The sequence below is a fragment of the Desulfosporosinus sp. Tol-M2 genome (assembly GCF_059735615.1).
On the sequence record NZ_JCAIJG010000118.1, the window covers coordinates 1 to 57,671 of the forward strand.

The following is a 57,671-nucleotide window of genomic DNA, read 5'->3' on the forward strand; positions in this document are numbered from 1 at the left end:
ATGTCGCTTCCCGATTTCTCTGTCAGAAACGGGAAGCTATTTCTTTATTTAATTGACAAAGATTGACCATGGGAAATATATTAAACTAAGTTGATCGTCATTCCTAAAGAGCAATAAGATCATTCGCCGGGCCTGTGGAGAGTGTGGACAGGCTCTTTTAAGAATATCCCAAAATCGCCTGTCCAAGAGCTGTGGTCAACTCGAAGCACAGCGCAGAGTTGTCCATAGCTCGGCACTATCCACAGGCCTTCACGCATTTGGAGTTTGGATTGCTAAAAAAATTAAAAACCTTACCGAGTGAAGTTTACGACGCCTCCTCGATAAGGTTTCCCCATAAAAACATCCTTCAGAAAGGACGATTCTATGTCTATTATTGTAACCTTTTTAGGGGGTATCTCGCAATATTTAATTGAAGCTAAACAATGGTTTGATGAATTAACTAACCGTTGTCCTCATTGTGAAGCAAAGACGCATCGTCATGGTCAATACCTTCGAACCGTCTGGAGTGAATTGTCCGCTTTTCAGATTCCTATCTTTCGCCGTTATTGTCCAGGTTGCGTTAGAACCTTTTCTTACATCCCTTCTTTTATTAAACCTTACGCTCGTTTTCTAAATTCGTATCGATTGCACCGGATTGGGTGCCACGTGCTTGAACATGTTTCCATTAATAAAGCGATTAGGTCCCTTTCACCAGCATCCGTTACTTCAATTAGTACTACCACCTTCAGGCGCTGGCTTAAACGTCTAAGAGGCATCGCGTCCGATGTGAATAAACATCTGATCAAGCGTCTTTTAGAGTTTCAGCCGAACCTTCCTCTGCCATCTGGACGCGTAACGGATCTTTTCTTTCTGCTTCAGACGGCCCTAAAATTTCACTTAAGGTTTTGTGAAATCTCTGGGGTATCTGCAGATTCTCTGGGTGTTTTTGACTTGCTCAATTTAGAACTACCGATAGCTCTCCGAATCTAACGTCTCCTCTTCAGTGGGGGGCGTTTTATTCTTTTTCTGCGAAATTGGGTCTCTGGTTAGTTTTTTGGATGACATTTCCCTCCTTACCTATGAAACGGTCGTTTTTGAGCCCCTTTCTCCCACAAAATATGCTATCTCCCCAGTTTGAACGCTCTGTGAGACAATCCTTTTGTAGATTTTTATGAGAGGATGTTTCGAAATGGAGGATTCCCAACGCGAGACCATTGCGACCTTTCGTTTTGGCCTCATTGCTCCGGTAGTTACCCGGAAACTTGACAAGGGTGCTCGTCAAACAATTTTAAACCAAATAGCAAGCCAGACTTATATCTCTCCAGAGGGTACGTGTGAACAGGTGAGTATTCGCACTCTAGAACGTTATATTGCTGCTTATTTGAAGCATGGTCTTGAGGGGCTTAGACCAAAACCACGCAACGATCGGGCCAATCCCCGAGCTATTTCTCCCGATCTTCTGGACAAAGCGGTTGCGTTAAAACTCGAAGCCCCTGCGCGCAGCGTTCAGCAAATTATCCGTATTCTTGAGCTGACTGGATGTACTCCAGAAGGCGTTCTTAAAGTAAGCACGTTAAGTGCTCATCTTTACCGGCACTCCAGAGTTAAGGAACTTGTGGCAGGAAAGAACTCGACTTTTCGACGGTATGAAATGGCTTACCCTAACCAGACCTGGCAAGCAGATACCCATCACACTCTGTACTTACCTCACCCAACCCTTTCGAATAAACGAAGGCTGGCTTATCTGATAGTTTTTCTCGATGACTTTTCCAGACTTATTACCCATGGCGAGTTTTTCTTTGAGGAAAACGTCTTAAGTCTTGAGCAAACGTTGAAAAAGGCTATTCTCAAACACGGAATTCCAGAAAAAATATATGTCGATAATGGCTCTATCTATGTTTCTCAGCATCTTCAGGGCATCTGTGCTCGCCTTAACACTCATCTCGTCCACGCCAAGCCTTACCGGCCTCAAGGGAAAGGAAAGGTAGAACGTATGTTCCATTACGTTGACAGAAGCTTTAAGCCGGAGGCTTATCTTCTGATTGATCAAGGGAAACTGACGACCCTAGAGCAACTCAATGAGTATTTTTGGGCTTGGTTAGAGAAGGCTTACCAAATGCGTATTCATGGGACGACGAAGGAAAAGCCCCGCGTCCGGTTTAATGACCATGCCAAGGATCTACGGTTCATTGATCCTTCGCTCATTGACCACTATTTTCTCTGGGAAGAACACCGAACTGCCGACACGACCGGGTGTATTAGTCTTCAGGGGAATTTGTATGAGCTCGACCTTTCGTTAGCCAAAAAGAGAGTGACGCTCCGTTTTGATCCTAAGGATCTTAGTCGTCTTGAAGTCTGGTTTGAGCAAACCCAATATCCCGATGCACTTCCCTTAAAAATGACTCGTCATAGACACAAAGCCATACCGGTTTTGGAGGAGGTTCCCTCTGAACCAACGGGTTTGAACTTCTTGGAAGCAAGCAAATCTGCCTTAGCTAGTGAACAAGCAATAACCTTACAAAACACGTTAACATTCGCTAAACTACGGAAGGAGAATAACCATGATTAAGACGTTTTTTGGATTTACCCATGTCCCCTTTACGAAAGAAATTCCGACGGAGTTTATCTTTCCCTCTAAGGCTCACCAGGAACTCATTGCAAGACTTCAATTTGCGATTGAAAACCGATTATTTTCTCTAGTGACCGGAGACATTGGTTCGGGTAAATCGACCGCGATTCGTACCTTGGCAAGCTCTTTGGACCCAAGTCGTTACCGCTTTGTTTATTTGTCTGAATCCCGTATGAGCCCTCGGATCTTTTACCAGGAAGTTCTCTACCAACTCGATACGGAACCTGGCTTTCTTCAAGCCACTGCGAAACGTCGCTTTGTGGAAACCATTCGAGACTTCTACGAAAAACACCATATTCTCCCTGTAATCGTGATTGATGAAGGGCAAGAGCTTTCGACCACCATGATTAATGAATTGCGCTTTGTGATTAATTTTGATGTGGATTCTGCTTCACCTTTGGCCCTCATCCTTACAGGCCAACCGGAGCTGAAAGATCGCATGAAACTTCGAGCCTTGAGAGCAATCGATCAGCGCATTAATGTCCGCTTTCATTTGGGTGGACTCTCGGAGGAAGAAACCAAAGACTATATCTTTCATAGCCTCCGTAAAGCAGGCGGTACGCATATGTTTTTCTCGGAAGATGCGATCAAGGCAATTTACGTGCACTCCAACGGAATTCCGCGCATTATTAACTCGATCTGTACCAACTGCTTAGTGGTTGCCATGACAAGTGAACAGCATACCGTCGATGCTACGAACGTTGCACGGGTCGTTTCTGAACGACAATAATCTCTTGAAACATTTCAGTTCTCTGCCAAAGAGGGCTGTTTTTCTATCGTTCTACTGTCACTGTCAGTTGGAAGAGTGCACTTCTGAGTGTCATGTAATCCTGGAAATACTAACTTCCAACTGACAGTGAATTCTGGTATTCCACTGACAAATAGCTCTGGAAACGACACTACGCTTCTCGGTTATGGTATCGCCTTTATAGGGACGATCTTGCGTATAAGTCCATTCTATAGGAACGGTATAGCCATAGGTATCCAAATTCTGTTCATAGTTTTCAAACTGGCGTATCTCATCATATACTGCCTCCAATTGTTTGCAGACCATGGCCAGCGATATCCGGACTCCCACCAAAAACTTCAGGTGCTCACGGTACAAACAGTTGATATTGGCTTCGCTATAGAATCCGCGGTCCATGACGAGCTTGATTTTCCCTAGACCAAGGACATCCAGGTCGGCAAGCAGGTTTTTTACGGTTTTGACATCGGGTATGTTTCCAGCAAGTTTACGGTAGTAAAACGGCAAACCCGATTCTTCTCCGAAAACAAGCAAAAGGTTTAGTTGAGCAAGGCGATCATCTTCTTTGTTTTTCCCGTACTGGATCTGCTTCAGCATTTCAGAGTAGCTGGAAATACTGGTGCTGTCATAAGCCCAATACTCCTTTTCTATCCGTCGATTGCCTTGGAGACGAAAAAACTGTGCAACGGCTTCATCCGTTATCGATGCGAACAGCTCGCTGCTCCGTGGGGACGAAATATCTTTACCATAGGGGTGATGATGTGTAAGTCCCCATTTTTCAAATCGGTACAGCGGGTTATTGTTTTCGAGGATTAAATAATAGGCTATGGAAAGGATCTGTTTGTAATCATGAGGAAAACATAGTTCTAAATCCCGTGAAATACCCATGGAATCGCCAATAGAGTCCAAGAGGTAAGTCGCACCGTAAAAACGGTGTGATGTTTCGGTATGTGGTATAGGTCCATGTTTTGGTCCTTGACTTTTATCCGAAGACTGCAGTTTTGATTTATCTTTACGGCAACGCCCGTCTGTTGGGACAATGTTTCCGGTTATCTCATCCAAACGCCCAATAAGAGTACGTTGGGAACGTGACTGTTTCTTTTTTTTATCCCACCAAGCGTTGGATTCGTATGCATATGTAATCCCTGATCGCTTATCTTTTTGGTATACAATGAGCACGAGAACACCTCCTTGTTATGTGTATATAATAACACATAACAAGGAAAATGTCCAGTATAAAGTGTCGAAAATCCAGTGTTTTAGGGTGTTTCAGGCTATTTGCGTACGRAATATTGTTAGGCGTTCCGAGAATCCAGGTTGATAGTGGTCTCAATTCTAAGTACGCTACACTTATCATACATCTTCAGACTGTTTTTCTTCATCTTGTGCTTAATTCGTAGACCTTGCGGCCTACGGTTCTTATCGGAGACTATTTCTCCTGAAAATGCATGATGCATTTTGCGTCCAAGAAAGATCATAACATCGTCACAAGAAAATGAGATTAAGGCATGTTCAACCAAATCATGATAGATTCGCGCTAAGGCGTCTCGGCTCTCGAACATGACATCTGTCGCATACTCACACTGTTCCACACACCAATAATATCCCACGGAAAAGATAGCTTCGATCCGTTTCAGAAACGGATGAATACGATGGGCCAATGCATCAAACGTTCGTGACAGTTTGCGCTCTATAAACCCATTAAACAATTCCTGAGCCCGTTCCAGGTTGTCGATTTGAAGAAAACAATTGTCATAGCGTTGATACCCAATCCCCTCTTGGTCCAGCAGCTTAGCTAAATGCTCTCGGCCATTGATGTATATTTGTATTTCAAAAGGAAACCAGGTTTGAAGTTTGATGTGCATGAACCCAAATTCCTTGTCAATGTAGTAAAAATAAAGATAGAGACATTTGCGTTTCTTATTTCGTAGCTCGATCTTGTGGGTTTCGTGATTCTTGTAGGACTCCAATGCTGTACAAAGCTCGACGGTAGCAATGACACAAACAAGGCCTTCCTGCACAGGGTTTCTCTTCAAAACTTCTTGTGCGGTTCCTTCTTTGGAAGTCTTAGGGGAATTCAGGTAGATATAAGGGCGTCCAAGAGACTCAGCCATCATACGTGCATGCTCTTTGATTTGTGAGGTAATCGATTGAGCATAAGCACTATAGTCTTTAAGCAATACATTTTCCGTACTTAGAAAATGTGATTGCCCTGATTGACTAAAGAACTGGCGAAGATGTCCTTTAAATATGATTCGATCAAAACCGTGCAGAATTCCCTTGATTTGATCGTGATAATTATTTATACTCTTCATATAGCCGTTACCTCGCATTCAGTGTTTTACCACTGCCCATTATATCATCCGATATCTTGGGACTGGCAATTTAGTTGCCGATTTATTGAGGAACGGCTATTTTATTTTTATTGTCTGCAGCTTTGCTGCGGTATGTTATGAGTAAGGAGTTGAACATATTGGAGCAGGCACGCTATCAGGAAATAGCCGTTGATATAGCGCATGCTATCATGATGGGGGAATACCATGAAGGAGTAAAGATTCACGGTCGTTCTACTTTAGCAGGGCGATATAATGTCTCACCGGAGACCGTTCGCCGGGCTATCGCAATATTGCAAAATGTCGGTGTGGTAATGGTCAGTCAAGGCGTAGGGATTACTGTAACATCGAAAGCTATGGCGGAGAAATTTTTTAAATCCGTAAATCAAAAAGGAGAAATACAAGTTTTTTTAGAAGAGTTAAAAAGTCTAATGGAGATAAGGCGCGAAAATGATATGAAGATTGAGAGGCATCTTAACCAACTGCAGGGATATGCAGACCGCATAATGTCCCGTTGGCTKGATGTCGGGGAAATCGAGATCGGAAAGACCTCATCTGCTATTGGAAAGACTTTGCGGGAATTAAGGGTTCGGGAGTGTACGGGAACCACTATTGTCGCGGTGATTCGAGATGGTTTTGAACAGTTTTCTCCGGAAGCTGGGTTTGTCCTTCGCGCAGAAGATGTATTACTGGCAGCAGGATCCCCGGAGGGACAAGATAAGTTGCAACAATTAATTCTGTGATTTGGAGTAGGCAAAATGTATCCTGGTATTGACATTATTGAAATAGAACGAGTGGTTATGGCGTTTAAACGGCAACCCAAGTTATATGCACGTCTTTTTACGACTCGAGAACGAGAAAACTTAATTAACAAAGGCTTCCAGAGTTATGCAGCCCGTTTCGCCGGAAAAGAGGCGGTCCTTAAAACCTTGGGGACAGGTCTCCGCGGCTTGGCGTGGCATGATATTGAAATCTTAAGTGATCCAAGTGGAGAACCCTTGGTCTATCTCAGTTCTAGAGCCATGGATTTGGTTTTGGCTCGCGGCGGGTCCCAAGTGCGTGTCAGTTTATCTCATAATCGAACGCTGGCGATGGCGTTTGCAATTTTAAGCTGAATAGGATGAATGAGGTGAATTGCACGTTCACCAAAGCTTCAGAGCGGCTCGCTTGTTTACGAAGCTAACGCACATAACCTCTGGGCAATCTGCAAGTGCGGCCAATGTGCGTCTTAACGCTTCTCCAACTGCGCTCGACACGCTCCTCCCGCTTGATGGTTCGCTTTGCAATTCATCTCATTCATTGGCTGAGTTACGACGGGGCTTGGATTCGACGGGGAATGAAAGAAAACGGATATAAGTTATAAGAAAAGATAGGGTATTTAAAATAAAGAGAGAGAACGGAGGTAGTGAGGAAAGTGCGTGTGGTCAATGCGGAACAGATGCGGCAGATCGAGGAAAAAGCCTTTAATCATTATGGCATTCCAAGTATAGTCCTGATGGAAAATGCGGCCTGGGCAGTTGTCGAAGAGATACGGCGTTGTCTCTCCAAGGAGGAAGCAGGTTTAAGCGGTCGAAAAGCAGTGATCTTAGTTGGTAAGGGTAACAATGGCGGAGATGGCTTGGCTGTGGCTCGACATTTAGTGTTTCAAGGCATGGATGTCACGGCCTTTTTATTTGCGGAACTGAAGGAATTAAAAGGAGATGCAGCTATCAATTTACGCCTTTATCAAGGAACCACGGGGAAATGTTTTGTGATCGAAGGAGAGAAACAACACCGTTTGGCTCGTTTAGCATTGGCTCAAGCGGACGTCGTTGTGGATGCACTATATGGGATTGGGATGCGTGGTGCCTTGCCAAGTCTGGTGGAAGAATATGTGGATGAAGTGAACTGCACTCCGGGATGGGTGGTTTCTATTGACATTCCCAGCGGGGTGGAGGCCAATACGGGCAAGGTCTATCGTACTGCGGTTCACGCCCAGACTACGGTCACCTTTGGACTCCCCAAATGGGGTCTTTTTCTTGGTGAAGGACCAGACTATAGTGGAAGGGTCGTTGTGGATCCTATTTCTATTCCTGCATCCTACCTCGAAGATGAAGGAATTTCCACTTTTGTCTTAACCGATGACGATGTGCGCAAAATGATCCCCATCCGCAAACTAAAAGGACATAAAGGAACCCATGGCAAGGGAATTCTGGTGGCAGGGTCTAAAGGAATGAGCGGGGCAGCTGTTTTAGCTGGACGGGGGGCTTTGCGTAGCGGGATTGGACTACTGCAAATAGTTGCTCCCAAGGGAATAGCAAAGGAAATGGATATTGCAATCACGGAGGCGACCATTTGGTCTGCTCCGGGGGAAGAGTGCCTGAACGGAGAAGCTTGGTCTGTGATTTTAAGACAATCTGAGAACGCCCAAGCTCTTGCAGTAGGCCCGGGTTTAGCCCAAAATCCCGAGTTTATTTCGGTATTAGGGGAAATCTTGAGAAACATAAGCTGCCCGGTAGTCCTGGACGCAGATGCCCTCAATTTGGTTGCCAAAGAACCGGGTTTACTGGGTTTAAGAAATGGCCAAGGCCCGCTGATTCTTACCCCTCATCCAGGTGAAATGGCGCGACTTTGCGAGTGTAGTGTCGAAGACGTTGAGAGCAATCGATTAGATCTTGCAGTGGCGAAAGCGGTTGAATGGGAAGCGGTAGTTGTTTTAAAAGGGTCTGTGACCATTATTGCTTCTCCCGACGGTCGCGCTTTTTTCAACTCTACGGGTAATCCGGGACTTGGCACAGGGGGGACGGGAGACGTGCTCACAGGCAGCATCCTGGCATGGTTGGCCGAAGGGGTTGCCCCGCTTGAGGCGGCGTGCCTGGGCGTCTATTTGCATGGGAAGGCAGCGGATATTTTAGCAGGTGAGTACGGGTGGTCAGGATTCAGTGCATCGGAAGTGGCGGATAAGCTCCCTACAGTTCGGCGTGAGTTGGAAGTTCGGCCAAATTTAGGGAAAGAGGGGATGAACTTATGGGGTTACGACAGGTTTGGGCTGAGGTAAATCTCCAAACGCTGAGAGAAAATTACTATAAGCTTCAAGCGTATACGCGAACTGAAATGATGCCAATTGTCAAGGCTGATGCCTACGGACATGGAATAATACCAGTTGTAAAAACGCTGCTTGCGTGCGGAGCTAAGCGTTATGGTGTTGCTTTACTGGAAGAGGCACTGGAAATTAAAGCAGCGTTTCCGGAGCTTACGGTCATGGTCCTTGGGGCAACCGAGCCGGATCAGTCGGATATTTTAGTTAGGGAGGAGATTATCCCTTCTATTTTCCAATTGACGCAGGCTCAAGCGCTCTCTGGGGCGGCCGTGAAACAAAACCGAACAGCGAGATTTCATCTGAAAATCGATACAGGAATGAACCGGATCGGATTTCGAGAGGGAGATTTCCCTGAGATCATGAGAATTGCCGCTTTACCTAACCTATTTATTGAAGGAATTTATACTCACCTTGCTACATCAGATCAAAGAGATCTCTCGTTTGCCAGGGAGCAGCTAAACCGCTTTCAATCCTTTTATGATAAGCTGAAGAAGGCTGGGCTAACTATTCCCATTCGTCATGTGGCAAACAGCGCGGCGATCCTTCAGATCCCGGAATTCCATTTCGAGTTGGTTCGTCCGGGAATTAGTCTTTATGGCTTTACTCCTTCTTCTCAAATTGGCGGAGCTGTCGGTTTGGAACCGGTAATGGCTTGGAAAGCTAAAGTTACTCAAGTCAAAAGTATAAAAACAGGAGAAAGCGTAAGTTACGGCCGTACGTTTCAAGCAGCATACCCAACACGTGTGGCTACTATCCCTGTCGGGTATGCGGATKGGCTGCGCMGAGCGCTTTCCAATCAAGGAGAAATGCTAATCCATGGGAAACGTTCTACAATGATTGGGCGAATTTGTATGGATATGACCATGCTTGAAGTTACCCAGATACCGGGAGTACAAGTAGGCGATGTCGTAACAATTCTGGGAAAAGATGGATATGATCAAATTACTGCGACAGAGATGGCGGAGTGGATCGGAACCATCAGCTATGAAGTGGTCTGTGGAATATCCAAACGAGTTCCCCGAGTATATCTTGGGCCCAAGGAGAAGTGAAAAATACATAATACTTTAGGGTATTTTGTCACCATTATTCATGGGATATGTTAAAATAACAGTGTGTTAAAAAAAGATTTATTTAAAATTTTAGTAGCTGTTGTAGTCGGTTGCCTAACCAGTTCGCTCACCTCATCGCGAGAATAGTCCTACCGACGAACACATATCAGGAGCATAGGTGTTCCAGTTACTAATCTGCGTGCGGATGGTACATCGCACTCCTACTGTAGCTGCAAAATTATCAGAGCACATTTGGACGGCAGTAGAATGAGTGACTCGCTGAAGATTGATGTAATTTGGGAGGAATTATGATGAAACTATTAGCAAATGTAATGGAACAAGTAACAAAGAGAAATCCAAACGAAACTGAATTTCACCAGGCAGTAAGAGAGGTACTGGAATCACTGGAGCCGGTTGCCGAGAAACATCCTGAATGGCTAAAAGCAAATATCTTCAGTAGATTTGTAGAGCCGGAAAGGCAAATTATTTTCAGGGTTGCATGGGTTGATGACAATGGGGAGGTCCAGGTAAATCGTGGTTTCAGAATACAGTTTAGTAGTGCCATTGGTCCTTACAAGGGCGGGATAAGACTCCATCCGTCCGTCAATGCAAGTATCATCAAGTTCCTTGGTTTTGAACAAATCTTAAAGAATTCGCTGACAGGTCTTCCCATAGGTGGAGGCAAGGGCGGAAGTGATTTCGATCCTAAAGGTAAATCAGATGGAGAAGTAATGAGATTCTGCCAGAGCTTCATGGTCGAGTTGTCTAAACATATTGGAGCAGACACGGATGTACCGGCCGGAGATATCGGTGTAGGTGGTCGTGAAATCGGTTATCTTTATGGAATGTACAAAAGACTCCGGAATGAATTTACCGGAGTTCTCACAGGAAAAGGATTAGAGTACGGTGGAAGTTTAGCCAGAACAGAAGCAACAGGTTATGGCCTTTGCTACTTTATGGATGAAGCTCTGAAGGCTAAGGGTAAGTCATTTAATGGAGCAATCGTTACCGTTTCCGGCTCGGGGAATGTTGCTATTTATGCCGCACAAAAGGTTCGCCAATTAGGCGGTAAAGTAGTTGCCATGAGTGACTCAAATGGCTATATCTATGACCCTGCAGGAATAAACGTGGAAACCATTCAAATATTAAAAGAAGTTGAAAGACAAAGAATCAGTAAATATGTTGAGTTTCATCCAGGTGCGACTTACCAAGAAGGATGCGCCGGTATCTGGAATGTTAAGTGTGATATTGCTTTACCGTGTGCTACCCAGAACGAATTGGATGAAGAAGCAGCGAAGACTTTAATAGCAAATGGATGCTACGCTGTAGGTGAGGGTGCAAATATGCCTACTACTGCTGAAGCGGCTAATCTATTTATTGAGAATAAAGTAGTATTTGGTCCGGCTAAGGCTGCAAACGCTGGTGGCGTGGCAACTTCCGCACTTGAGATGAGCCAGAATAGCATGAGATATTCATGGTCTTTTGAAGAAGTTGATGCAAAACTCAAGGACATAATGGTTAATATTTATAATAATGCAAGTGAAGCTGCAAAAGAATATGGAGTGGAAGATAATCTAGTAGTTGGGGCAAACATCGCAGGTTTCATCAAGGTTGCTAATGCTATGTATGCACAGGGAATTGCATACTAAGATTTAACATAAAATCCCCGGTTACATCATAAGTTGTGGCAAGGGGGTGAGGCCGTGTTTGATCTAACCACTTGGCTGAATTACGCATTTTTTATTCTTTGTCTGGTACTCGGTTGGAGTGCTGCCGGAGCCCTTGATTTTGATGGAATTTTGCGACGATCGACATCCCGTGGGGTAAGTCTTCTGCTCCGTGTTGGTGTGGCCCTGGTATTGACGGAAGGATTTAGAGTTTTCTTAAGCTTTGTGCTTGGCCCTATGCTTGATATGTTTGTTCATCAAAGTATCAACGGTTTCAAGGCCTATTAATGTTAAAATACTGACAACGCTGTATGGGTTCCTTTCAAATTATTATAGAATTACAAACGTCAAAAGGAAAAGCCTTCATATAAACTCGGGTGAAGGCTTTTCCTTTTGATATTATAATGGTTAAGAAATGCCATAAGGTTACATTAATTGAAGGAATATGGTGATTTGCGCAGAAGTATGTCAAACAAGATGAGTTTTGAGTGCAGATAGATTTGAGATATTTCGTGTTGAGGTTTGCAGGAAACTGTTTTTGGTTGATAATACAATTAAGAATGCTATAATTTATGAGATTACGATTTAAGGAGATACGATGAAGCGAACGTGGCGTTTTTGGGTTGCCTTATGGGCAGGTAAGATAATAACGAAGGGGCTGTTAGTGACCGGAAAAAAGGGGACAACCTTGCCCGGGAAAATCGCCAATTGGATTGATCCCGGGATAATGAGGCGCCTGAGTGTGGCTTATACGGACGGGATTATTATGATCACTGGGACCAATGGAAAAACAACAACAGCTAATCTCCTCGCCAGCATATTATGTCAATCCGGGGAAAAATTTGCCAATAACCAGGCTGGGGCAAACCTCTTGACCGGTATTACGGGGGCTTTAATCCAAAATACGCGCTGGAACGGTTTTTCACGGGCGAGTCTTGCTTTACTGGAAGTGGATGAAGCGACAGTACCTAAATTTTGCAAACTGGTGTCGCCCACTTTGGCTATTGTTACCAATTTTTTTCGTGATCAGCTTGATCGTTACGGGGAGTTAGATGCAACCGTTCGTATGGTCAGAGAGTCTCTACCTAATGAAACGGTCCTCGTGTTAAATGCGGATGACCCTTTGGTTGTCCAGTTTGGCGTGGATCATGCGCAGGTGATTTACTATGGCGTGGAACGTACCCCGGATAGCCGAAGTGAGAGCCAGGAAACCCGGGAAGCGAGGTTCTGCCCGTTATGTGGCACTGCCCTTGATTATTCACTTTTTCATTACGGGCAATTGGGAATTTTCAATTGCTTAGGGTGCGGATTCCACCGTCCTGTGCCTGAAATATTAGCTCAAAATGTTCGTCCGGAGGAGGGTTTGCTACTGTTTCAGGTGGATGTGACTTTATTTACATTATCTCTGCAAGGGTACTATAATCTGTACAATGCGTTGGCAGCACTTACTGCAGCTCGTCAACTGGGATTAAACGACAGTTTGATTGAAAGAGGGTTGAGGGAGTTTATTCCCCAGGCCGGACGGATGGAACGGTTTTTTTTGCCGGAAGGGGAGATCACCTTAACTCTCGTTAAAAACCCCACAGGGTTTGATCAGGTTATTCAGACGATGCTGGGAGTAAATAAACCCCTCCGGATATTAATTGGCATCAATGATTTAGCCGCAGATGGACGGGATATTTCCTGGCTTTGGGATGTTAATTTTGAACGATTAGGGACGCATGATGCTAGTATAAACCAAGTAATATGTACCGGACTTCGTGCGGAGGACATGGCCCTGAGGCTTAAATATGCCGGAGTATCCGTCGAGAAACTTGTCATTGAACATACTTTGGCTGAGGCGCTTGATCGTTTGCAAGCAAGCCGGGCGGCGAAAGAGGCGGCCTTTATATTACCCACCTATACTTTGCTATTTCCACTTCGTGAGTTCCTGGAATGTAGGCAAAAAAAAAGCAGGATTGTCTTATCCCAAGGCTAAAGTTGACGGACAGGGGGCGTACAAAGTGAAGCTGAATATTTGCCATCTTTATCCGGACTTGCTTGATCTTTATGGAGATCGAGGGAATATTTTAGTGTTGGCGGCCCGCTGCCGTTGGCGAGGGATTGAACCAATAATTCAGAAAGCCTCTCTGGGTGATGACTTGGACTTTATGGGGATGGATATTCTCTTTCTTGGCGGAGGGTCTGACCGTGAACAAGCCCTGCTGGTTCAGGATTTGATGCGTCGGGAAAAGGAACTTCGAAGTGCCATAGAAAATGGCCTTGTCGTTCTTGCCATTTGTGGCGGGTATCAAATGTTGGGCAGATACTATCAAATGGCTAGTGGAGAAAAAATTCAGGGGTTGGGCATCATAGATATCTGGACCATCGCCGGAGCGAAGCGTTTAATAGGTAATGTTGTTGTGGAGATTGATGAAAGGACATTGGTTGGGTTCGAGAATCACTTAGGTAAAACATATTTGGGTGAAGGGGTTATGCCTTTAGGTAAAGTTCTATTTGGGCATGGGAATAACGGGGATGACCGGGAGGAGGGGGTACGATACCGTAATGTCTTCGGCACGTATTTGCACGGACCACTTCTCCCGAAAAATCCACACTTCGCTGATTTGTTGTTGGAACTGGCCATTCTCAGGCGTGGAGCGGATACTCGCCTAAAGGAACTTGACGACCGCTTGGAAGAGTTAGCCCATGAGGTCATGGTTAAAAGGCTATTGAAGCAAGTACGAAATTAAGTAAATAGTTGATTTTGTGTAAAAACAGTATAGCATTATTGATATACTGATAGACTATCTTTAGTACACGAGGTTTCCGTATTATTTTCTTTGAATTTTCCGGTTACCATAAATTACATGCTGAAATAGCCGTATTTTCAAGGGTGTCAGGCTAATTTATCCTTATTGTTCGTTGACACTTTTTTGTATTGCTGTCTATAATAGAGTATAGCTTTAGCTAGCTGAATGACTTGGGGGTGCTAATGTGGCAGAAAGTAAGCGGATTATGATCAGTTTGCCGGAGAGTTTGCTTGCGGAAGTTGATGGGATAGTCACAGTTGAGAAACGCAATCGTAGTGAATTTATTCGAGAAGCACTTAACAGTATCCTTTACGAACGCCGGAAGAGGGGAATTCATGAGCAGATGCGTAAGGGATACCTGGAGATGGCACAACTGAATTTGTCGATAGCCAGGGAGTTATATTCTGCGGAACAAGAAGTATTATTGTATTATGAAGAAACGATGGTGACGTAACAGAGATGATCATAAAACGCGGGGAAATATATTACGCTGAGCTTAACCCTGTCGTCGGCTCAGAACAAGGGGGAACTCGTCCAGTCCTCGTGATTCAAAACGACATAGGGAATCAATTCAGCCCGACGACAATTGTTGCCGCAATTACTTCTCAGATTGCCAAAGCAAAATTACCCACTCACGTCGAAGTACGAGCTAAGCGAAGCGGTTTAGAACGAGATTCCGTCATTCTAACTGAGCAGATTCGAACGATTGATAAAAGTCGGCTTAAAGAAAAAGTGGCTGTTTTGGATGAAGAAGTGATGCTTAGGGTGGATCAAGCTACCGAAATTAGTCTGGGACTTACGGATATTTGAGAAATAAGGCAGCGCAGCGGAGACAATAATCGACGCTGTTTTTATTTGCTCATATAACTTTCTGGAAGGTTGGAAAGAGAGACGAATGAGATGTTAAAAAAACCAGTGATCGGTATTACAGCGGCTCATTGTACGGAAGAGCTAGAGACGTTTCCACGTTATTATTATGTTGAAAGAGTTAGAAAAGCGGGCGGAATCCCGTTTATTCTTCCGCCAGTCCGAACACATGAAGATGGTAGAGACTTATTGGATCATATTAAAGGTTTGCTTTTAACGGGCGGAGGGGATATTTCCCCCGTTTATTTAAGAGAAGATCCCCATCGCGGAGTTGGCAAGTGTTTTCCTGAGCGGGACTTTAGCGAGCTCTTACTTGCTCAACTGGCAATGCATCAGAATCTCCCGCTTTTAGGGATTTGCCGTGGCATACAGGTGTTAGCAGTCTCAGCTGGGGGAAGAATCTATCAGGATATTTCCAGCCAATATCCTGCTGCAATGGAACATAGCCAAACAGCCCCACGTCAATACGTTTGGCACAATGTGGAGATCGAAGGAGGATCGCTACTTTATCGTCTGCTTCGAGAGACGAAAATCGGAGTTAACAGCCTCCATCATCAAGCTGTATTAGAAATTCCACCTGGCTTTATTCAAAATGCGCTCGCCTCAGATGGGATCATTGAGGGGATTGAAAAGCCCGGGGCAAAGTTTTGCGTAGGGGTCCAGTGGCACCCGGAGAGTATGGATACGGAAAATCATAGCTATGCATTATTTAGAGGGTTTATTGAAGCATGTCTGGAATGAATCCAGGATAAGTACAGTTCATTACTGTTACCTCCTGCCAATAGGTATCTTACCGGGATTTGCCAAAGCGAAAATGTATTTACCCACACAAAAATTAGCATATAATGCAGTGTAGCGACCATTCAAGAAATTGCATAGTGGTCTGTTGTTTAGAGGTGGAAAATGACAATTTCTACGATAGAGATGTTAACAATTGTTTGTTTAGCAGCACTTATTTTCACATTTACTAATGGTTTTCATGATGCTAGTTCTGTTGTAGCAACGTTTATTTCATGTAGAGCGGCAACCCCGCTCCAGGCGATATTATTAGCAGCTATTTGTAGCTTTGCCGGAGCGTTGACGAGTGGTAGTGCTGTAGCCAATACTGTTTCGGCAATTGTTACAATACCGACAGAAACGGCTTTGCTTAATGTACTATTAGCTGCGATGATCGGGGCTGTGGCCTGGAATTTTGTCACTTGGAAATTCGGGTTTCCGTCAAGTTCCACGCATGCTTTGATTGGAGGATTAGTGGGAGCAGTTTGGATTGCTCGTGGTTCAAATTATATTTTATGGGGTTGGAGCGAGCTGATTGGTCCAAGTCATCAATTAATGGGAATATCGAAAATTGTGCTGTTGTTAATATTATCTCCTATTTTAGGGTTTATAGTTGCGTTTATACTTCAAAAAATAGCGAATATCGCTCTGCGAAATGCGAAATTCTCACTAAATAGCCGGATAAAAAGAATACAATGGGTACTAGCTGGGGTATTAGCTTATAGTTTTGGCGCCAATGATACTCAAAAAACGGTTGGGATTATATCGCTGGCTTTAGCTTCCACAAGTTATTCAAGTGGTCAAGTTGGGTCAATCTGGGTTAAAGGTTTAGTTGGTGCAGCCATGTTTGCCGGAATGTTGCTTGGTGGTTGGCCGATCATGAAAACCATTGGGAGAGGTATTTACACGATTCGTCCGATCCATAGCCTGAATTCTCAGCTTTCTTCGGGTGGGTGCGTTGCTTTAGCGACAGCACTTGGTGCTCCTGTATCAACAACTCATGTTGTTGTGGGTAGTGTAGCAGGAGTTGGCGGAGCGGATGAATTCCGGATGGTTAACTGGAAGATTGGTAAAGAAATTATTATTGCTTGGTGTATTACAATACCTGCGTCTGCAATCGTTGCAGCAATGGTATTTTACATGTTGCGTTTAATGGGATAATAATAGTTGACTGAGCAGGGGAGGAAATCATGGCTAAACTTAATTTTTGGGAGAGGTTGTTTCCCGTAACACATGATTTTTATAAGATGATAGGGGATCAGGCAGAAGCCACTGCCAACTTGGTGGGGTATTTGAGCCGTTGGCTGAGCAGCCGCTCAGAAGAAGACTACCAACTATTATTAAGCGAGGCGGATGTGGCGGATCGGTGTCGGTTTTCTATGGAAGACTATCTAATAGAAGCCTTTGTCACTCCTTTTGACCGACAGGACATATATTCTATTTCCATTGAAATGGATAGGATCGTCGAGTACGCAAAATCTACGCTAACGGCAATGGATGCTTTTAAAGTGGTTGAGGATTCAATTATTCATAACATGGTGCAGCAATTGAAGATAGGGACAGATCAACTTGCTGAAGCAATCCAGCTATTAAAAAAAGATCCGCGCAAATCGAAAAACAAAATAGGAATAATCCGCAAGGCCCAGAGTGCTATAGAAAACGAGTATCGGGCAGGTATGGTGGTGTTATTTAATAGTCCAGACGCGATGCAGGCCTTGAAATATCGGGAAGTTTACCACCATATTAAAGATGCAGGGGTTAACTTGGGTTATACTACCGACGTTTTACACAAAATTATCGTGCGTGTGGTTTAAAAAATAATGCAATTTTACGTGGTGATACCAATAATTTACAACTCGCTTATTAATCAGTAAAATGACCTTTTTATGAATCACTATGAGTGGTAGGTGGATGATCCAAAATATTCCACAGCAATCATTCTAATTATTTCCTAAAAAACTATTGAAATTACCCCATATTTCACATAGAATAGCATTATGCTATGACAAATATGTGTAACGTGTGTATCTGCGCATACCCCATATTTCACATGGAATAATACTATGACGATATATTTCCGCTCTTAATATTCCGTTAGCACTTGGTATATTATTATAGAGAGGAGGTGATATAAAATGGGTTACCGGAGATTCTCACTTACTATGCAAATGTGCCCGGGGGGATGATAGGAGCTTTCATGCTATCTAGGAGGAACTTATCTATTTACCCGAGGTAGCGATCCTTTTGGCAGCTACCGTTTTTGACAAACCAGTGGCTCAGTCTTATGGTGCTGCAACATATTACTCCATGTTTTCAGTTAAGCCCCGTAGTAAAAATGTGACCCACGGCAAACCCTTGACTTGGTTGCAAGATGCCCGAATATAAAGTATCGGTCGCCAGGATAGATAAAAATTAGGGAAGAAAAAGATTTGGGATGAATTATTATAAAGGAATTTATTCTAAAGTTTTTTAAAGAAGGGATGTTTAAAGTATGAATTTCTTTGGACCAGGAGAAGTAGCGGGTAATGCCAGCGGTATAGGAAAAGCCAAGTCAACCCTATCAATTGGCAAATTGTTAATACTTGGAATTTTAGCCGGAGCCTATATCGGTTTCGGAGCCAATCTGGCAACAGTAGTAGGTCATGATGCACCAAAGTACCTGGGTAATGGTGTTGGTCAGCTCTTGTTCGGTGCAGTGTTTAGCACAGGTCTTATGTTAGTGGTTATTGGTGGCGCAGAACTGTTTACAGGCAACAATATGTTTATGATGATTGGAGCGCTAAATGGGCAAAACACTTGGGGAAGTCTTATAAAGAACTGGATAATTGTCTGGATTGCAAACTTCATAGGATCTCTTTTATTGGTTTATATAATGGCCGGTGGCTTTTATGGATTCTTTGATGCAGCTCCTGCAGTCGGCTTATTTAAGGGAGCAGTCGGAGCTAAAGCACTGGCTGTAGCCAAAGGCAAATTGGAACTAACCTGGGCGGGCGCATTCTGCCGTGCTATCCTGTGTAACTGGTTGGTATGTATGGCAGTATGGTTGGCACTGGCCAGCAAAGATGTAGCTGGCAAGATCTTCGGAATATTCTTCCCCATTATGGCCTTCGTTGCCAGCGGCTTCGAGCATAGTGTGGCCAATATGTTCTTTGTACCTATGGGTCTGGTTGTCTCTCAAATTCCAGCAGTATTGGATGTAGCAGCGCAGTCAACCCTTAGCGCAGCCCAATTGGCGGATCCGGCGGCGGCAGCAACTGCAGTAGCAGCATTTAAAACTACTGTGGGAAATCTTTTCACCTGGGGCAACTTCATAATGAAAAACCTGATACCGGTAACCCTTGGGAATATCGTAGGCGGAGCTATCTTTGTAGCCAGCCTGTACTGGTATTCATATCTGAAAAAAGCTCCGGCAGCACCGGTTGCGCCTGATAAGAGTGCTAAAGCTTAGATTAAATATATTCCTGATTCCAGTGCAGAAAGTCTAAACGATATATTTTTCACTCCAAATTGAATAAAGATTACACGCTTTTAGCCTTTTTTATGGGCCTTTTCGAATAAAATAGGTTATAGCAATAATCTTTGAGATGAAAAATAGGTTTCTGCACTGGAATCATTCTTAAGTTCTTTAAAAGAACTATTTGAGAAGAATGTAGCGGAGCGACTCCATACTTTTTTATTGTGTTTTTTGATAACTTACTTGAATAATCCTCGATGGCTTGTTTATCCAATCGTAAGACTCCCACTTCTACAAGTGGGAGAGGTATGCTTTATTCTGCTTCGGTGGGGGTAGACTCCGACTTCGCCGCTAAGAATTCCTTTTGGGACGTGCGGCTTCGGCGAAACCCTCCACTGGAGGCTTTCGTCACCGAAGACTCGATGTTCAACTTAAGTTGAACGAGTTCACTATCAACTGCACAGTTCGAGTAATTAAACTTTCACTTTTTGTTGGTTTTGTTAACCTTATAAGTTCGAAAAGAATAGTGGTGAAGCATTTAATTAAGTAAGGAGGTGATATAATGGCTAATTACAAAGATATCATTGTTGCTTGTCAAGACCAAAAGGGAGGAATAATTGAAGCCTTCCATGCCCTGCAGAACGAATTTAATTATATTTCTCAGGAAGCGCTGGTAGAAGCAGCTCGGGTATTCGGTATTTCTGTAGCCCAGGCTTATGGAGTGGCTACCTTTTATTCCTATTTGTCCGTAGAAAAACGTGGCAAATACATTATCCGTATGTGTGAGAGTGCGCCCTGTCATGTGGCTGGTGCTGATGAATTATTAAAAGCATTGGAGAGCCAACTGGGCATTAAAATCGGTGAAACAACTTCAGATGGTAAATTTACTTTGGAACTAACGGAGTGCGTGGGACAATGCCAGGCAACTCCAGTAATAACTGTTAATAGTGAACCCGTGTTCAACGTAACTGCAAAAATTTTACCGCAGGTTCTAGCTGCCTATAAATAGAGGGAAAGGAGGGGATTAGATGGCTGAGGAAATGCGCGTGCTATTAGAATATGCCGATAAAATAGATCCGGAAAGTGCTGAAGAATATGTCAAGGTAGGCGGGTATGTTGGTTTAGAAAAAGCACGAAAGATGGAAAGCAACGACTTGATTCAGGAAGTCAAGAGCTCCGGACACAGAGGTCGTGGCGGAGCAGGCTTTAATGTCGGTTTGAAGTGGAGCTTTGTACCCAAGAATGCTGAGATTAAATATGTAGTCTGCAACTTGGACGAAGGCGAGCCCGGTACGTATAAAGACCGGATAATCTGTGAAAAGAATGCCCAAGCTCTTTTAGAAGGTATGGCTATCTGTGGAACCGCCATAGGTTCAAAGCAGGGCTATATTTATTGTCGGGGAGAATACCCATCCATCGTTAAACTGCTGAAAAATGCCATACAGAGTGCCCAAAAATTAGGGGTCTTAGGAGATTTTAATATTGAAGTAAGAATGGGCGCAGGAGCTTATGTCTGTGGAGAAGAAACCGCCCTGATCGAATCCATTGAGGGACACCGGGGAGAACCCAGATTTAGGCCGCCTTTCCCAGGAGTTGCGGGACTTTGGGGAGAGCCTACGGTGGTAAATAATGTCGAAACCCTGGCAAGTCTACCTTATATTCTCACCAATGGGTCGGCTTGGTTTGCTGGAATTGGTGCAGCCAAATATCCGGGCACCAAAATAATTACCCTGACTGGGGATGCAGTCAATACTACCTTCTTTGAGGTGCCGACCAATTATATCCTCCGGGATGTAATTTACAAACTGGGCGGCGGAGTAAAAGGCGGCAAGAAATTAAAGGCCGTTCAAGTGGGCGGAACCTCCGGAGCATTCATACCTGAACAGAATCTGGACACCCAGATAGACTATGATTCAATGGGCGCCATTGGCGCGGCTTTAGGATCGGGTGCGGTTTTTGTCATGGACGAGACCCGCGACATAGTAGATATAGTAACCAGAATATCCAAATTTTTTGAACATGAATCCTGTGGCAAATGCAACCCCTGTAGGGAAGGAACCTTCCGCTGCCGGGAAATAATGGAGAAGATCAACTCCGGTAAAGCAAGCAGCAAGGATATTGATAACATATTATTACTAACCCGCGTTATGCAAAAAGCGGCTTTTTGCGGTTTGGGGCAAGCATCTCCCATCCCGATTCAATCGACGATCAAACATTTTGCGCATGAGTATTACAGAAAAATTATCTAATTCCTAGGAAAGGAGGAATAACGATGATCAAATTAACGATAAATGGAAAAGAAATGCAAGTGCCGAAAGGAACCATGGTTTTAGAGGCCTGTCAACAAGCAGGCGCTGATATCCCCACCCTGTGCTATGATCCCGATCTAAAATTAGCAGGATCATGCCGCATGTGTATAGTAGAAATCAAGGGAAGACCTAACCTTATGGCGTCCTGTGTAAGCCCAGCTGAAAATGGAATGGTTATTGAAACTGAAAGTCCGGATGTAGTTGAATCCAGAAAAATTATTCTGGAATTATTGCTGGCTCGCCACAAACTGGAATGTCATACCTGCGAAAGAGACGGCAGCTGTAAACTCCAGGATTATTGCTACCGTTACGGGGTTACGGATTCGCGCTATACCGGTCAAGGACAGCATTTTGGCATGGAAGACCCCAATCCGTTTATTAAAAGGGATTATGATAAATGTATCATGTGTACCAAGTGCGTAAGAGCTTGTGAAGAAATCACCGGCTCCCAGGCAATCAACCTGGAGGGACGCGGCCATCATGTTCATATTGCCACTGCATTTAATGGCTTACTGCAGGATTCCCCCTGTGTACTGTGCGGGCAGTGTGTGATGGTTTGCCCGGTAGGTGCCTTGACCAGTAAGATATCCGCTCGAAAGGGTAAATCTTATCAGGTAAGTAAGGTTCCCACCACCTGTGCTTATTGTGGGACCGGTTGTACCTTTGAGCTTAACGTCAAGGACGATAAGATCGTTGGGGTTACCTCGATGCGGGATGCTCAAAAAAGTCCGGTCAATCAAGGAACGCTTTGCGTCAAGGGACGTTTCGGTTGGGATTTTGTAAACTCAGATGACAGGTTGACCACCCCCCTGATCAGAGAGGACGGTCAACTGCGGCCGGCATCCTGGGACGAAGCGTTGGATTTCGCCGCCCGGAGGATAAATGAAGTAAAGTCTGAATATGGGCCCGACTCCTTGGCCATGTTTTCATCCGCACGGATAACCAATGAAGAAAATTACCTGGCGCAAAAATTAATGAGGGCAGCAATCGGCAGCAATAATGTTGATCACTGCGCTCGTCTCTGACACTCCGTTACTGTCGCCGGTCTGGGGGCAGCATTTGGGAGTGGCGCGATGACCAATTCCATCAACGAGTTACAACACGATGCCAAAGCGATCTTTTTAATTGGCACCAACACCACCGAAAATCATCCGGTTATCGGCTACAAGATAAAAAGCAATGTGCGCAAGAATGACGCCAAACTGATCGTAGCAGATCCGCGACGCACTGAATTGGCTGAAATGGCTGATGTCTTCATGCAGTTCAGACCTGGAACAGATGTGGCTCTGGTAAACGGCATGATGAATGTGATCATTAGCGAAGGGCTGATGGCTAAAGAATTTGTCGCCGAGCGTACCGAAGGGTACGAAGCTATGACCGCTGTAGTGGCTGATTACACACCTGAAGTTGCAGAAAAAATCACCGGGGTTCCAGCGGAAGATATCCGGAAAGCTGCCCGAATTTATGCGGAAGCAAAGTCCGCAGCGCTCTGTTATGCCATGGGCGTAACCCAGCATAGCACCGGTACCGATAACGTGAAATCGATGTGTAACCTGGCACTGCTCACGGGGAATTTAGGTAAGCCCGGTGCCGGGGTCAATCCGCTGCGTGGGCAGAACAATGTACAGGGCGCCTGCGATATGGGGGCTTTACCGGTTGTCTATCCAGCCTATCAGCCGGTTAGTAATCCTGAAGTAAGGGCAAAATTCGAAAAAGCCTGGGGGGTTCCACTTTCTCCCAACAATGGGATCACCCTGACTGCAGCCATTACTAAAGCGCATCATGGCGAAATTAAAAGTATCCTTTGTTTAGGTGAAAATCCGATGGTCAGCGACCCCGATCAGCATCATGTGGAAGAGGCGCTGGACAACCTGGAATTCCTGATGGTGCAGGATATTTTCCTGACTGAAACAGCACAGAAGGCTGATGTAGTATTTCCCGCTGCCAGTTTTGCCGAAAAAGACGGTACCTTCTCCAATACTGAAAGACGGGTACAAAGAGTACGCAAGGCCGTCAATACAAAGGGAGCTGCCCGACAGGATTGGCAAATTATCTGTGATTTATCCACCCGCTTGGGTTATCCGATGAGTTACGCTTCACCGGAAGAAATCTTTAATGAAATACGTACCGTTACTCCATCCTATGCGGGGATAAGTTACGAACGCCTGGAAGAAGGCAGCCTGCAATGGCCTTGCCCAACTGAGACTCATCCGGGTACGCCGATATTGCATCAGGAAAAATTTAGCCGGGGTCTGGGACTATTCCATGCTATTCACTTTAAAGAAGCAGCTGAGCTTCCTGATGGAGAATATCCAACTATCTTAACCACCGGGCGCAGTCTCTACCATTATCATACCGGCAGCATGACCCGGCGTGTGGAAGGTTTAAATGATATCATGCCTGAAAATGAGTTGCAGATTAGTCCTAATACTGCAGCCAGTATGCATATTAGTAATGGTGAAACGGTGCGGTTGGTAACTAGACGCGGCAGCATTGAACTGAAGGCAAGGTTAACTGATACCATTGATGATAATGTTGTATTCACCTATTTCCATTTTGCCGAGGCAGCTGCCAATGTACTGACCAATTCTGCTCCCGAGTCATTTGATCCGATAGCCGGTATTCCCGAGTACAAAGTCTCGGCGGTAAGAATCGAAAAAATTACAGCTTAAATTGCCCCTGCAAAAAGGAGAATCCCTACTTTATCGTCTCCTTAGAGAGACGAAAATTGGAGTCAACACCAAGAGAACACAAATGAAAATACTTGCCGTCCATAGCAAGTGTTTTCTCGTTTTTTAGTGTCGCGTCTATCAGCGCGATCTCAATGTCAGCTCATTAGTAGTTTAGATCATCGGATGGGTCTTTGCCAACTCGGAAAAGCTATGGGGTCAGTTTTTAAATACCTCTTTACCCAATATATTCCTGCATGTCTTATCCACAGCATAAGGTATTTTTACCCAGAAAAAAGTGCTGAAAACCAAAGGGCATCACTGTTCAATATTAACTACCCGTTTCAACAATATTCTAATGCTTTAGTCGATTCGAAAAAAATCTTGATTACATTATCTTCATGTGATAAAATTTACAAGTATTAAGGATTATAAAGGCGGATATATCTTCTAAAAGAGAGGAGGGATATGTAAATGGATTATCAGGAGATTCTCGCTAACTATGCAAATGTGCCCGGAGGGATGATCGAAGCTTTTCACGCTATCCAGGATAAACTCAGTTATTTACCCGAGGAAGCTATCCTGGAGGCAGCTCGCGTTTTTAACAAACCGGTGGCGCAGGCTTATGGTGTAGCAACATTTTACTCCATGTTTTCAGTTAAGCCCCGTGGTAAAAATGTGATCCGGATCTGCGAAAGCGCACCCTGTCACGTTGCCGGCGCTGCCGAGGTGGTCGCTGCTTTGGAAAAAGAACTGGGGATCAGCATGGGCGGCAGTACTGCCGACGGTCTCTTCACCCTCGAATTTACTGAATGTGTGGGTCAGTGCCAGGGTACCCCCGTAATAACGATCAACGGTAAACCATTTGTGGATGTGTCTCCAGCCAAGATTTCCGGCATATTAGCTGAGTGCAAATAGGAAATAGATTGTGCAATTAGAAACAAACACCTGATTTATCAGGAAAGGAGGACATAGAGATGGCTGAGGAAATGCGCATTGTGCTGCGTAATTACGGGAAAATTGATCCACAAAAGATAGACGATTATCTTGCTGTGGGGGGTTACAATTCACTGAACAAAGCCCGCGCTATGAGTAACGTTGACCTTATTAATGAGATAAAGGCATCTAAGCTCAGAGGCCGGGGCGGAGCCGGTTTCAACTGTGGTATGAAATTGAATTTTGCCTACCAGGCTCAAGCCGACCAGAAATATGTTATATGTAATGCAGATGAAGGTGAACCCGGTACCTATAAAGACAGGATAATTATGGAAAATGATCCGCATACCGTTTTGGAAGGTATGGCGATCTGCGGCTATGCAATCGGAGCAACCCAAGGTTTTATTTACTGTCGAGGCGAGTATCCCTCAGTTGCTGAAACCTTAAAGCAGGCTATAGCTCAGGCCAAGGCAAAAGGGGTTTTGGGAGATTTTTCGATTGAAGTCCGCCTGGGAGCGGGAGCTTATGTCTGTGGCGAAGAATCCGCCCTGATCGAATCAATCGAGGGCAACCGGGGAGAGCCCCGGATTAGACCGCCTTTTCCACCGGTCGTGGGACTGTGGGGCAAACCAACTATCGTGAACAATGTTGAGACATTCGCCAATATACCGGTAATCCTTGAGAAGGGTTCCGCTTGGTTCGCCGCGATTGGCGCACCTTCCTATCCAGGCACTAAAGTAGTAACCCTAACCGGCGACGTCAATAATAAAACTTTCTTTGAAGTTCCTACCGATACGACGATCAAAGAAGTAATTTTCCAATTCGGCGGCGGCATTGCGGCCGGTAAAGAATTTAAGGCTGTTCAAATCGGAGGTACCTCCGGGGCATTTATCCCCGCTTCCCAACTGGACACCCAAATCAGCTTTGATGCCATGGTTGCTATTGGGGCAGTTCTTGGCTCCGGAGCAGTATTTGTGCTGGATGCAAGCCGGGATCTGGTAGATGTAACTGCCCGGATCTCTAAATTCTTTGCAGATGAATCCTGTGGCAAATGCGCTCCCTGTCGAGAGGGTACGATGCGCATGCATGATTTAATGAATAAGATTAATGACGGTAAAGGGGCCTCTGCAGATGTAGCTCTGCTGGGTAAACTGGGTCGGGTAATGTCCTATTCTTGTTTCTGTGGTCTGGGACAAGTTGCTCCCGCACCGGTACTGAGTACCATCAAACATTTTTCCGCCGATTATAACGCTAAGCTGATGTAGGAAGGAGTGAAAAAAATGCTAAACATTACTGTTGACGGAATCAAAGTTTCCGTTCCTGATGGCTCAACCATCCTGCAGGCAGCTAAAGAGGCCGGTGTAAGTGTTCCTACACTGTGCTATCACCCTGACCAGTCCGTAAAGGCTAATTGCAGGGTATGCGTATGTGAAGTCGAAGGCAGCAATCTTCTCCAAGCAGCCTGTTCACAGCCAGTCATGGAAGGAATGGTAATCAAGACCAAAACTCCCAAAGTTATCGAAGCCCGGAAAACAATTTTGGAGCTGATTCTGGCTAATCATCCCCAGGATTGCTTAAATTGTATCCGCAATGAAAATTGTGAATTACAAAGCCTGGCAGCCGAATACTGCATCCGGGATAACCCGTTTGAGTTGAAGGTCAGAGGACTCGGTAAAGACTTTTCTACCCCTTCCCTGTTCCGGGATCCTGACAAATGCGTACTCTGCCGTCGTTGTATTGAAGCCTGTTCCGTTATCCAGACCGTTAATGCCCTGGGGATCGAGAATCGCGGCAATGATGCCATAGTAGTTCCCACTCTGGGCAAAGATTTGCTCGACAGCCCTTGTATCATGTGCGGTCAGTGCATCCATGCCTGTCCGGTAGGAGCTATCGGTGAAGTCGAAGAGATCGACAAATTGCTGGCGGCTATAGCCGATCCTGATACTGTCGTTGTTACCCAGATTGCCCCGGCCGTGCGCTTGGCGTTAGGTGAAGAAATTGGAATGAATACCGGCGATCTGCCCATGGAAGTCTTTGTGGCCGGTCTGAAGCAGATTGGGTTCGACCATGTGCTGCATACCAACTTCACCGCTGACCTGACAATCCTGGAAGAAGGTAACGAACTTCTTAGCCGTCTGAAAAATAGCGGAACCCTCCCCATGTTTACCTCCTGCAGCCCCGGCTGGATTAATTTCTGTGAAACTTATTATCCCGACCTGCTGGACAACCTGTCTACCTGTAAATCACCCCAGCAGATGTTCGGTTCCCTGGCTAAGACCTACTGGGCGGACAAAATGGGAATTCCCGCGCAGAAGATCTTCTCGGTATCCATTATGCCCTGTGTAGCCAAGAAGTTTGAGGCGTCCCGCCCAGAAATGAACAGCAGTGGATTCCGGGATGTTGATATCGTGCTGACCACGCGGGAAGTTGGCCGCCTGTTCCGGATGAGCGGTATTGACTTTACGAAGCTGGCGCCCGCTCCCTTCTCCCCCTGGATGGGCGAATATACCGGCGCTGCCGTTATATTTGGAGCCACCGGCGGGGTTATGGAAGCTGCCCTGCGCACAGTTTACGAAGTAGTGATGGGAGAAACTCTTCCGGACGTTAACTTTACCGTAACCCGTGGTTTTGAAGGAATTAAGGAAGCTGCGGTTGATCTCAAAGGGACAGTGGTAAAAGTAGCTATTGCGCATGGCCTTGGCAATGCCAGAAAACTCATGGATCAGGTTCGACGCGGCGAATCCCCTTATCACTTCATTGAAATCATGGCCTGCCCGGGTGGCTGCATCGGCGGCGGCGGACAACCGATAACCAAAGCCAATGCCAAACGTGTCCAGCGGATTGATGCTATCTATGTCGAAGACGAAGCAATGGAGGTTCGGAAGTCACATTTGAATACGGAAGTAGCCAAGCTTTATGAAGACTTCCTGATTGAACCCCTGGGACACAAATCTCATGAGTTATTGCATACGCACTACCACGCTAAGAACAAAAAGTTCCTGTAACTGATGTTTGGGTTTGCAGAAAGGTCCATGCGGCTGCTCTGCAAGCACTCTAACTTATAAATTTTACCCTGATAACAAGGTTATTGCTGAGTTAAAGGGGTCATCATCTTAAAAATCATGATATTTTGACCGCTTACTCTATTATTTCAGGGTAAGCGTTTTTTCAGTTAATCTACGAAAGGCAATTCGTATAAATCAGTTTTTCTTTGACTGTGAGTCATAATGTTCTTGCAAGTTAATCTCAATAAAGCTATAATCAGTTATAGGTTGTTTATGCATGTTTACTAAGGATTACCTATGTTTATGGCACGTTTATCGCACACAAAAACTTAATTAATCCTATCTCCGAGCCGGATCAACCTAATGAGTAATCTATGGTAACCGGCCAGGGCTTAAAGCCCTCGGGGTGTACCTGGAAACGGGTATGCCTTCACTATTGAAAAGGAGGTGACCAGGCCAGTTAGGCTTTTTTGGCGTGGCTTCACTTTCTGTAGGTGGAGTCTTTTCTATTTATATTTATGATTCACAAAACTTAATTAATCCTATCTCCGAGCCGGATCAACCTAATGAGTAATCTATGGTAACCGGCCAGGGCTTAAAGCCCTCGGGGTGTACCTGGAAACGGGTATGCCTTCACTATTGAAAAGGAGGTGACCAGGCCAGTTAGGCTTTTTTTGGCATGGCTTCACTTTCTGAAGGTGGAGTCTTTTCTATTATGAGCTGATTGATGCAGGTAATGTATGTGAATAAATTGGTGAAGGTACTTGGTGTATAAGGATACACTTATACATAAATATAAGTGTGGTTATAATAAGATTTAATCGCTTTTTTCAAATTACCAAGAGAATGCTTTCTAAATTATGTTTTTAGGAGGGTGAATAGTGAATTCTGTAGCAGCTGAAGGTATTATAAGTGTTACTGCCCTATGCAAGTCCTGTGATCACTGTACTCCAATATGTCCTACGGGTGCCATAACCGGAAAACTTGGCGAACAACATCATATTGATCAAAAAAAATGCATCAATTGCGGGCAGTGCCTGATTAACTGCCCATCCGGAATAATCAAAGACCAGAGTATGATCGCAGAAATAAAGGCAGCTTTAACTGATCCGAAAAAATTTGTAGTAGTTCAAACTGCGCCGGCAGTCAGGGTAGCTTTAGGTGAAGAATTTGGCAAGGAGCCGGGGTATAATGCCAAAGGTAAAATGTTTGCTTCTTTAAGAAAATTAGGTTTTGATAAAGTCTACGACACGGAATTTACTGCGGACTTAACAATTATGGAAGAAGGCACTGAGTTAATTAATCGGGTATTTAAAGCAGTAGGACAACCCGGTTACGAAGAAAGCGGTCCCTTACCCCAATTTACGAGTTGTTGTCCAGCCTGGATTAAATATGCAGAGGATAATTATCCTAAAATCCTTCCTCATTTGTCAACGGCCAAATCTCCCCAGCAGATGTTTGGAGCATTAGCCAAGACATATTTACCCCAAAAACTGAACATCGATCCTGCCGACGTTTATTCTGTTTCTGTCATGCCTTGTACGGCTAAAAAATATGAGTGCAACCGGCCGGAAATGATCAGCAGCGGCCACCAGGATGTGGATGCGGTAATAACGACTCGCGAACTGGCCCAGATGATTAAGGACGTAGGGATAGATTTTAATATCCTGGTAGATGAACAAGCAGATTCTTTTATCGGTCAATCCACCGGTGCGGCTACGATTTTTGGTGTGACCGGAGGTGTGATGGAAGCGGCGCTGCGTACCGCTTATGAGTTATTGAGTGGGCAAACTTTGGATAAAATTGAATTAAAAGCTGTACGCGGACTGGCTCCGGTTCGAGAAGCTACAGTTCCGGTGCCAATCAAAGCTTTGGGGAATACAGTTTTCCCGGTGAAAGTTGCCATAATAACCGGAACTAAACATGTAGGCCAGGTAATTGAAGATGTATTGGCAGGAAAACTCGACTATCATTTTATCGAAGTTATGAATTGCCCGGGTGGGTGTATTAACGGTGGTGGGCAACCGATCCGGCGGGATGCCTAATAAAAATAAAAAGGAGAAATAACGATGACATTATTTCATGAAAAAGAAGGCATAAACAGGCGGCAGTTTCTAAAAGGAACAGTCGCGTTGGCAGTGGTTGCAGCCTTTTCCGGTCTGTTTATGAAACTGGGGTTCAGCAGCGCCAAAACCAGTACTGATTATATTGCCCAAAGATCAGCCGGGTTATATTCCTTGGATGAAAAGATGACCATTCGTAAGTCGCACCTGAATCCTGAAGTTCAGCAATTATACAAGGAATTCTTATCACCGGGAGAAGTAAAACCGCTGAGCAGCAAGTCTCATCATTTGCTGCATACGCGCTACGGCAAGGATATTCCCGCATTAATTGAGGAGCTGAATCATCCAAAAGAAGATGTAAAAGCTGTATCATAAAAAGAGATAAGAAGATATGAAATGTTGGAAAGGAGAGGCTATAAATGAGTAAGGAAATTGTCAAAGGCAAAGCCTTAAAGCATGGTACGCAGACCCGGACGATGCATTGGATACACTTAATTACTTTTATCCTCCTGGGATTTACTGGAATAGGCTTCCACTGGTCCGGCAACGGCATTAACAACCTATTTGGAGGTGGTGCGAACGCATCACTTGTCCATGTTTGGACCGGCGTAATTTTCACGTTAGGACCTACTCTCTACATTCTTTTAAATTTTGATCGGTTCGCGCGTTTTATTGACACCATTACAACTTTTACCAGGAACGATATGGCCTGGTTTAAAGTCCTGGGTGGTTATGTGCCCTTCATTAAAATGAAAGTAAGACCGCCACAAGATAAATACAATGCCGGGCAAAAAGTTCTCGGCTGGTTAGTTATTATAGGCTGTTTTTTGATGATTTTTACTGGTTTTGAAATGTGGCTGGGACGTCATACTGTATCGGCTGCTTTTTTAAATACTTGCTATGCGATTCATTTTTGGACAGGGATGGTTTTAATTATAATGATAGCAGGGCACTTCTATTTGGCGGCAATTAATTCGAAATCCCGCGGTGAATTCGCATCTATGATGATTGATGGTTATGTGGATGCGGCATCAAGTGCCGAGCATAACAGCAAGTGGTTTTCCGAGCTGAGGAAAGAAGCTTAAGGTCGTAATGGAGATGTGCTGAATTGAGAGAAGATTCACATTTGCATAATATTATGCTATACTTTAGTATAAAATAAGGTGCAAAGGGCAGTCGTCTAAACACGGATACGAACGAAGAATCTTATAAAAAGAAGAGGGGATATGTAAATGGATTACCAGGAGGTTCCTGTAATCCGGGTCAGAGTTTGCAGAAAGGTCCATGCGGCTGCTCTGCAGGCGCTCTAACTTATAAGTTTTACCCTGAGAACAAGGTTATTGCTGAGTTAAAGGGGTCATCATATTAAAAATCATGATATGTTTGACCGCTTACTCTAATATTTCAGGGTAAGCGTTTTATTTTGGCTAAGCCTTCGCTTGAGACATTCTCTGTTTTCCCCCAGCGTAGCAAAGTACGAGGGACAACTCACACCTGTAACGTTAGATTTTGTGATTTGAAAATATTTTTTGTCTCACTTTTCAGTAAATTCCTCAAGATGATAAAGTGCGTCATCCTCACATGTTAAGAGGGAGTCTCACACTGGATGAAAAGGGGGTCTATGAGTCAGAACGTTTGATGCCTCAAGAAAGGAATGGGTATAAGTATGACAGAAAAGCGTTTGGGAGTTATCGGGGTAGTAATTGAAGACCGGCAGGTGGTTGGCAAGGTTAATCAGATCTTAAGCGAGCATGCCGATCTGATTATCGGCCGCATGGGTCTGCCCCATCAAACCCGGGAAGTAGCCGTCATATCTCTGATTGTTGATGGCAGCACTGATCAGGTCGGCTCCCTGACCGGGAAACTGGGCAACCTTCCGAAAGTTACCGTCAAGAGCGCGCTCACCAGAATTATTTAAGGTCGAAGTAACCACAGAATTTGAAAGGTTTATATTTAGGAGAGGTAATAGCATTAACACAAAAAGTTGGAGGTCTAAAGATGAAAGCGTATTTGGCGAAGGATTTCATTATCGATGAAGAAGTTAGGATTTCGCTGGAAGAAGGACAGGTTAGGGCTAAGGACAAAGACCATGTCAGGGTGCTTCTTGAAAAGGCAAAGACTTGCCAAGGATTGACGCATAGAGAAGCGGCGGTGCTGTTAAATATTGAGGATCAAAACGTCCTGGCAGCAATGTTTAAGACAGCCAAAGAGATTAAAGAAAAGATTTATGGCAAGAGAATCGTTTTATTCGCGCCTCTTTATATTAGTAATTATTGCGTCAATAACTGTGTCTATTGTGGCTATCAGGCCTGTAGTCAGAGCCTGAAGAGAAGCAAACTAACCATGGAACAATTGGAAGCGGAAATCAAAATTTTAGAATCGTTGGGACACAAACGAATTGTCATGGAGGCAGGCGAAGATCCGGTTAATTGCTCCTTGGATTATGTAATTGAATGCATAAAGAAAATTTACTCCTTGAAATTTGATAATGGCAGTATTCGACGCATCAATATTAACGTTGCGGCAACGACCATAGAGAATTACCGGCGTTTAAAAGAGGCTGAAATTGGTACCTATACTCTCTTCCAGGAGACGTATAATCGGGAAGTTTATGAAGAAATGCATCCCACGGGTCCCAAGCATGATTACAATTGGCATACTACGGCCATGGACAGAGCGATGGAAGCCGGCATTGGCGATGTCGGAATTGGCGTATTATATGGTTTATATAACTACAAATACGAAACTATTGCCATGCTGATGCATGCGGAACACTTGGAGGAAGCCTTTGGCGTAGGGCCGCATACAATTTCTGTTCCCAGACTGAGAGCAGCTGAGGGAGTGAATCTTAACGGGCTGCCCTACCTTGTTGCGGATGATCAATTCAAAAGAATAGTTGCGGTTTTGAGATTAGCTGTTCCTTATACCGGAATGATCTTATCCACAAGGGAAGAACCTAATTTTAGGGCGGAAGTACTGGCCCTGGGAATTTCACAGATCAGCGCGGGTTCCTGCACGGGAGTGGGCGGCTACTCGGAGGAACACGGCGCAAATAAATCAAAGGGCAAACCCCAATTCGAAGTAGCGGATCATCGTCCGCCTCTGGAAGTGATCAAAGGTTTGTGTGCAAGCGGTTATTTGCCAAGCTACTGTACGGCCTGCTATCGGGAAGGTAGAACCGGAGACCGGTTTATGTCTTTGGCTAAGTCGGGAAAAATACACAATGTTTGTCAACCGAATGCCTTGCTGACCTTTCGCGAATTCCTTCTCGATTACGCTGATGACGAGCTAAAGGAATCAGGCCAAAAAGTCATCGCTAAGGGTCTCCGGGAGATTCCGAAAGAGGCAGCCAGAAAGGCGGCTCTGGAAAAACTTAAGCGAATCGAAGCAGGAGAGAGAGATTTAAGGTTCTAATTGAGTGTTGTAATCAGTCTGCGTCGGGGGGGACAAAGTTATGATGGGCTATTGAATCCGTTTGAAGTCACAAAATCGGGAGTTCCGGGAAAATGATCTTGGGGAGGGACTAGGATGAGCTTAAATGAAACGCCAAGAGGCGGGAGAGTGCATTTGGCGTTATTGGGCAAGAGAAATGCAGGGAAATCCAGTGTGATCAATGCCATCACCGGCCAGGAAACGGCAATAGTTTCCGAAGTAAAAGGCACAACGACCGACCCGGTGTTTAAAGCCATGGAAATCTTGCCCATCGGACCGTGTGTGCTCATCGATACGGCCGGCATAGACGATCCGGGAGAATTAGGAGAGCTCAGGAAAAAGAAGACTTTGGAGGTTCTGGATATCGCTGATCTGGCACTGCTTATTGTAGATATTAAGGTCGGAATCAATGACGCTGATCGGTTTATTATTGATAAATTTAGGGAAAAGAAGAAACCGCTGATAGTGGTTTTAAATAAGCTGGATACTATTGAAGACGAAAACGAACATGAAACCAAACATGAAACCAAACATAAAAGAATAGTAAGTAGTCTCCAAGCAGAATTAAACACCCTGGTCGTTGCTGTGTCAGCTCTAACGAAGCAGGGAATCAACGAATTAAAGAATGCAATAATCGCAGTTATCCCGGAGGATCAAGATAAGTTTAAAATTGTGGGGGATTTAATTAACCCGGGTGATTTTATTGTGCTGGTTACGCCGATTGATAAAGCAGCGCCCAAAGGAAGACTAATTCTTCCGCAACAACAGACGATAAGAGACATCCTGGATAGTGATGCGATGGCGATCGTAACTAAGGAATACGAACTCAGAGAAACCCTGAATAATCTGGCCAAAAAACCAAAGCTGGTAATAACCGATTCGCAGGTTTTTTTAAAAGTGGCTGCCGATACGCCTAAGGATATTTTAATGACTTCGTTTTCGATTCTTTTTGCCAGACAAAAGGGGGATTTAACAGAGTTTATTAAAGGCGTCAAGGCGATTGCCAGGCTTCAGGATCGAGATAAGGTTTTAATAGCGGAAGGGTGTACCCATCATAGACAAGCGGATGATATCGGCAGTGTGAAGATCCCAAGGTGGCTGCGGCAGAGAAGCGGTAAGCAGATCGAGTTTGAATTCTCCGCAGGGGCAACCTTTACGGAGGACATCAAGAAATATGCCCTGATCGTCCACTGCGGGGCCTGTATGCTGAACAGAACCGGCATGCTCAGCAGAATAGAACGGGTGAAAGAGCATAATGTGCCTATTGTTAACTACGGCATACTCATTGCCTATGTTCAGGGATTACTGCCGCGAGCGCTGGAACCATTCCCCCTGGCGAAGATGATCCTGGAAGATAATTGATAGTGAAAGATTTGGGATGCGGCAAGTCTCAATGGTGTTGGATTGTTAGCGAACGTTGGGTAGGGAGAGTGGTAATGTGAGTGAAGTATCTAATTTACTGGAGAAGGCCTATCAGACGAATGAGCTCGCAAAATTTGAAATAATCTATCTCCTGGAAAGCATAACTCCTGCGGACAGAGAGGTCCTCTATAACTATGCCCTAAAGACGAAACAGGCGTATTATGGGGATAAAATCTACTTGAGAGGGCTTATTGAGTTCTCGAACTATTGCCGGCAGGATTGCCTGTATTGCGGCCTCCGGGCTTCCAATGCCCAGGTGAAGCGTTATCGGTTAACGCCGGAAGAAATTCTAGGTTGCTGTGCTCAAGGGTACGAATTAGGATATCGGACATTTGTCCTGCAAAGTGGGGAAGACCTTTGGTATACCGACGGGATGCTCGTTGCTTTGATGCAGGAGATCAAAAAACGTTATCCGGAGGCAGCTATTACCTTATCGATCGGCGAGCGGAGAAGAGAAACCTATCAAAGTCTCTTTATGGCTGGTGCAGATCGTTTTTTGATGCGCCACGAAACGGCTGCAAAGGAACTGTATAAAAAGTTACACCCAACAATGCTTTTTGAGAATCGCCGGGCCTGTTTGAGCGCTTTGAAGGACATCGGCTACCAAGTGGGAGCCGGGTTTATGGTGGGGCTTCCCGGACAAACCTCCGCCGATTTGGCGGAGGACTTGCGATATTTAATAGAACTTCGTCCGGACATGGTCGGAATCGGGCCTTTTATTCCGCATAGTGAGACGCCGCTGGGTATAAAAAAGGGCGGAACGGCGGAAGATACGTTGGTGATGGTAGCTCTGGCGCGGCTGCTTATTCCGGAGAGCCTTCTTCCGGCCACGACGGCACTTGGCACTCTGCATCCGCAAGGTCGGGAACTTGCCTTGAAAGCGGGCGCCAATGTCCTGATGCCGATTATTACTCCAACATCTGTAAGAAAACAATACGCTCTTTACGAAAACAAAATTTGTGGGGATGATCAGCCGCAAGATTGCCAATATTGTATAGAAAGAAGGATTCAGGCAGCGGGCTTTGAAGTGGATCCGGGTAGAGGGGATAGTTTGCAATATGAGTGCAAGAGTAGATAACACCAATTTCCCAAATTGGATAGGCTGCTCCCGCATAAGGAATGCCCTACTCGGCGAAACGACAGGTTACGCCGAGTAGGGATTCTTTTAGTGTCACTTTAGTGTCAGTACTTTATTCTTGTTCCCAACTGCTTATTACTTCTAATTTGAGCCAACTTCTCACTTTTTCGTTCTTAATTATATAAGGTGCATATTAAGGCATGTGTTGTAATCCCGAAAAAGCTATATAATAAGCTCCAGATGATATAATCCCCGCGTTAAACATCGAAATTCGGAGGTAGAATCAAGAAATGGTAAATCCTTTCTATATCTTGGCAGGCTGCGCTATTTTTTTAATTTATAGCGGACTCAATTACTACATTGGTCTGCGTGGGTGGCAGGCCTTGTTTAGCTGCGTCCCTTTATTAACTTCTAAAGTATATTGGACCATCTTTTGGCTGGTTTCCTGGTCCTTTTTATTCAGTCGATTCAGCCATAAATTTCTACCGACGGTAGTATACGAAGCAATGACAATGGTAGGGGCTTATTGGCTGGCTTTTATGTTCTGCTTTTTATTAGTAATCACTACTTTGGATTTCCTGCGTTTGTTCGATCACTTTCTTCAAGTTATCCCGCCCGAAATAAAACCGAATTTTAACCCTGCTTTGGGATTAGCCGTGTTGATCTTAGTCGTCGGTATTGTAAGTTACGGCGCCTGGAATGCCCGACACCCTCGAATTAATCATTATGATTTAACAATTGCCAAGCAAGCCGGATCTCTAAAACAGTTACATGTTGTCATGGTTTCAGACGTTCATTTAGGAACGATCATTCATAACGGTAATCTCACGGAGATGGTCAAGACGGTTAATGAACTAAACCCCGACCTGATTCTGTTTGCGGGAGATGTGTTCGATGAGAATATTGAATCGTCAAATAAACAACAAGTGTCCGAAAACTTTCGCAAACTAAGTGCTCCGTATGGTGTATTTGCTGTACTGGGGAATCATGAGTACATTGGCGGTAATGCTGAGGACGCGATAAATTACTTGGGTGAGGCAGGTGTAAAAGTATTACGGGATAGTTTCCTTGAGATTGCCGGGAGGTTTTATCTTATTGGGCGAGATGATCGGTCAGGGGCGCATTTCAATGGGGTTCCGAGACAAGACTTAAAAACTTTAATGCAAGGGGTAGACCGTTCTCTGCCAAGTATCTTAATGGATCATCAACCAATGCAATTAGAAGAGCCTGCTGAACAAGGGGTGAATTTGCAGTTATCAGGACATACGCACAGTGGACAAATATTTCCCATTCAATTTATTACACGTCGGATTTTTGAAAAGGACTGGGGGTTACTGCGTAAGAACGATTTTCAACTCATAGTTTCGTCAGGTTACGGAACATGGGGACCACCGGTCCGTCTTGGTAATACACCGGAAGTTGTGGATATTATGATTAAGTTTAATTAATCGATATATTTAAGAATTAACTTTCATTTCTCATAAGCGGCACACTAGTATCTTGGCGCCCGAGCATAGGTAAAGGGTTTGATTAGGAAGTATAAGTATGTGTAACAGAGCAGCTGGTTATAAAAAAAGATGCCAAAAAGGAGGTATTATCAAATAAAAAAGAGAATAGAATAGTTTTTGGTAGAGTGTTCGAATTCTTTCTAAAACTAATTCTGGATAAGAAGACTAAAAAAGAGGATTCCGTAAATTTTCGGCGAAGAATTGTATTAGAGAAGGGTTGAGAAACTAGACAAACCAAGCAAACTAAAAATGTGTGGGTAAACATCAAAGGGCGAAAGAACGTGGAAAATAGAATTCATGTCGAAGTAATTCCGCAAGAGACTATCGAGGAAGTGCGTTTACGCACGGATATCGTTGAGGTAATATCTGAATATGTCAGCTTGCAGCGAAAGGGGAAAAACTATTGGGGACTTTGTCCTTTCCATTCGGAAAAGACACCTAGTTTTACTGTGACCCCTGAGAAACAAATGTTTTATTGTTTTGGATGCAATGTTGGGGGAAACATTTTTTCTTTTATTATGAAGAAGGAAAATTGGTCTTTCGTGGAGAGCGTTCGTAATTTAGCGCGCCGATACGGCGTGTCTCTTCCTGAGAAGGAACAATCTCCCCGTGAACGGGAAGAAAACCGACTCCGCCGACGTTTTGAAGAAATTAACGAATGGGCGGCAAGTTACTATCACGACCTTCTTTTGAGATTACCCGAAGGAGAACCCGGACGAGTCTATTTTGCTAAACGCGGGGTTGACATAGATACCATGAAAAGCTTTCGTTTGGGTTATGCTCCGGAGCGTTGGGATGGATTATTGAGTTACATGCAGGAACGGGGCGTTCAACCGCATGAATTAGCCGAGGCCGGTCTGGCCGTTGAAAAGGAAACGCTGGGTAAAGACGGGCAACACCATTATGATCGTTTCCGAAACCGCGTGCTATTTAGTATACTTGACCAACGTAAACATCCCATTGCCTTTGGTGGCCGAGTGTTGGATGATTCTATCCCAAAGTATCTAAATTCTCCGGAGAATGCTTTCTTTAATAAAAGACATCACCTCTATGGAATGCATCGTGCCCATCAAGGTATTCGTGAATTAGGATATGCTCTCTTGGTCGAGGGTTATCTGGATGTCATTGCTCTGCAAAATGCCGGGTTCCCGAATGCGGTGGCCTCCTTGGGGACAGCTTTAACTAAAGAGCAGGCAAAACTTTTGAGACGGTATACTTCACGCGTCGTCCTTCTCTATGATTCCGATGGGGCGGGAATTCAGGCCGCATTTCGAGGGGGAGAAATCCTTCGCGACGCTGGGATCCGGGTGGACGTCTTAACCTTAACCGGAGCAAAGGATCCGGATGAGTTTTTGAAAAGTTATGGTGTGGAGAAGTTTAACCAAGCTCTAAGCAAGGTTTTGACCTTTGTGGAGTTTAAATATCAGACACTATTTCGCGAACAGCCACCACGGAATATTCCGGAAAAGGCAGAACTGGTGATTAAACTTGCAGCAGATATCTTGAAAGTTAGCAGTCCGGTTGAACGGGAAGGGTATGAGCGCTTTTTAAGTTTGGAACTCGGCCTTACATTAGAGGCAGTACAACGCGAGATTGCAAGCTACGAACTGAAAAAACCTAATAATGAGCGCGTACAGGAATATTTTCAACAAAAACGGGTTAGTTCTCTAAAAAGTAGGGATAATATTACTAATGCCATTCTATGTAAGGATAATAGCGTACCCCCTCTCCCCATCGTCTATTTGGGAGTTTATCGAGCAGAGCTTTTGCTTCTACGCCTGCTTTTAGAAGATATTTCATATTTGCCTAAAATCAAGGCTATGTTAGGAGAATCCTTTTGGAAAGTCCCTGTACATCAACAAATTTTTAATTATCTCAACCAGGATGGCGTTTTGCCGGCGCATTGTGACGAAACTGTGCAAAGCCGGTTGGCGAGTTTGTTTCTGGAAGAGTTAGATAGATCGCAAACTGAGCGGCTTTTAGATGATTGTATCAAGGAAATTCTCTCTACTCAAGCTGAGGAAAGAGTAGAAGATCTTCAAGCACGCATGGCAGCATTGGAAAAAATCGGTGACATGGCAGGGGCCATGGCTCTGTTGAAAGAGATAGGAGAGCGGTTAAAACGTGGTGAATAGTAAGGTTAAAGACTCCCAACAGGATGATCTGAGGGAAGGTGGGGGACAGATGAACGAAGAACAAAAAATGGACAGCGTCCGAGCCCTCATTCAGAAAGGCAAAAAGAGAGGGTTCATAACATACCGAGAGATTATGGATGCTCTCCAAGGGATTGATCTTTCTGCGGATCAAATTGACGATGTCTACCAACAATTGGGCCGTATGGGGATAGACGTAGTGCCTGAGCCAGGAGAAGTTGATCTGGAGGTTCTGAAAAAGGCCAAGGAAAACGAGGATGAAATAGTAGAGGAATCGGAAGAAGATGTGGAAGAAGAGGCTGAAGTGGATCTAAGCGTCCCTGAAGGTGTGGGAATTGATGATCCGGTTCGCATGTATCTGAAAGAAATTGGACGAGTCCCTCTGCTTTCGGCTGAGGAAGAAATACAATTGGCGAAACGTATGGAGGGCGGCGACGAGGAAGCTAAGCGGCGACTGGCTGAAGCCAATTTGCGACTCGTGGTCAGTATTGCGAAACGCTATGTTGGACGGGGTATGCTTTTCCTTGATCTGATTCAGGAAGGTAATCTCGGATTGATTAAGGCAGTAGAAAAATTTGATTATATCAAAGGGTTTAAGTTTAGCACGTATGCCACATGGTGGATCCGTCAGGCCATTACCCGTGCCATTGCTGATCAGGCTCGGACGATCCGGATTCCAGTTCATATGGTGGAAACGATTAACAAGTTGATTCGCGTTTCACGGCAACTCTTGCAGGAATTGGGGAGGGAACCAGCGCCTGAAGAAATCGCCAAAGTAATGGATATCCCGGTAGAACGTGTACGTGAAATTATGAAGATTGCCCAGGAACCGGTTTCGCTTGAGACACCCATCGGGGAAGAGGAAGACTCTCATTTGGGAGATTTTATTCCAGATGAGGATGCTCCGGCACCAGCCGAGGCCGCTTCCTTCATCCTCTTAAAAGAGCAATTGGAAGAAGTTCTGGATACATTAACCCCCCGTGAAGAGAAGGTGCTGAGGTTACGCTTTGGACTTGATGATGGACGTACCCGAACATTGGAAGAAGTTGGACAAGAATTTGGGGTTACTCGCGAACGAATTCGGCAGATTGAAGCCAAGGCATTACGGAAATTGCGCCATCCCAGCCGGAGTAAAAAACTGAAGGATTACTTGGAATAAGCGACAAAATACGAAGTTCGATGTCCGAAGCTCGAGGTTCGAATGACGTTTGAAAAGTCCGTTGGGGATTGAAGGATTTTATTTTTGTATATAAGGCTTGACTATAGGAGCAGAATTACGTATAATAACGCGTGCAAAGGACATTCCTCGATAGCTCAATGGTGGAGCAACCGGCTGTTAACCGGTAGGTTGTAGGTTCGAGTCCTACTCGGGGAGCCAATTGTGAATTTATCTCAATATGGGCCCATAGCTCAGCGGTAGAGCCCCCCGCTCATAACGGGTCGGTCCTTGGTTCGAATCCAAGTGGGCCCACCATAATCGAGGTACGAAGTTAGTGGTTCGTGGTTCGAACGATGGATGCGGCATAATTGAATATCCAATGTCGATTTGGGCGATTAGCTCAGCGGTAGAGCGCATCCTTCACACGGATGAGGCCACTGGTTCGAGACCAGTATCGCCCACCAGTATCGTCCACCAGTATCACCAAGGCTTTCAGGGTTGACATAAAATAAAAATTTGCTTGTATAGTATAGTTCCGCGATTACGATTAGTTTTTCAAATACTTGTATCCTCTCAAGGGGGTGGATGGATTCAACTTAAATCACCTCCTCAAATAGACTAAGCTATAATTATATTCTATAGCTTATTTCAGCTTCCTCCCGTGCGACATTCTTAATGGTTTTTCGTCAAGTTTTGCAATAGATAGCTTGCTTTGATCATATGTAGACAATTTAGTAGGAAACAATTATAATAAGGCTGTCGTTGCCAGCACTTTCCTTTTCAAGGGAGGGGCTTTGTTTGTTTTTAGAGATCATTCTTATTGCTAACGGTCTCTGTCCGTAACCTGGGCATGATTCTTCAGTTAAAGTTAATATTATCCTCTTCAGGGAAGGATATCCCAGAAATATGCAGAACTAATCAAAAACATAATTGATTTAAGCCTTACCGGCTATTGGAAATCGACAGGAGGAATGGTTTTTGAAAAAGGACTTTTTTACGAAGGATTCATATGATACTGAGAAAAATACTCGTCGTTTGTTTTTAGATAGACTAATGCTCAATACGCGTTTGTATTTTATGTGTAAATATGTAAATATCGTGCTAAAATCCCGTAGGGCAGCCTTAAGAGGTCAATATGATACAGAGGCTTGGGCGTTATCTTCATATGATATTTTTAAGTTAATTGAGGGTTGCGGGGGTAGATTTCATATCACAGGGCTTGAGAATTTTCAGAAGTGTAAAGGACCTGTTGTTTTTGTCAGCAACCACATGAGCATACTGGAGACTTTTGTATTTCCCTGTATAATCGCTCCATTTATGAACGTCACCTTTGTCGTTAAAGATAGTCTGGTTAAACATCCGATCTTTGGCCCAATTATGCGTTCGCGAAATCCAATCGTTGTCAGCAGGGAAAATTCCCGAGCAGATTTCCAAACAGTAATGAAAAAAGGACAAGAATTATTAGCCAATGGGGTATCGATTGTTGTGTTTCCGCAAAAGACAAGGACTGTAGAATTTGTACCGCAGGAATTTAACACCTTAGGAGTAAAGTTGGCAAATAATGCTAAGGTTCAAGTTGTGCCCATTGCCATAAAGACAGACTTTTGGGAAATCGGAAAATACTTAAAGGATTTGGGACCAATCAGACGGAGTAAACCAATTCATATGGCCTTTGGAGAACCAGTAGCGATCAATGGTTCAGGAAAAGAGGAAAATAAAACAATTATTAAATTCATTAGTTCTCATTTAGAGAAATGGCACGATTGAGTATACAGAGGATAATGGACTGTATTAATGAGGTGAACCATGACTTTACCGGTTATTTTAGGTCCTCGCTTGCAAACGGTCGCAGCTTTTGTTCCCAATGGTGCAATTCTCGGCGACATAGGGACGGATCATGCTTATTTGCCCATAGCCCTCTATGAGACGCAGCAGATAGCAAAAGCAGTCGCCATTGACGTTCATGAAGGTCCATACCAATCTGCCTTGACTGCCGTCAAAGCCCGGCGTTTAGAAGAAGCTATTCATGTGCGGCTTGGTGATGGGTTAATGCCGCTCGAGTCCGGGGAAGTCAATGTCTTAACGCTGGCGGGAATGGGTGGGAAAACCATATTGGACATACTGTCTGCACGGCCGGACGTTCTTGAGTCTGTGCATGATCTTATCCTGCAGCCTCAAGGTGCAGAGAGCGCCGTACGATTGGCATTGTTAGGCGGCAGGTGGCGGCTGAAGGCAGAAAGGTTAGTTGAAGAAGATGACCGCATCTATGTCGTTATGGCATATTCTAAGGACGATGGTTGGGACGGGGCTGGAATTCAAATGATCGAGGGCATATGGACAGCGCGTCTGCATCCCCTCCTGGAGAACGGGAATATCTCAGCGACGGAGTTTCCAAGTCTGGTCCGGAAAATGATCTGGCAATTTGGACCACTGGTTCTGGAAGAACGCACGGACCTCTTGACACGATATATTAACGTTTACATGAGCATGCTGGCAAGGCAAATGGAGCAAATGAAAAAGTCGAAGAGCCCTGGGATTATGACTAAAATCAGAAAAGTATCTGAGGAATTGGCTTTGCTGGAGGGATTGCGGAAATGGCAGTAACAGCGGAATTGGTGGCTCAGGTCATCGAAAAAATTGCCCCCAAATCATGGGCGGAGGATTGGGACAATGTCGGGTTGCTCGTGGGGAGCGGAACCGCCCCTATTGAGCGCATTCTAATCACCCTAGATGGAACTTTGGAGGTCGTCGAAGAAGCGAAAGCTTATGGCGCCCAGCTTATCGTTGCCCATCATCCGATAATCTTTCGCCCCCTCAAGAATTTGCGGGTGGATAATGCCGCGGCTCAGGTCCCTCTGCGGCTTTTGCAGTATCAGATCGGCTATTACACGGCCCATACGAATTTAGACCAGTCCATAATTTCTTCGAGTCGAGCACTCGGTGAGGTCCTTGGATTGACGGAAATGAAGATTTTGGCGGAGCCGGCGGATGACCACATTACCCTGCTCCAGCGTGATGAGCAGCGAGGGTATGGAGTGAGCGGGTATCTGCCGAAGCCTGATAAATTGGGGGCTGTCTGGAAACACTTTTTGGGCTGTTTAAGCCGGCCGGGAGTTTTTGCCCAGCCCTATGATTTAGCCGGAGTGCGCCTGGCGGGGTCGTTAGAAAATGTTGTGCGTAAAGTTGCAATTGTCAATGGGAGCGGGGCTCGCTTTGTACAGAAAGCGTTATTTATAGGTGCTGATCTTCTTATTACCGGTGACGTTGACCATCATACCGCTCTGGATGCCCTTGAAGGTGGTATGGCTGTCGGCGATCTTGGGCATTTCCTGAGTGAGGCCCCTATGCTGCAAGCGATGTTTCAATATTTGTCTACAGATAAATTTCTTCAGGGGATTGAGATTCGAGTGAGTTTAACAAATCGCCCGCCTTGGTTATGGCAAATTTAACCAGAATTATCTATTTGACCAAAACTAATTTTTTTAGTAAGATTATTTAGCGAAGCTAATCAGATGATCGCGGGGGTAAGGACCGAAAGGTCGCCTCTGAGGAAAGTCCGAGCTCCACAGGGCAAGGTGCTGGGTAACACCCAGTGGGGGAAACCCCAAGGAAAGTGCAACAGAGAGATACCGCCGATCAAGGAGGTCAGTTGTCAGAGGCCTGAGGTCAGAATAAATTCGTTCTCAGCCGAATTCTGGCTTCCGGCTTCTGACTACTGGCTTCCGGGTAGGTAAGGGTGGAAAGGCGAGGTAAGAGCTCACCGGCAGTCAGGTGACTGGCTGGCCATGTAAACCCCACCTGGAGCAAGACTGAATAGGGGAACTATGAACGGCCCGTTTTTGTTCCCGGGTAAGGTCGCTAGAGGCCGTCGGTAACGGCGGTTCGAGATAGATGATCATCACCTCCATATGGAGGGACAGAACTCGGCTTATAGGTTGGCTTCGCTCGACAAGAATTGGCAGGATTATACCTGCTTTTTTTTGTACTTACTTAGAAAGTATAACTTTCAGTTACATACTTTCTATAGATCCCTTCTCGCCATACGGCATGTAAAAATAACTTGAGGGATTAAATCTAAGAAGAGGGATAGCATTCAAATATCTCTCTTTTTTCTTGGTATAGATATACGTTGTTTTGAGAAACCTAAAGCGTCATCAGCTAAGGAAAGGTAGGATGGGGTTGAAGGCTGAGAGACTTTGATTTCAAGGAGTTCTGATGCTATGAATTTACTTTTGGAAGTGCATCCTTTCGCCGTCGCCGTATTTTCCATAGCCTTAGGCGCAACCGGGCAATTTTTATTTCGCCTGGGAATGCTGCACTATGGTAAGGTTACAGTAACAGGAATTTGGGGACAACTCGGAGCGATCATTTTTACCCCGGAAATTTTTCTTGGTTTTACGTGCTTTGGGGTTAGTTCCATTCTTTGGCTTGTTGTGATTTCACGCTGGGAACTTAGCTATGCATATCCGCTCGTTGCCTTGGGATATGTGTTGGTCATATTTTATGGAACGTTTCTCCTCCAGGAAACTATTGCTTTACCTAAAATCGCGGGCAGTGTCCTGATCTTAGCGGGAATAAGTGTTTTGGGATTATGGGGGCAATCTTGAAGGGCTGATGAAAACATAAGGATAGTTACCGAAATTATCCGACTCTGAGAGTTGCAACGCTTCCTTGAATAAGATATGATAAGTGAAGTAGGAAGATATAACTGAATAGCATTTCCAAATGGGCCATTCAAAATCTTTTTGGAGTCATAAAGACAAGAAAAAGGGGCGTGTGTTGAATGCAGTTAAAGGACTTCGGGCGAGGCGCGCGGATTGAATTATCTAAAATGGCCAAACTACTCGGGATGAAGTTTATCGGTTATAATCCAAATGCTCAACTGGTATCGTTGGAGATTCAAGGTAAAGGGGTTACTTATCCCTTAGAGGAGTTTATCCGACAGTATGAAAGAGTGTGTACGACAACTTAAGTATTGACTTACTTTAGCTTAACTCAGCCTAACCTGGACTCGGATAAGTATATAGGTGGTGTAATGAAACTTGTTTTCAAGTTCCATTACACCACCTTTTTGTGGGACGGAGAAACTAGCGGTGAATTGTTCGCCTCTATTTAAGGAAATTTTCCGTTGCGTATTTCAGATTACACTTATAAAATGGAACGTGAGGAGAATACTACCAATATGAAAAACAATGTGAAAAAGAAATAATTAAGTTCATATAGCGGAAAACTATTGCCGGAACTTTATGAACTTATAAATTGAAAAAAAGGGCTATAATTAAAAAGTAATTAAAAGACAGTAAAAAAGGAAAAACAAATGGACAATAAATTAAAAATAGAAGAACTAAAATCAAAAATTACACATCATAATGAACGCTATTATAATCAAGACAACCCTGAGATTTCTGATTATGAATATGATGTGCTAAAGCAGGAATTAATAAAATTAGAGAATGAAAATCCGGAACTAATAACATCAGACAGTCCTACGCAGAAAGTTGGCGGTTCCGCCAAAAGAGAAGCAGGTATTCTTGTGGCTCACAGAAACCCGATGTTAAGCTTGCAGGATGTTTTCACAAAAGAAGATGTTTCTCAATTTGTGGAGAATATTAAGAATAGTATCTATGATCCAACTTTTGTAGTTGAAACCAAAATTGATGGATTGTCGGTGTCTTTGCGTTATGAGAGTGGAAATTTAGTGATGGCCGAGACAAGAGGCGATGGTATCAATTTTGGAGAAGACGTAACCGAAAACGCAAAGGTAATAAAAGATGCAAAGAAAAAACTAAAAGACCCTATTCCTTATTTAGAAGTTCGTGGCGAAGTATATATGACTAATAAAGCTTTTGAGGCAGTAAATGAGAGACAAGAAATTCTAGGAAAGAAATTATTTGCTAATCCTCGAAATTGTGCTGCCGGAACTTTAAGACAGTTAGACAGCAAAATCACTAAAGATAGAGATTTGTCTTTATTTATCTTTAATATCCAGGAAACAGAAGGTATTACCTTTACAAGTCATGTCGAGGGATACGAATGGTTAAAGAAGCAGGGTTTAAAAGTTATTGAAACATATTATGTCTGTAAAACTACAGATGAAGTTTGGAATGCTATTCAGATAATTGGAGAATCCAGAGGCAGTCTGGCCTATGATATTGATGGTGCTGTGGTTAAAATTGATCATCTTGAAAGTAGAACTATGCTTGGAGCTACATCTAAAGTACCAAAATGGGCAATAGCTTACAAATATCCGCCAGAAAGAAAAGAAACAAAGTTATTAAATATTGAATTATCTGTAGGCAGGACTGGGAAAATTACTCCGACGGCAATTTTTGAACCAATTCGCTTATGCGGGACAACTGTTTCAAGAGCAACATTACATAATCAGGATTTTATAGATAGGTTTGATATTTGCATTGGGTCAATACTACTGATTGAAAAATCCGGTGATGTTATTCCAAAATGTGTAGGTGAATTAAAAGAAAAGAGACATGAAAATGCAAAAAGGTTTGTGATGCCTGATAGATGTCCCGCTTGTAGTGCCCCAGCCGTTAGACAGCAGGATACGGCGGATCTTAAATGTACAAATGTAAACTGCCAAGCTCAGCTGGAACATCATATCATTAACTTTGTTGGACGTGATGCTATGGACATTAAAGGCTTTGGAGAAATATATATTCAAGAATTAGTTAAACTTGGATATATCAAAAATATAGCCGATATTTTTCTCTTAAAGAATTTCAGAGCTGATTTAATTAAAAAGGGTATTATTGGTAAAGAAAAAAATACGGATAAGCTTTTAGCGAATATAGAACAGGCAAAGCAGAATGAACTACGTAGTTTATTAACTGGATTTGGCATTCCTAATATCGGCAAAGCAGGAGCAAGAGAATTAGCTAAGCATTTTGGTTCAATGGACCGCATTATGGAAGCAACAATAGAAGATTTATTAGGTGTATCAGATATCGGCGAAATCAGTGCCAAAGCTATTTATGATTACATGCACGACGAAACTAATCTTATGATTATCAATAAGTTAAAAGAAGCTAATGTCAATATGAAAATGGAATCTGAAGAAAACATTGCCGAACAGAAATTCGCCGGACTGATCTTTGTCATAACCGGAACCCTGCCAACAATGGAAAGAACTGAAGCGAGTGAGTTAATACAGAAATATGGCGGTAAAGTATCTAATAGTGTATCAAAAAAGACTAATTATGTATTAGCAGGTGAAAATGCAGGCAGTAAATTAACAAAAGCACAGGATTTAGGCATTGCAATCCTCAGTGAAGGTGAATTAATCAAAATGTTAGAATAAATTTAATATGTTTACCTGTGCTTTGACATTTGTTATGATACAGAGTAAAGCAACATACTACCCAAAGGGAAGGTGAATTAGATGACAATTTTACGTGAAGACGTTGAATATGTGGCCGCATTGGCACGCTTAGAGCTGACTGAACCGGAGATTCAAGAGTATACCGAACAACTCAATTCCATTTTAGACTATGCGGCTATGTTGGAGCGCTTAGTCACAGACGATGTGCTGCCTACTGCTCATGCTGTTCCATTACATAATGTCATGCGCGAGGACCAAGTAGGACCATCGCTTAAGCATGAGAAAGCCTTGAGGAATGCCCCGGATGGGGAAGAGGGCTTCTTTAGGGTGCCGAGGATAAGTTTAACTTGAGATAAGGAGGGTCTGGGGATTATGATGATAGGTAAATCAGTCAGCGAACTGCATGAGCTTCTCGTTCGTAAAGACGTCAGCTCTACGGAGCTGACGAAAGCATACATAAAGCGTATTCAGACGGTTGATCCGGAATTGAAAGCCTATTTAACGGTCATTGAAGATCAAGCTTTGGCTCAGGCAGCCGAAGTTGATCGCAGGATCGCCCAAAACGAGGTGCTCGGTGTTTTAGAGGGAATTCCAATGGCCTTGAAGGATAACCTGTGTACAGAAGGGGTTCGTACAAGCTGTGCCTCAAAGATGTTGGAGAATTTTATGCCGCCATATAATGCGACTGTCACAGACCGTCTCCAGGCTGCGGGAACAATTCTGCTGGGCAAAGTCAATATGGATGAGTTTGCGATGGGTTCATCAACCGAGAATTCCTTTTTTGCAAAGACAAGAAATCCCTGGGATTTGGAGCGTGTTCCTGGAGGATCCTCCGGGGGGGCTGCTGTAGCCGTAGCTGCGGACGAGGCTGCTTTTTCCCTGGGGTCAGACACGGGGGGCTCCATCCGTCAACCGGCTGCGTTTTGCGGGGTGGTTGGCATGAAGCCAACTTACGGCGCAGTCTCACGGTTTGGCCTTATTGCCTTTGCGTCTTCACTCGATCAGATTGGTCCTTTGACTCAAACCGTGCGGGACAATGCCTTGGTACTGAATGCCATCGCCGGATATGACCCGCTGGATTCAACGTCAGTTGCTTATCCGAGACCAGATTATACTAAGTTCCTGGTCAACGACATTAAAGGCTTGAAAATAGGGGTTCCCCGGGAGTACTTAGGCGAAGGGATTGATCAGGACGTCGCCGGAGGGATTCGGACCGGCATTCAAACCCTAATCGAGCTAGGAGCAGAAGTGACTGAATGCTCGCTGCCGCATACGGAGTACGCCATACCCGCCTATTACTTGATTGCCACTGCCGAGGCGAGCTCAAATCTTGCCCGCTATGACGGAGTGCGCTATGGGTACAGGGCGGAAGTCGACGATGTCCTGGGTATGTTTAAAAAGACCAGAGCAAAGGGATTTGGACAGGAAGTAAAACGCAGGATTATGCTCGGAACCTATGCCTTGAGTTCGGGTTACTATGATGCCTATTACCTGAAAGCACAAAAAGTCCGAACGCTGATCAAGCAGGATTTTGACAAAGCGTTTGAGAAGTTTGATGTCTTGCTCTCCCCGACGGCTCCGACCCCAGCCTTTAAATTGGGTGAAAAATCTGCGAATCCTTTAGCCATGTATTTATCAGACATTACGACCGTACCGATTAATTTGGCCGGCATTCCGGCAATTTCTATTCCGGCGGGATTTGTAGGCGGAATGCCGATTGGTATGCAGCTGATGGCTAAAGCGTTAGATGAGGGAACGTTGTACCGCGCAGCCTATACCTTTGAGCAAAACACCCCTTATCACACGGTAAAACCGAGTTTGTCCTGGGAGGTGCCGGCGCGTGGCAGTTGCTGATAAATACGAAATGGTCTGTGGGCTGGAAGTTCATGTTGAACTCCAAACCAAGACAAAGATTTTCTGTGGATGTACAACGGAGTTCGGGGGAGAGCAAAACACGCACGTTTGCCCGGTGTGCCTTGGTATGCCTGGAGCGCTCCCGGTGCTGAACCGTGAGGTTGTAAATTATGCGATTAAAGCAGGTTTGGCGTTGAATTGTCAAATCGCGAAGTTTTCAAAGTTCGATCGAAAGAACTACTTCTATCCTGATTTATGTAAGAATTATCAGACATCTCAGTTTGACTTACCCATCTGTTTACAAGGTGGCTTAGAGATAGAAGTCGACGGCGAGAAGAAATGGATCGGGATCACCCGGGCCCACATGGAGGAAGATGCCGGTAAGCTTGTGCATAGCGGCGAGACTATCTCCACGTCTTACGGGTCTTCCGTCGACTATAACCGAGCCGGAGTGCCGCTGCTGGAAATCGTCTCGGAGCCCGATATGCGCTCGATTCCGGAAGTTCTTGCCTATCTTGAAAAATTGGTTCAGATTCTCGAGTATACGGAAGTCTCGGATTGTCGTTTGGAACAAGGCTCTGTTCGCTTTGATATCAATGTTTCGCTTAGGCCCCTCGGCACGGAAACCTTGGGAACTCGTACCGAAACCAAGAACTTAAATTCCTTTAGTTCTGTTCGGCGCTGCATGGAGTATGAAGTGGCTCGTCAAGCCCGGGTTTTAGATGCGGGCGAAGACGTGGTTCAGGAGACACGCACTTGGGATGAGGGGCAGGGAATCACCTTAGCGCTTCGCTCTAAAGAGGAAGCTCATGATTATCGGTACTTTCCTGAACCCGATCTGCCTCCCCTGGTTATCGACCGGGACTGGGTGGAGAGAATCCGGAAAACCCTCCCTGAGCTTCCTGCAGCGCGTCGTGCCCGCTTGCAGGCGCTGGGACTGTCAGCTTATGATGCGGCTGTGATCACGCAGGCTAAAGCTATGGCGGACTTCTTTGATGCAGCCTTAGCTTACTATGGAGAAGCCAAAACATTGGCGAACTGGATCATGGGTGACCTTACTCGTCTGTTGAACACAAACCAGTGCAGTGTGCTTGATTCTCCGATTTCTGCCCGGCAATTAGCGGAACTCCTCGAACTCATCACTCAAGGAATCCTCAGCGGGAAGATTGCCAAGGGGGTCCTTGAAGAAATGTACAGCACGGGTAAGGATGCGGGCACGATTGTCAAGGAAAAAGGACTGGCACAAATTAATGACGAGGGAGCGCTTCTCGGTATTATCGATGACGTAATTTCCGCAAACCCCCAATCAGTGGAAGACTACCGAGCTGGAAAAGCTAAAGCGATTGGGTTCCTCGTCGGGCAAATCATGAAAGCTACCAAGGGCCAGGCTAATCCGGGGCTTGTTAATCAGTTGCTTAAGGAAAGATTAGCATAAATTTAAAGCCATCGATGGACGTATAAGAGAAGAATATTTTTTTGGGAAGCAGGAATTCAGTTCCCTGTCGAGAATACTATTTTAAGTATAATAAATAGTCAAAATTTAAATTATTACTTACTGGTTGTAAAAAGAAGGGGAGGATTGAGAACCTTAAACTCTAAAGAAGATTTAACACGGGAACAAGCTCTTGAACTGCTAGAAGACTTTGCTAAACGTTGGTTAGCGCATGATGGGCTATGGTTCCAAGCTATTGAGCAAGTATACGGACTTGACGAAGCGGTGGAGCTTGATACCGAGGCTTGGCGAAGGTTTACTGTCCTTGAAGCTAAACGCATTATGGTTTTTCTTGGCTTGCCTAAAAATGGGGGGCTAGACGCTTTGGAAAGAGCACTAAAGTTTCGATTATATGCCTTTCTAAATGTTCAAGAATGCTCCAGATCAGACGATCGGACTTTAATTTTTAAAATGCTCGATTGTCGCGTTCAGTCTGCCCGAAAACGAAAAAGTCTTCCTGACCATCCTTGCAAGTCTGTTGGAGAAGTTGAGTACTCTTTATTCGCTTCTACGATTGACCCTCGAATTAAGACGAGTTGTATTGCCTGCCCACCAGACCCCCATCCAAAAGAATTCTATTGTGGATGGATGTTTACCATAGACGAATAGGAGGCAGCTACCCTTTGGATGGTTCCTCTTCTATATGCAAAACATACTTCGATGGTCAAAATTCAAAATGTATACCAGTGATATCGTGGTTAATGTGACGGTAGATGCCGCTGCATATTTTTGGTGGGTATGGATATTGTAAGGAGTACAAGGTTAACGCTATATCAAAGAAAATGGAGGGGTAAATTATGAAGACAATCATGGTAATAGGAGCTGGACAAATGGGTGGAGGAATCGCCCAAATTGCTGCCCAAGCAGGTTACTCCATTATTTTAAATGACATTAAGGATGAATTTGTCTTAAAGGGCCTCGGTGTCATTCAGAAAAACCTTAGCCGTAGTGTCGAAAAAGGAAAGCTTGCTGCTGAAGAAAAAGAGGCTATTTTAGGTCGTATTACTCAATCGACTTCTCTGCAGGATGCATCAGCAGCCGACTTAGTAATCGAAGCCGCTATAGAAAATATAGCCATAAAAGCCCAAATCTTCTCACAACTCGATATAATTTGCCCTAAAAATACGATATTTTCAACTAATACATCCTCTTTACCGATCACGGAGATAGCAACATTCACCAAACGTCCGGATCGCGTAATTGGTATGCACTTTTTTAATCCCGTTCCCGCGATGGAGCTCGTCGAGGTTATCCGCGGCCTGGCCACCAGTGACGAAGTCTATAAAACGATTGAAGAGTTAAGCGTGAAAATAGGTAAAACGCCGGTGGAAGTTAATGATGCCCCCGGATTTGTCGTTAATCGGGTTTTAATCCCCATGATCAATGAAGCCGTTTGCACACTCTATGAAGGTATAGCCACGGCGGAATCAATTGATAATTGTATGAAATTAGGCACAAAACAACCCATGGGTCCGTTGGAGTTAGCGGATCTGATCGGACTGGATACAGTATTATCTATTATGGAAGTTCTGCATGAAGGTCTTGGTGATAAATATCGCCCATGTCCATTACTCCGTAAATATGTTAAAGCGGGCTGGCTTGGACGGAAATCTGGCCGGGGCTTTCATAACTACGGAGCTTAACTCAGCGCGTTAATTATCTTCAGTCAGATCTCCGGAGGGATGCCTCTCTCAGACCAAGTAACGCTATTATAGTATGCGAAGTGATTCGTGATTACGAGGAGGACAAAGCGTGGAGTATGCCAATCTTATGCTTGAACAAAACGGTGCTATCGCCACCGTAACCATCAATCGACCTAAAGCCTTAAATGCTTTAAACCCGGATACACTGACAGAACTGTCCGCTGTGCTGGATGAGATAGCAGGTAATTCCAGTGTTAAAGTGGTCATAGTCACCGGCAGTGGCAAGAAGGCTTTTGTCGCCGGCGCAGACATTGCTCAATTAAAAGAGTTTAATACTCTGGAAGGCCGACGTTTTGGTCAATTAGGCCAGTTAGCTTTTCGGAAGCTTGAACTTTTACCTCAACCCGTAATTGCCGCTATTAACGGATTTGCCTTAGGTGGCGGATGCGAGTTAGCTATGGCTTGCGATATACGTTTAGCGAGTGAAACTGCGAAGTTTGGTCAACCGGAAGTAACCTTGGGTGTTACTGCCGGATTTGGAGGCACTCAGCGTTTGCCCCGTCTGGTTGGTACAAATCGAGCCTGTGAGCTGCTATTTACAGGAGAACTCATTGATGCCCAGGAAGCTTATCGTATTGGACTGGTGAATCATGTTTATCCTTTAGACAATCTTATGGAAGAAGCCCTCAAACTGGCGAACAAAATTTTAGCGTGTGCACCCGTTGCCGTACAGTTAAGCAAAAGTGCCGTTCAGCGGGGGATTAACATGGACCTGGACAGCGCGATAGCCTACGAAGCGGAGGTTTTCGGTCTGGCGATTAGTACACAGGATAAAAATGAGGGTACTACAGCCTTTCTGGAACGACGTAAACCTGTTTTTGAAGGTCGATAATAGTGATCCCCTAAAACTTAAGTCAGGGATTGAAATTCCATTTAGAGGAAATCACAAAAGGATACAAGCCTACGGACACTGGCGGTTGGTTGAATACCACCGCCATCTATGTGCATTCGACAGAAACAGGAAGGTAAATAATTCAACCTTAGTTATACCAATTATGGTGTTTGAGTGTTATAATAAATAGGACTGGTTAATGAAATAACTGGTATTTCTAGTGAAGTGCAGTTTAAGGTGTCGCTAAAATTAAATTTTAAAAACCATTTGTGGAATTATTAATTTAAGGAGATGACTGTTTTAAAATGAGAGAAGTTGTCATTGTCAGTGCTGTACGTACACCCGTAGGTTCTTTTTTAGGTGCCTTTGCGCAAATACCGGCAGTAGAGTTAGGTGCTATTGCTATCGCAGAAGCAATTAAAAGAGCAGGTATCACAGCTGATCAAGTTGATGAAGTTATTATGGGTAACGTGCTCCAAAGTTCGCTGGGTCAGAATCCTGCTCGTACTGCGTCTCTGAAAGCCGGAGTTCCTAAGGAAGTTCCCGCTTGGACACTCAATATAGTATGTGGATCGGGACTGAAAACTGTCATGTGTGCCGCTCAGACCATTATGTCCGGGGACGCTGATATCGTTGTTGCCGGTGGCTGTGAGAGCATGTCTCTGTCCCCTTATGCGCTGCCTGGTGCTCGGACAGGGTATCGGATGAACAATAATACGGTTGTTGATACGATGATAACTGATGGCTTATCGGATGCGATACATGGTATTCATATGGGCTTAACGGCTGAAAATATTGCGGAACAGTTTAATATTACCCGTGAAGAACAAGATCAGCACGCAGTTTTAAGTCAACAACGTGCGGAAGCCGCAATTAAAGCTGGTAAATTTGTGGAGGAAATTGTTCCGGTGTCCGTTCCGCAAAAGAAAGGTGAGCCTAAAGTTGTCTCCCAAGATGAATTTCCCCGTTTTGGCGCGTCCTATGAAGCCATGGCTAAACTACCGGGCGCGTTTAAAAAGGGTGGGACCGTCACGGCCGGAAATGCTTCAGGTATTAATGACGCAGGTGCCGCCGTCGTGGTTATGGCCAAAGAGAAAGCGCAGGAACTGGGTTTAACCCCGCTGGCGACCATCAAGTCTTGGGCAACGTCAGGAGTAGAACCACTGATTATGGGAACCGGGCCCATTCCGGCAACCCGTAAAGCCTTAAAGAAAGCCGGACTAACCATTGAAGATATTGAAGTCATAGAAGCGAACGAAGCATTTGCTTCTCAATTCTTAATCTGCGGGCGCGAGTTGAAGCTTGATATTGAGAAGACGAATGTGAACGGCGGAGCGATTGCCATTGGTCATCCGATTGGCGCTTCCGGAACGCGGGTTCTTGTGACCTTACTGTACGAAATGAAGCGGCAAGATGCCCATCGCGGCTTAGCTACACTCTGTATCGGCGGCGGACAGGGCGTTGCCATGATTGTCGAACGTTAGGATCTTGGCATTAATCAGGGTACCGATCAATAATTGCATCTTTCAGAGTAAAGGGAAAGAAGGGTCTCTGCCTGCAGGGATCCTTTCTTTATGTTATTTTTATGGACAATTTCCAGAGCAACAGTTAGAATTTGAAAAGGAAGGAATTGTTTTCTAACGTTCTGGAACATAGTTGATAGAGGATGAAGAAAATGGGTATCAGAATTGAGCAGCGGATTCCACCGAGACGACCTGCCTGGAATATTTGGCAGGGATTGTTGCTGATTTTACTTGTGACGTTAATTGAATATCTGCTCGGGTGGTTGGAAACGCCGGATGATTTAGATTCTTTGCGCGGGATGCTTCATTTTATTGGGGTTGGCTTAGGGGATGCTCTGGTCTATATCGGTGTTATCTGGATATTTCTGCGTCTTATACGTCGGCCATTTTCTGACCTGGGTTTTGTTAAGCCGCTCAAACGCTTTGTTGTATTGGGATTTGTGGTTGGAATTTTTTTGTTTGTATGTATTGGCTTATTAGGAAACATATTAACGCACGTATTTGGAACCCCAGTGCCGCAAAGTTTTACAGTAGCGGTAAATGGGGTAAACTATAAATGGGAATTTGGACTTCTCGCTTTATTAGGCGGAGTGGTAGCTCCACTCAAGGAAGAGATGTTTTTCCGTGGCATTATCTACCCGCCCTTTCGGCAAGCCCTGGGGCGGGGTAAAGGAATGCTGTTAACAGGACTATTTTTTGCGACATTACATTATGATATTGTCCGATTTTTACCATTGTTCATTGGAGGAGTGGTACTTGCCTGGTTGTACGAGCGATCTGCGAGTATTTGGCCTGCTGTTGTAGCACATGGAACCTGGAATATTTTAATGGCCGCCGCGTTATGGATTCAGCGTTATTAAGGGTGAGGAACATTCTAAGTAGGAGATTTGCATGAACGATAATAAAGCTGTTAACAAAACCGCGGAGGAAAACCTAACGTTAGAATGTCTCCGACTCATCTCCGACGGCTCGGGTATAGGGTATCTGAACGGTATAGCAACATTCGTGCCCGGTCTTCTTCCTGGAGAAACCGGGGAGGTTGAAGTGTATAAAGCTAAAAAGAAATGGCAACGGGCTCGGCTTCTGAGGATTATCAAGCCTTCGTCTGAACGCATTGCTGCCCCTTGTTCTGTTTTCGGAGGGTGCGGGGGATGCCAGCTCCAGCATATGACTTACGAAGGGACCCTCCTGTGGAAGAACCGTTGGGTGGAGGATGCACTCGCAAGAATTGGAAAAATAAGCGTTGAGGTCGAGCCTATTATCGGGGTGCCTGTTCCATGGCGTTATCGCAATAAGGCGCGTCTTCACCGTGAACCAAGCGGTAAAATAGGATATTACAAGGAGAAATCCAAGGACCTTGTCCATTTCCCGGATTGTCTTTTATTAAGTGAGCGTATGAATCGCTGGATTCGACGCACTGAGGAATTTATGACTGCCGGGTATGCGGAAATAGACACCTTAACGTTTCGTGAGAATACAAAAGGAGAAGGGCTTTTGTTTTTAGAGGGAAAGGCTGCCAAAGGTTTTTCAGTCGAGGATAACCAGGAATTGTTGGAGGCTCTACTTAAGGAAGGGGTTCGCTCAGTCTGGGGAACCGATTCGGAAGGCGGTTTAGCGTTGGTGTGGGGAGAGGAAGCGTTCAGCCAAACGATTCTCGGCATGACCTTTAACGTTTCTCCGTTAGCGTTTCTCCAAGTAAATCCGCAGCAAACGGACGTCCTTTACTCCCATGTTCTGGATGGGGCTGCTCTGACAGGAGACGAAACCGTCTGGGATCTTTATTCCGGGATTGGGACACTCGCTTTAGTTCTGGCCTCAAAGGCCAA

49 protein-coding genes, 3 tRNA genes, 1 other RNA gene, 1 pseudogene and 2 riboswitches (1 of these 56 running past the window's edge) are annotated in these 57,671 nt (G+C 44.6%); of the genes and pseudogenes, 52 read left to right on the forward strand and 2 right to left on the reverse strand.

Annotated elements, in window-relative coordinates; all coding sequences use genetic code 11:
- Nucleotides 1-363 precede the first annotated feature (363 nt).
- The 3 genes from AC6I5A_RS08880 (at nt 364) to AC6I5A_RS08890 (ending at nt 3,338) form a co-directional block, all read left to right on the forward strand.
- Entirely contained in the window at nt 364-969 is a 606-nt protein-coding gene (locus AC6I5A_RS08880; protein WP_497900620.1) for a DUF6431 domain-containing protein, read from the forward strand.
- A gap of 199 nt (nt 970-1,168) precedes the next feature.
- Nucleotides 1,169-2,548, forward strand: a complete 1,380-nt coding sequence (locus tag AC6I5A_RS08885) for a DDE-type integrase/transposase/recombinase (protein ID WP_034614627.1) — start codon at nt 1,169-1,171, stop codon at nt 2,546-2,548.
- Nucleotides 2,541-3,338, forward strand: a complete 798-nt coding sequence (locus AC6I5A_RS08890) for an ExeA family protein (protein WP_034614630.1) — start codon at nt 2,541-2,543, stop codon at nt 3,336-3,338. Before AC6I5A_RS08885 ends, AC6I5A_RS08890 begins: the two co-directional genes overlap by 8 nt.
- Before the next feature lie 165 nt (nt 3,339-3,503).
- Here AC6I5A_RS08890 and AC6I5A_RS08895 read toward each other — a convergent pair.
- Nucleotides 3,504-4,532: pseudogene (locus AC6I5A_RS08895) on the reverse strand (IS1634 family transposase); the annotation flags it as partial.
- 116 nt (nt 4,533-4,648) lie between these two features.
- Nucleotides 4,649-5,668, reverse strand: coding sequence for a hypothetical protein (locus tag AC6I5A_RS08900; protein WP_052167986.1), 1,020 nt, complete (start codon nt 5,666-5,668; stop codon nt 4,649-4,651).
- Nucleotides 5,669-5,826: 158 nt separating this feature from the next.
- Between AC6I5A_RS08900 and AC6I5A_RS08905 the strand changes: the two genes are divergently transcribed.
- The 49 genes from AC6I5A_RS08905 to rlmD form a co-directional block, all read left to right on the forward strand.
- Complete coding sequence (locus tag AC6I5A_RS08905) at nt 5,827-6,429, forward strand: cation:proton antiporter regulatory subunit (protein WP_497900621.1); 603 nt, start codon at nt 5,827-5,829, stop codon at nt 6,427-6,429.
- Nucleotides 6,430-6,444: 15 nt separating this feature from the next.
- Nucleotides 6,445-6,801 carry a holo-ACP synthase gene (acpS, locus tag AC6I5A_RS08910; RefSeq protein WP_034614633.1) on the forward strand — a complete coding sequence of 119 codons (357 nt, stop codon included), beginning with the start codon at nt 6,445-6,447 and terminating at the stop codon, nt 6,799-6,801.
- 299 nt (nt 6,802-7,100) lie between these two features.
- Nucleotides 7,101-8,723, forward strand: coding sequence for a bifunctional ADP-dependent NAD(P)H-hydrate dehydratase/NAD(P)H-hydrate epimerase (locus tag AC6I5A_RS08915; protein WP_052167987.1), 1,623 nt, complete (start codon nt 7,101-7,103; stop codon nt 8,721-8,723).
- The gene (gene alr / locus AC6I5A_RS08920) at nt 8,693-9,814 is read left to right on the forward strand and encodes an alanine racemase (protein ID WP_034614635.1); all 1,122 of its coding nucleotides are present in this window, start codon (nt 8,693-8,695) and stop codon (nt 9,812-9,814) included. The genes AC6I5A_RS08915 and alr overlap by 31 nt, the downstream gene beginning before the upstream one ends.
- 311 nt (nt 9,815-10,125) lie before the next feature.
- Complete coding sequence (gene gdhA, locus AC6I5A_RS08925; protein ID WP_034614638.1) at nt 10,126-11,463, forward strand: NADP-specific glutamate dehydrogenase; 1,338 nt, start codon at nt 10,126-10,128, stop codon at nt 11,461-11,463.
- 54 nt (nt 11,464-11,517) lie between these two features.
- Complete coding sequence (locus AC6I5A_RS08930) at nt 11,518-11,769, forward strand: hypothetical protein (protein WP_497900622.1); 252 nt, start codon at nt 11,518-11,520, stop codon at nt 11,767-11,769.
- Nucleotides 11,770-12,079: 310 nt separating this feature from the next.
- Entirely contained in the window at nt 12,080-13,459 is a 1,380-nt protein-coding gene (locus AC6I5A_RS08935) for a Mur ligase family protein (protein ID WP_034614642.1), read from the forward strand.
- A 25-nt stretch (nt 13,460-13,484) separates the two neighbouring features.
- A complete protein-coding gene (locus AC6I5A_RS08940) occupies nt 13,485-14,213 on the forward strand; it encodes a type 1 glutamine amidotransferase (protein WP_034614643.1) in 729 nt (242 codons plus the stop codon).
- A gap of 244 nt (nt 14,214-14,457) precedes the next feature.
- Nucleotides 14,458-14,727, forward strand: a complete 270-nt coding sequence (locus AC6I5A_RS08945) for a CopG family ribbon-helix-helix protein (RefSeq protein ID WP_034614644.1) — start codon at nt 14,458-14,460, stop codon at nt 14,725-14,727.
- A gap of 5 nt (nt 14,728-14,732) precedes the next feature.
- Nucleotides 14,733-15,083: a type II toxin-antitoxin system PemK/MazF family toxin gene (locus tag AC6I5A_RS08950; RefSeq protein ID WP_034614645.1), complete on the forward strand. Its 351-nt coding sequence runs from the start codon at nt 14,733-14,735 to the stop codon at nt 15,081-15,083.
- A 90-nt stretch (nt 15,084-15,173) separates the two neighbouring features.
- Nucleotides 15,174-15,881 carry a gamma-glutamyl-gamma-aminobutyrate hydrolase family protein gene (locus tag AC6I5A_RS08955; protein WP_034614646.1) on the forward strand — a complete coding sequence of 236 codons (708 nt, stop codon included), beginning with the start codon at nt 15,174-15,176 and terminating at the stop codon, nt 15,879-15,881.
- 162 nt (nt 15,882-16,043) lie between these two features.
- Nucleotides 16,044-17,078, forward strand: a complete 1,035-nt coding sequence (locus AC6I5A_RS08960; RefSeq protein ID WP_034614647.1) for an inorganic phosphate transporter — start codon at nt 16,044-16,046, stop codon at nt 17,076-17,078.
- 29 nt (nt 17,079-17,107) lie between these two features.
- Nucleotides 17,108-17,731, forward strand: a complete 624-nt coding sequence (locus AC6I5A_RS08965; protein WP_034614648.1) for a DUF47 domain-containing protein — start codon at nt 17,108-17,110, stop codon at nt 17,729-17,731.
- A gap of 677 nt (nt 17,732-18,408) precedes the next feature.
- Entirely contained in the window at nt 18,409-19,365 is a 957-nt protein-coding gene (locus tag AC6I5A_RS08970) for a formate/nitrite transporter family protein (protein WP_034614651.1), read from the forward strand.
- Between the two features lie 568 nt (nt 19,366-19,933).
- On the forward strand, nt 19,934-20,380 hold the full coding sequence (locus AC6I5A_RS08975; protein WP_034614657.1) for an NADH-quinone oxidoreductase subunit NuoE family protein: 447 nt from the start codon (nt 19,934-19,936) through the stop codon (nt 20,378-20,380).
- Nucleotides 20,381-20,399: 19 nt separating this feature from the next.
- Entirely contained in the window at nt 20,400-21,620 is a 1,221-nt protein-coding gene (gene nuoF, locus AC6I5A_RS08980; RefSeq protein WP_034614659.1) for an NADH-quinone oxidoreductase subunit NuoF, read from the forward strand.
- Nucleotides 21,621-21,637: 17 nt separating this feature from the next.
- A complete protein-coding gene (gene fdhF, locus AC6I5A_RS08985; RefSeq protein WP_497900624.1) occupies nt 21,638-24,352 on the forward strand; it encodes a formate dehydrogenase subunit alpha in 2,715 nt (904 codons plus the stop codon).
- 471 nt (nt 24,353-24,823) lie between these two features.
- Nucleotides 24,824-25,267, forward strand: a complete 444-nt coding sequence (locus AC6I5A_RS08990; protein ID WP_052167988.1) for an NAD(P)H-dependent oxidoreductase subunit E — start codon at nt 24,824-24,826, stop codon at nt 25,265-25,267.
- A 59-nt stretch (nt 25,268-25,326) separates the two neighbouring features.
- Nucleotides 25,327-26,550 (forward strand): complex I 51 kDa subunit family protein, encoded by a 1,224-nt coding sequence (locus tag AC6I5A_RS08995; RefSeq protein ID WP_034614665.1) that lies wholly within the window; start codon nt 25,327-25,329, stop codon nt 26,548-26,550.
- A gap of 15 nt (nt 26,551-26,565) precedes the next feature.
- Nucleotides 26,566-28,290, forward strand: a complete 1,725-nt coding sequence (locus AC6I5A_RS09000) for an NADH-dependent [FeFe] hydrogenase, group A6 (RefSeq protein ID WP_034614668.1) — start codon at nt 26,566-26,568, stop codon at nt 28,288-28,290.
- 331 nt (nt 28,291-28,621) lie between these two features.
- Nucleotides 28,622-28,753, forward strand: a riboswitch (molybdenum cofactor riboswitch).
- A 71-nt stretch (nt 28,754-28,824) separates the two neighbouring features.
- Nucleotides 28,825-28,956: riboswitch (molybdenum cofactor riboswitch) on the forward strand.
- A gap of 215 nt (nt 28,957-29,171) precedes the next feature.
- Nucleotides 29,172-30,335: a [FeFe] hydrogenase, group A gene (locus tag AC6I5A_RS09005; RefSeq protein ID WP_052167989.1), complete on the forward strand. Its 1,164-nt coding sequence runs from the start codon at nt 29,172-29,174 to the stop codon at nt 30,333-30,335.
- Nucleotides 30,336-30,359: 24 nt separating this feature from the next.
- The gene (locus tag AC6I5A_RS09010) at nt 30,360-30,728 is read left to right on the forward strand and encodes an iron hydrogenase small subunit (protein WP_052167990.1); all 369 of its coding nucleotides are present in this window, start codon (nt 30,360-30,362) and stop codon (nt 30,726-30,728) included.
- A 44-nt stretch (nt 30,729-30,772) separates the two neighbouring features.
- The gene (locus AC6I5A_RS09015; protein WP_034614669.1) at nt 30,773-31,438 is read left to right on the forward strand and encodes a formate dehydrogenase subunit gamma; all 666 of its coding nucleotides are present in this window, start codon (nt 30,773-30,775) and stop codon (nt 31,436-31,438) included.
- 581 nt (nt 31,439-32,019) lie between these two features.
- Nucleotides 32,020-32,271, forward strand: coding sequence for a TM1266 family iron-only hydrogenase system putative regulator (locus AC6I5A_RS09020; RefSeq protein WP_034614672.1), 252 nt, complete (start codon nt 32,020-32,022; stop codon nt 32,269-32,271).
- A gap of 80 nt (nt 32,272-32,351) precedes the next feature.
- Nucleotides 32,352-33,767 (forward strand): [FeFe] hydrogenase H-cluster radical SAM maturase HydG, encoded by a 1,416-nt coding sequence (gene hydG / locus AC6I5A_RS09025; protein WP_034614675.1) that lies wholly within the window; start codon nt 32,352-32,354, stop codon nt 33,765-33,767.
- Between the two features lie 114 nt (nt 33,768-33,881).
- A complete protein-coding gene (hydF, locus tag AC6I5A_RS09030) occupies nt 33,882-35,147 on the forward strand; it encodes a [FeFe] hydrogenase H-cluster maturation GTPase HydF (RefSeq protein ID WP_034614678.1) in 1,266 nt (421 codons plus the stop codon).
- Between the two features lie 76 nt (nt 35,148-35,223).
- On the forward strand, nt 35,224-36,285 hold the full coding sequence (gene hydE, locus AC6I5A_RS09035) for a [FeFe] hydrogenase H-cluster radical SAM maturase HydE (protein ID WP_034614682.1): 1,062 nt from the start codon (nt 35,224-35,226) through the stop codon (nt 36,283-36,285).
- Nucleotides 36,286-36,575: 290 nt separating this feature from the next.
- Nucleotides 36,576-37,733, forward strand: a complete 1,158-nt coding sequence (locus AC6I5A_RS09040; RefSeq protein ID WP_034614685.1) for a metallophosphoesterase — start codon at nt 36,576-36,578, stop codon at nt 37,731-37,733.
- 341 nt (nt 37,734-38,074) lie between these two features.
- On the forward strand, nt 38,075-39,928 hold the full coding sequence (dnaG, locus tag AC6I5A_RS09045) for a DNA primase (RefSeq protein WP_052167991.1): 1,854 nt from the start codon (nt 38,075-38,077) through the stop codon (nt 39,926-39,928).
- A complete protein-coding gene (gene rpoD / locus AC6I5A_RS09050) occupies nt 39,918-41,105 on the forward strand; it encodes an RNA polymerase sigma factor RpoD (RefSeq protein WP_034614686.1) in 1,188 nt (395 codons plus the stop codon). The genes dnaG and rpoD overlap by 11 nt, the downstream gene beginning before the upstream one ends.
- 144 nt (nt 41,106-41,249) lie before the next feature.
- A tRNA-Asn gene (locus tag AC6I5A_RS09055) sits at nt 41,250-41,324 on the forward strand.
- 21 nt (nt 41,325-41,345) lie between these two features.
- Nucleotides 41,346-41,420 (forward strand) — tRNA-Ile (locus AC6I5A_RS09060).
- A gap of 74 nt (nt 41,421-41,494) precedes the next feature.
- Nucleotides 41,495-41,569, forward strand: a tRNA-Val gene (locus AC6I5A_RS09065).
- Nucleotides 41,570-42,083: 514 nt separating this feature from the next.
- The gene (locus AC6I5A_RS09070) at nt 42,084-42,872 is read left to right on the forward strand and encodes a lysophospholipid acyltransferase family protein (protein ID WP_034614689.1); all 789 of its coding nucleotides are present in this window, start codon (nt 42,084-42,086) and stop codon (nt 42,870-42,872) included.
- 39 nt (nt 42,873-42,911) lie between these two features.
- Nucleotides 42,912-43,709 carry a tRNA (adenine(22)-N(1))-methyltransferase gene (locus AC6I5A_RS09075; protein WP_034614692.1) on the forward strand — a complete coding sequence of 266 codons (798 nt, stop codon included), beginning with the start codon at nt 42,912-42,914 and terminating at the stop codon, nt 43,707-43,709.
- Nucleotides 43,700-44,554 (forward strand): Nif3-like dinuclear metal center hexameric protein, encoded by an 855-nt coding sequence (locus AC6I5A_RS09080; protein ID WP_034614695.1) that lies wholly within the window; start codon nt 43,700-43,702, stop codon nt 44,552-44,554. The genes AC6I5A_RS09075 and AC6I5A_RS09080 overlap by 10 nt, the downstream gene beginning before the upstream one ends.
- Before the next feature lie 51 nt (nt 44,555-44,605).
- Nucleotides 44,606-45,052: RNase P RNA component class A (gene rnpB, locus AC6I5A_RS09085), an RNA gene on the forward strand.
- Between the two features lie 273 nt (nt 45,053-45,325).
- On the forward strand, nt 45,326-45,712 hold the full coding sequence (locus AC6I5A_RS09090; protein ID WP_034614697.1) for a DMT family transporter: 387 nt from the start codon (nt 45,326-45,328) through the stop codon (nt 45,710-45,712).
- A 176-nt stretch (nt 45,713-45,888) separates the two neighbouring features.
- Nucleotides 45,889-46,077 carry a Rossmann-fold NAD(P)-binding domain-containing protein gene (locus AC6I5A_RS09095; protein ID WP_034614699.1) on the forward strand — a complete coding sequence of 63 codons (189 nt, stop codon included), beginning with the start codon at nt 45,889-45,891 and terminating at the stop codon, nt 46,075-46,077.
- A 345-nt stretch (nt 46,078-46,422) separates the two neighbouring features.
- Complete coding sequence (gene ligA / locus AC6I5A_RS09100; protein ID WP_034614702.1) at nt 46,423-48,420, forward strand: NAD-dependent DNA ligase LigA; 1,998 nt, start codon at nt 46,423-46,425, stop codon at nt 48,418-48,420.
- An 81-nt stretch (nt 48,421-48,501) separates the two neighbouring features.
- Nucleotides 48,502-48,792 (forward strand): Asp-tRNA(Asn)/Glu-tRNA(Gln) amidotransferase subunit GatC, encoded by a 291-nt coding sequence (gatC, locus tag AC6I5A_RS09105; RefSeq protein ID WP_034614704.1) that lies wholly within the window; start codon nt 48,502-48,504, stop codon nt 48,790-48,792.
- Between the two features lie 21 nt (nt 48,793-48,813).
- Complete coding sequence (gatA, locus tag AC6I5A_RS09110) at nt 48,814-50,295, forward strand: Asp-tRNA(Asn)/Glu-tRNA(Gln) amidotransferase subunit GatA (protein ID WP_034614706.1); 1,482 nt, start codon at nt 48,814-48,816, stop codon at nt 50,293-50,295.
- Entirely contained in the window at nt 50,282-51,730 is a 1,449-nt protein-coding gene (gene gatB, locus AC6I5A_RS09115) for an Asp-tRNA(Asn)/Glu-tRNA(Gln) amidotransferase subunit GatB (protein ID WP_034614709.1), read from the forward strand. Before gatA ends, gatB begins: the two co-directional genes overlap by 14 nt.
- Before the next feature lie 144 nt (nt 51,731-51,874).
- Nucleotides 51,875-52,396 (forward strand): DUF6125 family protein, encoded by a 522-nt coding sequence (locus AC6I5A_RS09120; RefSeq protein ID WP_034614712.1) that lies wholly within the window; start codon nt 51,875-51,877, stop codon nt 52,394-52,396.
- A gap of 188 nt (nt 52,397-52,584) precedes the next feature.
- Nucleotides 52,585-53,430 (forward strand): 3-hydroxybutyryl-CoA dehydrogenase, encoded by an 846-nt coding sequence (locus tag AC6I5A_RS09125; RefSeq protein WP_034614715.1) that lies wholly within the window; start codon nt 52,585-52,587, stop codon nt 53,428-53,430.
- A 109-nt stretch (nt 53,431-53,539) separates the two neighbouring features.
- Nucleotides 53,540-54,322: a short-chain-enoyl-CoA hydratase gene (locus AC6I5A_RS09130; RefSeq protein ID WP_034614719.1), complete on the forward strand. Its 783-nt coding sequence runs from the start codon at nt 53,540-53,542 to the stop codon at nt 54,320-54,322.
- 305 nt (nt 54,323-54,627) lie between these two features.
- On the forward strand, nt 54,628-55,806 hold the full coding sequence (locus AC6I5A_RS09135) for an acetyl-CoA C-acetyltransferase (RefSeq protein ID WP_034614722.1): 1,179 nt from the start codon (nt 54,628-54,630) through the stop codon (nt 55,804-55,806).
- A 191-nt stretch (nt 55,807-55,997) separates the two neighbouring features.
- Complete coding sequence (locus AC6I5A_RS09140) at nt 55,998-56,705, forward strand: CPBP family intramembrane glutamic endopeptidase (protein WP_034614726.1); 708 nt, start codon at nt 55,998-56,000, stop codon at nt 56,703-56,705.
- A 31-nt stretch (nt 56,706-56,736) separates the two neighbouring features.
- Nucleotides 56,737-57,671, forward strand: part of the annotated coding region (gene rlmD, locus AC6I5A_RS09145) for a 23S rRNA (uracil(1939)-C(5))-methyltransferase RlmD (protein ID WP_034614730.1) (this coding region is incomplete at its 3' end). 345 nt of the annotated region lie beyond the right edge of the window; 935 of its 1,280 annotated nt are in view.

Bases quoted from the DNA above. Each gene is read 5' to 3' on its own strand.
- AC6I5A_RS08880 (WP_497900620.1), top strand. From the start codon at position 364: ATGTCTATTATTGTAACCTTTTTAGGGGGTATCTCGCAATATTTAATT.
- AC6I5A_RS08885 (WP_034614627.1), top strand. From the start codon at position 1,169: ATGGAGGATTCCCAACGCGAGACCATTGCGACCTTTCGTTTTGGCCTC.
- AC6I5A_RS08890 (WP_034614630.1), top strand. From the start codon at position 2,541: ATGATTAAGACGTTTTTTGGATTTACCCATGTCCCCTTTACGAAAGAA.
- AC6I5A_RS08900 (WP_052167986.1), bottom strand. From the start codon at position 5,668: ATGAAGAGTATAAATAATTATCACGATCAAATCAAGGGAATTCTGCAC.
- acpS (WP_034614633.1), top strand. From the start codon at position 6,445: ATGTATCCTGGTATTGACATTATTGAAATAGAACGAGTGGTTATGGCG.
- gdhA (WP_034614638.1), top strand. From the start codon at position 10,126: ATGAAACTATTAGCAAATGTAATGGAACAAGTAACAAAGAGAAATCCA.
- AC6I5A_RS08935 (WP_034614642.1), top strand. From the start codon at position 12,080: ATGAAGCGAACGTGGCGTTTTTGGGTTGCCTTATGGGCAGGTAAGATA.
- AC6I5A_RS08950 (WP_034614645.1), top strand. From the start codon at position 14,733: ATGATCATAAAACGCGGGGAAATATATTACGCTGAGCTTAACCCTGTC.
- AC6I5A_RS08955 (WP_034614646.1), top strand. From the start codon at position 15,174: ATGTTAAAAAAACCAGTGATCGGTATTACAGCGGCTCATTGTACGGAA.
- AC6I5A_RS08960 (WP_034614647.1), top strand. From the start codon at position 16,044: ATGACAATTTCTACGATAGAGATGTTAACAATTGTTTGTTTAGCAGCA.
- AC6I5A_RS08965 (WP_034614648.1), top strand. From the start codon at position 17,108: ATGGCTAAACTTAATTTTTGGGAGAGGTTGTTTCCCGTAACACATGAT.
- AC6I5A_RS08970 (WP_034614651.1), top strand. From the start codon at position 18,409: ATGAATTTCTTTGGACCAGGAGAAGTAGCGGGTAATGCCAGCGGTATA.
- AC6I5A_RS08975 (WP_034614657.1), top strand. From the start codon at position 19,934: ATGGCTAATTACAAAGATATCATTGTTGCTTGTCAAGACCAAAAGGGA.
- nuoF (WP_034614659.1), top strand. From the start codon at position 20,400: ATGGCTGAGGAAATGCGCGTGCTATTAGAATATGCCGATAAAATAGAT.
- AC6I5A_RS08990 (WP_052167988.1), top strand. From the start codon at position 24,824: ATGGATTATCAGGAGATTCTCGCTAACTATGCAAATGTGCCCGGAGGG.
- AC6I5A_RS08995 (WP_034614665.1), top strand. From the start codon at position 25,327: ATGGCTGAGGAAATGCGCATTGTGCTGCGTAATTACGGGAAAATTGAT.
- AC6I5A_RS09000 (WP_034614668.1), top strand. From the start codon at position 26,566: ATGCTAAACATTACTGTTGACGGAATCAAAGTTTCCGTTCCTGATGGC.
- AC6I5A_RS09010 (WP_052167990.1), top strand. From the start codon at position 30,360: ATGACATTATTTCATGAAAAAGAAGGCATAAACAGGCGGCAGTTTCTA.
- AC6I5A_RS09015 (WP_034614669.1), top strand. From the start codon at position 30,773: ATGAGTAAGGAAATTGTCAAAGGCAAAGCCTTAAAGCATGGTACGCAG.
- AC6I5A_RS09020 (WP_034614672.1), top strand. From the start codon at position 32,020: ATGACAGAAAAGCGTTTGGGAGTTATCGGGGTAGTAATTGAAGACCGG.
- hydG (WP_034614675.1), top strand. From the start codon at position 32,352: ATGAAAGCGTATTTGGCGAAGGATTTCATTATCGATGAAGAAGTTAGG.
- hydF (WP_034614678.1), top strand. From the start codon at position 33,882: ATGAGCTTAAATGAAACGCCAAGAGGCGGGAGAGTGCATTTGGCGTTA.
- AC6I5A_RS09040 (WP_034614685.1), top strand. From the start codon at position 36,576: ATGGTAAATCCTTTCTATATCTTGGCAGGCTGCGCTATTTTTTTAATT.
- AC6I5A_RS09075 (WP_034614692.1), top strand. From the start codon at position 42,912: ATGACTTTACCGGTTATTTTAGGTCCTCGCTTGCAAACGGTCGCAGCT.
- AC6I5A_RS09080 (WP_034614695.1), top strand. From the start codon at position 43,700: ATGGCAGTAACAGCGGAATTGGTGGCTCAGGTCATCGAAAAAATTGCC.
- AC6I5A_RS09090 (WP_034614697.1), top strand. From the start codon at position 45,326: ATGAATTTACTTTTGGAAGTGCATCCTTTCGCCGTCGCCGTATTTTCC.
- AC6I5A_RS09095 (WP_034614699.1), top strand. From the start codon at position 45,889: ATGCAGTTAAAGGACTTCGGGCGAGGCGCGCGGATTGAATTATCTAAA.
- ligA (WP_034614702.1), top strand. From the start codon at position 46,423: ATGGACAATAAATTAAAAATAGAAGAACTAAAATCAAAAATTACACAT.
- gatC (WP_034614704.1), top strand. From the start codon at position 48,502: ATGACAATTTTACGTGAAGACGTTGAATATGTGGCCGCATTGGCACGC.
- gatA (WP_034614706.1), top strand. From the start codon at position 48,814: ATGATGATAGGTAAATCAGTCAGCGAACTGCATGAGCTTCTCGTTCGT.
- AC6I5A_RS09125 (WP_034614715.1), top strand. From the start codon at position 52,585: ATGAAGACAATCATGGTAATAGGAGCTGGACAAATGGGTGGAGGAATC.
- AC6I5A_RS09135 (WP_034614722.1), top strand. From the start codon at position 54,628: ATGAGAGAAGTTGTCATTGTCAGTGCTGTACGTACACCCGTAGGTTCT.
- AC6I5A_RS09140 (WP_034614726.1), top strand. From the start codon at position 55,998: ATGGGTATCAGAATTGAGCAGCGGATTCCACCGAGACGACCTGCCTGG.